Raw genomic sequence first — 45,369 nt, 5'->3', positions numbered from 1 at the left:
CCTTCTTGATGAAGGCGCTGCACACCCGGTCGAGTTCCTCGAGCGAGAGCAGATCCTTCTTCGGCAGGAAGGTCATGTCCTCCGCCATGCAATAGACACAGCGGAAGTCGCAGCGGTCCGTCACCGACACGCGGAGGTAGGTCACCTGGCGGCCAAACGGGTCGATCATGGGAGCTTGCTGGGTCATGCGCTATATCTGGCCATATACATCGCCAAGGTCAACCGATCGATTGGGCGGCTTCCAGTTGTTTCCTGTTCGGCAGGAACATGGTGAGCAGCCCGATTGCCGGCAGGAACGAGCAGATGTGATAGACGAAACTGATCGAGGTATAATCGGCAAGCGAGCCCAGCAGGGCAGCACCGATGCCGCCGATGCCGAAGGCAAGCCCGAAGAACAGTCCCGACACCAGACCCACGCGGCCGGGCATCAGCTCCTGCGCATAGACCAGCATGGCGGAGAACGCCGAGGCGAGAATGAATCCGATGGGGATCGACAGTGCCACGGTCCAGAAGTGATTGGCGTAGGGCAGCGCCAGCGTGAACGGCAACGCTCCCAGAACCGAGAACCAGATGACCGCCTTGCGCCCGATCTTGTCGCCGATGGGGCCGCCGAGCAGCGTTCCTGCCGCAAAGGCCGCGAGATAGATGAACAGGTCGATCTGGGCTTCTTCCGGCGAAAGCTGGAACGTTTCGATGAGATAGAACGTGAGGAAGCTGCTCATGCTGGACGTGTAGACGAACTTCGAGAACATCAGGCAGAGCAGGATGGCAAGCGAGGTGACCACGAGCCTGCGGGGCAAGGGCGCGACCGCCACCACCTTGCGGCCACCGCCTGCTGGCGACAGGTGATGTGAATACCAGCTCCCCGCGTAGCTGAGGATGCCGACGGATATCAGCGCGAAACCCGCAAGCCACGCCACGCTGATTTGCCCATGCGGCACCACGATGAAGGCCGCGAGCAACGGTCCGAGCGAAGTGCCCAGGTTGCCGCCCACCTGAAACAGCGACTGCGCGAAGCCGAAGCGCCCGCCGGATGACAGTCGCGCCAGCCGCGATGCCTCCGGGTGGAAGATCGACGAACCGATGCCGATGAGGGCGGCCGCCACCAGCAGCACCGCATAGCTTGTGGCAAGCCCCACCAGGACGAGGCCCGCGAGCGTCAACGCGGGCGCAAAGGGAAGGGAATAGGGCAACGGCTTGCGGTCGGTATAAAGCCCGATCATTGGCTGGAGGACGGACGCGGTGGCCTGGAACGTGAGCGTGATGAGGCCCACCTGGGTGAATGTCAGGCCGTGCAGGTCGCGCAAAATCGGATAGATCGACAGCAGCACGGCCTGCAGCGTGTCGTTGATGAGGTGGCCGCCGGTGACGGCAAATAGCACTGCGTAGGTGGCAGCCTGTGCCCGTGCGGGCGTGGCAAGGGTGGTGGACATGGCGTTCCCGGCTTTCGCGATCCGTTCCAGATAGTCGGGCTTGCCGCGCAAGGCCAGTGTTGTCATTGCAGGAAGGCCATGCGCCAAAGGGCAAGCCTGACCGAAGCCTGACCGGAATTGTGTTTCAGGTCACTGCCATAAGTCGATGGCGGTGTTAACCGGCACCCGCTCCCACGAACCGGAGTGAAGAGACGCACGAAGGACAGGACGGCATGAAGTATTTTCACACACTGATGATCGCCGCAGCGAGCCTGGTGGCATTCTCGACAACCGCTAAGGCTTCGGGCGGACTGTGGTGCACGATTGATGACGCCAACCTGAAGATGACGGTCGAAAGCGGCGTCACGCGTGGCATGGGCGGCCCACTGTTCAATTTCAGGGCCTCGGCTGAAGTTCTCGCCGGCAACGTTGCGCCGGACTTTCGCAAGAACGTGCTCGATGACAAGCTGGTGCACAGCTGGCTCGAAGGAGGAGACACGCGGCTGCTGTTCTATGCCGAGCGCGAGGGCGACAAGCCCCATGGCTATGTCAGCATCACCATCAAGACGCTGGCCGATCCGGAAGACGACGAGGTCGAGGCGAAAGGGACTTACGAACTCACATACTTCGAGGCTGAGCGCCAAAAAGGCGACGATACGGGCTACGTGACGCTCAAGGGCGAGGCGAGTTGCGGCGGCGAGTGACGGCTCAGGACTTCGCGGTATCGAGCAGCCACGACTTGAAGATGTCGATGGCATCGCTGCGCTGGCCGCTGCCGTGGGCGGCTTCGATGATGCAATATGCATAATCGAGCTTGATGGCCGTATCGAACAACTGGACGAGCCGTCCGCTGTCGAGATCGTCCGCAATGAGCGAGCGCGGGCAGAGCGCGATTCCTTGTCCGGCAAGCGCCGAGGCGCGGAGCAGGTTGAAGTCCTGGAAGATCGGGCCGGGTGCAGCACCCGCATGCTTCAGGCCCGCGTGCCGCATCCAGTTCTGCCAGTCGAGCCGGTCGGTGTCATGCAGCAGCGGCTTCCCGAGTATGGACTGCGGAACGTCGAACGGGCCTTCCCTTTCGAGGTAGCCGGGATTGCACACGGGCACCGTGTTGCCGGGCAGCAGCCTGGTGCTGCGGCATCCTTCCCATTCGCCAGGCCCCCACAGGATGGCGATGTCGCATTCCTCGAAGTCGATCTTCTTGTCGGCGAAGGCATAGATCACCTTGACCGAGACTTCCGGATGATCGGCAAAGAATACGGAAAGACGAGGTATGAGCCAAATTGTTGCAATGGACGGCAGCGCCGCGATGGTTAGCGCCGGCCCGGTCTCGCTCTGCGACAGCCTGCGGCAGGCGGCCGCCATGATGTCGAAGGCCTCAGCCAGAGAGCGCGCCAGTTCCTGCCCCTTGGGCGTCGGTATCGTCTGGCGGCCGAGCCTGTCAAACAGCGACAATCCGAACCATTGTTCGAGCTGGCGCACCTGGTGGCTCACCGCCGACTGCGTGACGTTCAGTTCCTCGGCAGCGCGGGAAAAACTGCCCGACCGGGCGGCGGCTTCAAAGCAGCGCAATGCGTTGAGAGAGGGCAGGCGGGACACGGCTTCTCGCTTCATGAGAAATATTCATACAGTATGTGAGGGATCGTCTTTTGACACAAGCCCTCTTCCCGCAGAAGAAAACGCACGTTCCCTTTCATCCCGGAGATCTGCCCAGCCATGTCCGCTCTCGACCGCCCCGCCATCGTCGACTACCGCAACAACGGCAAGAAGCCGAAGCCCACCTTCTCTGCCGCCGAAATGCAGCGCCGCCAGGATGCCATCCGCGGATGGATGGCAAGCTCTAAAGTCGATGCCTGCCTGTTCACCAGCTATCACAACATCAACTACCTCTCGGATTTCCTGTACTGCTACTTCGGCCGCAAGTACGGCCTCGTCATCACCCAGAAGAAGACGACCTCGGTGACGGCGGCGATCGACGGCGGCCAGCCGGCGCGCCGCACCTTCGGCGACAACGTGACCTACACCGACTGGTCGAAGGAGAATTACTTCCTCGCTGTGAAGGATCTCGTGAAGGGTGCAAAGCGCATCGGCATCGAATTCGATCACGTGAACCTCGATTTCCGCCAGCAGCTCGCTGACGCGTTTCCGGGCGTCGAGTTCGTCGATGCCGCCGCGCCCTCGATGCGCTTCCGCATGATCAAGAGCGCGGAAGAAATCAAGCACATCACCAAGATGACGCGCATCGCCGACTTGGGCGGTGCCGCTGTGGTCGAAGCCATCGCCGTGGGCGTGCCCGAGCACGAGGTGGCGCTGCATTCGACACAAGCCATGGTGCGCGAGATCGCAAAGGTGTGGCCCAACGGCGAGTTGCTCGATACGTGGACCTGGTTCCAGTCGGGCGTCAACACCGATGGCGCGCATAACCCGGTCACCTCGCGCAAGATCAGGCGCGGCGACATCCTCAGCCTCAACTGCTTCCCCATGGTCGCGGGCTATTACGTGGCGCTCGAGCGCACGCTGTTCGCGGAGACCGCGTCCAAGGAACACATCAAGCTGTGGGAGATCAATTGCCACGTCCATGACGAGGGCAAGAAACTGCTGGTGCCGGGTGCCAAGTGCTCCGACGTCGCCAAAGCCCTGAATGAAATCTACGCCAGCCACGACCTGCTGAAGTACCGCACCTTCGGCTATGGCCACTCCTTCGGCGTGCTCTGTCATTACTATGGCCGCGAAGGCGGCCTGGAACTTCGCGAGGATTGCGACACCGTGCTGGAGCCCGGCATGGTTGTCTCGATGGAACCGATGATCATGATTCCCGAAGGCCAGAAGGGTGCGGGCGGCTATCGCGAGCACGATATTCTGGTCATTACCGAAAAGGGCAATCGCAACATCACCGGCTTCCCCTACGGGCCTGAGCACCTGATCGTGCAGGCCGGAAAGGGCCGAGCATCGAAGAAATCTGCAAAAAAGGCGCCTGCGAAGAAAGCCGCCAAGTCGGCGGCCGGAAAGAAGGCCGCCAAGAAGCGCTGAGCCAGGACAAGCTGTTGTGATGGGCCGCGCGCATGTGGGACTTGCATCCCGATGCGCGCGGCCTATGATCTTCTGCCAGCAGCCAAAAACAAGATTTCAGGGTGAGGAAACAGGGGAATGGCCAAGGACATCCCGGCAAGCGACGCGATGGTTCGCTTTGTCAACGTGCAGAAGAGCTATGATGGCGAGACTCTCGTCGTCAAGAATCTGAATCTCGACATTGCCAAGGGCGAATTCCTCACCATGCTCGGGCCGTCGGGCTCCGGCAAGACCACCACCCTGATGATGCTCGCGGGCTTCGAGCCTGCCACACATGGCGAGATTTTCCTCAAGAACAGCCCGATCAACAATGTGCCGCCGCACAAGCGCGGCATTGGCATGGTGTTCCAGAACTACGCGCTGTTTCCGCACATGACGATCAACGAGAATCTCGCATTCCCGCTTCAGGTGCGGAACGTCGGCAAGGCCGAGGTCGAGGACCGCGTGGCGAAGATCCTGAAGATGGTGGAACTGCCGCAGATGGGCAATCGCCGTCCCGGCCAGCTCTCCGGCGGCCAGCAGCAGCGCATCGCCGTGGCCCGCGCACTGGTGTTCGAGCCCGACCTTGTGTTGATGGACGAACCATTGGGCGCTCTCGACAAGCAGTTGCGCGAGCAGATGCAGTACGAGATCAAGCACATCCACGACCGTCTCGGCGTCACCATCGTCTACGTGACGCATGACCAGTCGGAAGCCCTCACCATGTCGAACCGCATCGCCGTGTTCAACGATGGCGTAGTGCAGCAACTCTCCACACCAGCCGAACTTTATGAGCGCCCGGTCAATTCCTTCGTGGCGCAGTTCATCGGCGAGAACAACAAGCTGAAGGGCACTGTCGCCGAGATCGGCACCGACAATGTCGCGACTGTCAAGCTCGAGACGGGCGAACTGGTCAAGGCGCTGGCCGTCAACGCCAAGGAGAAGGGCGGCCGCACGCTGCTTTCGATCCGCCCCGAGCGCGTCGAGATCAACCCGACTGCCAATTCGGCCGACGTCATCCTCAGTGGCCGCATCGCCGAACTCATCTATCTGGGCGATCACATCCGGGCGCGGCTCGAAGTGGCGGGCCATACCGATTTCATCGTGAAGGTACCGAACAAGGGCGCCAGCACCGATGTGGCCGAGGGCCGTGAGGTGACTGTAGGCTGGAAGGCTGCCGATTGCCGCGCGCTCGACTTCGCCGAGTTCCGGCACTGAGGCCCGGGCCATGCACGCCGGCCGCGCCTTCAAGGTTGTCGCGAGCTGGCTGGCGGGCCTGATCCTTTCGTTTTGTCTGCTGCTGCCGCTGCCGGCGGGCCGCGCCCAGGATTTTGACGTCGACCTGGCCTTGATTCTCGCGGTCGATTGCTCCTTCAGCGTCGATAGCCAGGAATTCCGGCTGCAGATGGAAGGCCTGGGGAAAGCCTTCATGCGGCCCGAGGTGAAACAGGCCATCGCACAGGGCCAGCGCCAGCGGATAGCGGTGGCAGTGGTGCAATGGTCCGATGAGCCGAACCAGAAGGCCGTTCTGCCCTGGACCATCGTGTCGGGTGCGGCCGATGCGGATGAACTCGGCCAGATCCTGATGTCGATGACGCGCGACCTTGCCGAGGGCGGCACCTCGATCTCGACGGCACTCACTTATTCGGCCGCACTCTTTGCCGCAGCGCCCTCCGCCGAACGCCGCGTGATCGATGTCTCGTCTGATGGCCGCAACAACAGCGGTCTTCCGGTGAAACCCGTGCGAGACCGATTGGTGGCAAACGGCATCACCATCAACGGCCTCACAATCCTCAACGAATGGCCCACGCTCGATACCTATTTCGAGAACAATGTTGTGGGCGGCACGGGCCACTTCGTCATTCCGGCCAATGACTACGAGGCCTTTGGCGAGGCCATCTACCGCAAGCTGCTGCGCGAGATCACCGGCCCCGGAATCTCCTGATCCTGCCGCGAAGGGTGAGAAAGCCTCACGGCTTGACCGTGCCCGGTCGGCCACTTATCCGAAGCGTGAATCGATCTTGCGGAACATCACCATGAACAGCTTTACCCTGAGCCACATTCCGGAAATCCTGTTTGGCGCAGGCCGCCTCGCCGATGTCGCGGCAAAGGCCAAGGCGCTGGGCGGCAGCGGGGCGACGGTGCTGATGGTTGCGGACCCGGCGTTGAAGGCGCTGGGCATCACCGGGCTGGCGCTCGACATTCTCGGCAAGGCGGGTTTCGAGACCGTCGTCTATGATGGCCTGAATGGCGAGCCGAGGCAGGCCGATATCGACACGGCGGCGGATATGGCGCGGGCGAGCGGCGCCAAGGTCATCGTGGGGCTCGGCGGCGGTTCCGCGCTCGATACGGCGAAGCTCGTCGCGGCCTGTGCGGTCTCGGGCTTCAAGGCCGCCGCCTATGCACTTTGCGCCACGCCGCTTCCGAAGAAGCGGCTTCCCATCATCGCCATCCCGACGACAGCCGGCACCGGCTCGGAAGTCACGCGCGTCTCGGTCTATGCCGATGACAACAAGGTGAAGGTCTGGGCCTGGGGCGAGGAACTGAAACCCGACGTGGCGATCCTTGATCCGGAATTGACTGTCGGCGTGCCGCCGCACATCACCGCCGCCACCGGGCTCGACGCGCTGGTTCATGCGATCGAAGCCAGCACCAACAAGCACCGCCATGACGGCAACGATCTCTACTGCCATCAGGCGATCCGCCTCATCTCCGCCAATCTGGAGAAGGCGGTGAAACGTCCAGACGACATCGAGGCGCGCGGCGCCATGCTGCTCGGTTCCTGCTACGGCGGCATTGGCATCGACAATTGCGGTACGGCCTTGGCGCACAATATTTCCCATGCCGTGGCGGACCTTGCCCCCATTCCGCATGGCCGCGCCACGGGCCTCGCCATGCTGGCGACGATGGACTGGGTGGCGGAAGGAAACCGGGCGGCCTTCGCCCGGGTGGCAGAGGCGATGGGCGCCGGCGATGCCGTGAAGGCCTATGAGCGGCTGGTGCGCGCGACCGGCATCAAGGTATCGCTCGAAGGCGATGGCCTCGACCTCGGCAACCCGGCACTTCTCGCGGCGCACATGGCGTCTCCGGCCAACAACCCCATGCGGAAGTCCACAACGCGTTACCCCAACGACAAGGAACTCGTGATGCTGGCCGAACGCTTCCTGACCCTGGCCTGACGATGAGCGATCCTGTCCGTCAGCTGATCGACGCCTGCGAGGACTATCTGCGGGCGTTCGACATGGATGGCGCCCGCGAGGTCGTCGATGGTATCGCGCGCAGTAAGGGTAATATTGCGGGACCGCTGCCGCCGCAACCCATGCCGCTCTGCGGCTGGCTGGATGAAGCGCTTCAATCCATCACGGAGGCGGAAGGCCTGAAGCGCGCCATCGGTCTGGCCCGCCCCGATCTGCGCTGGATCACCTATGACGCCTATGACGACACGATTGGCTCACGATTTCCCGTGGCCCATGCGTTTGCTTCCCTCATCGGCAGGGAAGGGCATGTGCTGGCCGACGATTTCGAGCTGGGCCTGTTCCTCATCACGCCCGGGACGCTCTACCGTGACCACCACCATGCAGCGCCCGAGCTCTACGCTCCGGTCACAGGTCCGCACCGCTGGCGCTTCGGAACGGATGGCCCCTGGATCGAGACGCCCGCGCATGTGCTGGTCTGGAACCCGTCCTGGGCCGTTCACGCCACACTTGTGACGGATGTGCCATTCCTCTGTCTTTTCGGCTGGACAAAGGATGTTCACTATCCCGCAAAAGTAGTGTCCGCTTCCGATTGGGCCGTGATAGAAGCGGGCCTGTGAATCAGGACCTTTTCGACTCCGTGCGCTGGATGATCGGCGCCATTGCCCGCGGTCTCAATGCCCGTCACGGCGAAGGTGTTTCCACTGTTCTGGAACGCCTGGCGGAGCAGCCGTTGGGCGAGGCTTTCTTCCGCGAACCTGACCCCGCGACGCTGCCTGTGCTGCGCCACCTGCCGCAATGCATCGGCGAGACCATGCTGCTTGACAGCGATCTGGCCGCCGCCATCGCCGCCACGGAGGACGGCTTGCGCTGGCGGCAGTCGTCCACCTACAGCGATGCCGTTCTGGGAGAGGGGTTTGCCGACAATTACGGCTGGGCCGAGATCATTGGCCCCAACGGTTTCTTCGCGGGCGATGACGTCCTGCTGGGACTGCTGATGCTCGGGCCGGACCGGCACTATCGCGACCACTACCATCCCGCACCCGAACTCTATTGGCCGCTCACCTCGGGTTCATTGTGGAGCAGGGACAGCGGACCGTTTGAAGAAAAGCCGCAAGGCTCAACGATCTGGCATCCTCCCATGACCATGCACGCGACGAAGACCGGCGGCGCGCCGCTTCTGGCCGTGTGGTGCTGGACAAGGGATGTGGGAACGCCCGCGAAACTCGCCTCATGATGATGGTCTTGCGGATGGCGGTGGTGTTCGCCGCCGTGGTCTATGCCGGCATTACGCTCTACATGTACCTGCAGCAGCGCAGCCTCCAGTATCATCCCTCCAACAGGGGATTGATGCCGGAGAGCGAAGGCCTCTCGGGCGTCACGATCGAGAAGATCGCAACGCCCGATGGCGAGACCATCGTCGCGTGGTTTGCAGAGGCCAGCGAGGGGATGCCCACGATCCTGTTCTTCCACGGCAACGGCGGCGAGGTGGGTGGCCGCGCGGACCGTCTGGCCTACTATCAGTCGCAAGGGTTCGGTGCGCTGTTCGTCTCCTACCGTGGCTATGGCGCAAGCACCGGCTCAATCTCGGAAGCGGGACTGATCACGGATGCGCTGAGCGCGTATGACTTCCTCATCAAGTGGAACATTCCTGCAGAGCGGATCGCGGTCGTGGGCGAGTCGCTCGGCACCGGCGTCGCCGTTCAGCTTGCAGCACAGCGCGCCGTGGGCGCGCTGGCGCTCGAAGCGCCCTACACGGCGACCGTGGACATTGGAGCCGAGATCTACTGGTGGCTGCCGGTGCGCCTGCTGATGAAGGACACGTTCAAGTCACGGGACTTCATCGGCAAGGTGAAGGTGCCGCTGCTGGTGCAGCATGGCGATGCCGATACGCTGATCCCGGTCGACAATGGCCGCCGTCTCTTTGCCATGGCGAATGAGCCGAAGGAACTCGTGGTCATTCCGGGCGGCAGGCACGAGGTGATCCAGGAAGAGCGCATCTGGCGGCGCGAGGCAGACTTCTTCCGCCAGCACATTCCCGCTCAATAGCCAGGTGGCGGGATGAAGCCGCCGTATTCCTTTTCGAGAAGTTCGGCGAAACGGATCGACGTGTAGTCGCAATACTGCCGCGTTATGATCTGGACGCCTGCGGGAAGGCCCTGTGCCGTCAAGCCCATGGGCGCTATGGTGGAGGGGAGCAGGAACGCCCCCGAATAGCCCGCCCAGAACAATTGATCCGTGGTCGGAACACATTTGCCATTGACCTCGATGGTTCGCTCGTGGCGCTCGCCCTTCTGGTCATGCGGGAATGCGGCCGATGCCGCCGCGGGGCACAGCATCACGTCCCAGTCCTCGAAGAACCGGTCCCACAACAGGCGCATCTGGTGGCGGCGCTCGTTGTAGCGGAGCCAGTCACGGTGCGGCAGCACATAGGCCCGCAGCATCTTGGTCAGATAGCTGTCGTCGAGAGGGTCGGAGGCTGCGACCTTGGCGAAGTTGGCGGCATAGTCCGCATCCGTCTGCCTGCGGCTGGTGGCCGAGCGCAGAAGTGCTATGTAAACGTCCATCGCTTCCTTCGATGAGAATTCCGGCCGCGCGGTAGTCGAGAGCTTTTTCACGCGCTTGCCGAGGAACGTGGTGAGCTTGCCGAGCAGGTCCTGCACCGGCAGGTCGACTTCCGACTGCTCGTCGGTCACCATCACCGCCACGCGGAAGTCCTTCAGCGATTTCTGCTTCGCCTGCGGAAGGGAAAGCGTATAGCCGCGCGCCTCCGTGCCATCCGCCCCCGCCAGCACCTTCATCATGCCCGCAAGGTCCCGCGCCGAGCGCGCGAGAGGGCCGGCGACGGTGATGTCCCCTGTCTGGACCACGCCGGGCAGCAGATGGCCGCGGTAGGGCACCACGCCATAGGTGGGCTTGTGACCGTACACACCGCAGTAATGCGCCGGATTGCGGATCGAGGCACCGATGTCGGAACCGATTTCGAGCGCCGACATGCCGGTGGCGAGCGCCACGGCGGAGCCTCCCGACGATCCTCCGGGAGCGCGCGTCACATCCCAGGGGTTGCTTGTGGTGCCGTAGATGGCATTGAAACTCTGCCAGTCAGCCAGCATCAGCGGCACATTGGTCTTGCCATACATGACAGCGCCCGCCTCCGCGAGGCGCGTGATGGCGACCGCATCGGTCGATGCAATGTTGTCCTTGAAGCGCGGATCGCCCCAGGTGGAGGGCGTGCCCGTCCAGTCGAAGCTCTCCTTCGACGTCATCGGCACACCATCGAAGGGGCCGATGGGCTTTCCCTTTTTCAGGCGGCGGTCAGAGGCCTGCGCCTGCTTCTTCGCCCGCTCGATGTCGGTGACGACAACCGCGTTCAGAACGCCATTGTGCCTTGCATGCTGGTCGAGGCACTCCTCCAGCAGGGCAGAAGCCGTCACCTTGCCGATGCGAAGCAGGCGGGCGAGTTCGGTCGCGGAACGGAAATGCAGGGGAAGGCTGGCCATAGGAAACTCCTGATCTGCTGCAAGCCTAGCCCAGCGGGCACCATCGCAAAAGCGCTCCCGCATGCCAGAACTGCAATAGACCATGCAGACGGCGGAGGGTCCTTTGTGTAGGAAGGCGGTTCCATGGACCGCCGCAGCCTCATCATCGGATACCTGCTCGTCGCCGCAGGCTCGGCACTGTTCTCGTCCAAGGCCATTTTCATCAAGCTCGCCTATGAAGAGCGCTTCGATGCGCTGCTGATCCTGGCGTGGCGCATGGTTTTTGCGCTACCCGTCTTTGTGGTGGTCGGCCTTTTCGAACTGGCCCGGCGCAAGCGTGAAGGACGACCCATGCCGGATGGCAAGTCGGTTCTGGGCGCCATCGGCATCGGGCTGATCGGTTATTATCTTGCGATGGTGCTGGATTTCGCCGGACTGCTCTACGTCACGGCGCAGCTCGAACGGCTGGCGCTTTTCACCTATCCGATTTTCCTGATCTTCATTGGCGCCGCCTTTTTCGGCATGCGCCTGACCTCGGCTGGCGTCATTGCCGCCGTGGTTTCCTACTTAGGTCTAGCCTTCGTCTTCGTGTCGGATCTCCGGATGGAAGGATCGAACGTCACGCGTGGCACCTTGCTGGTGCTGGGCTCGGCCGTAGCCTTTGCCGTCTATCAGCTGGTGGCCAAGCGCTATATCGGACGAATGGGATCGACGCTCTTCACCTCCGTGGCGCTGTCGGCCGCGGCGATCACCACGCTGGCCCATGTTTTCATTGCGCGGGGCGGGCTCGATACCTCGATGTCCACGAACTACTTCATGCTGGCGGCGGCGACGGGCCTTCTGGCCACCGTCGTTCCGTCTTTCTTCGTCAACGCCGGAATGGGGCGGATCGGTGCGGCCTCGACCGCCATGATCTCCAACGTGTCGCCGCTGCTGACGATCTATTTCGCGGTGACGATCCTGGGCGAGGAATTCACCCTCCCTCACGCGTTGGGGACCGTGCTCGTCGTGGGCGGCGTCGGCTATCACACCTGGAGCGAGTTCAAGAAGCGCGCGCCGGAAGAGGTGTGAATCCCAAACGAAAATGGCCGGGACAATGCCTGGCCATCTGATGTGTCATTGGCTGAAAACTCAGCTCACGTTGTCGGGCAGCACTTCCTTGCGCCTGGCCATGAAGGCCTGAAGCTGCTCGTCGATGCCCTCGTCCAGCGGCGGGGCTTCATACTCGTTGAGCATCTTCTTCCACTGCGTGTTGGCGCGGACCACGATGTCCTTCTCGCCGTCATCGCGCCACTGCTCGAACGAATTATTGTCGGCGAGGCCTGAGCGCCAGAACGCGGTTTCAAAATTGTTTTGCGTGTGCGTGCAGCCCAGATAGTGCGAGCCGGGACCCACTTCGCGGATGGCGTCCATCGCCTGTCCATTTTCCGAGAAGTCGACACCCTCGGCGAGCTTCTGGAACATGGTCAGCTGGTCAGCATCCATGATGAGCTTTTCATAGGACGAAGCCAGGCCGCCTTCGAGCCAGCCCGCTGCGTGGAGACAAAAGTTGACGCCCGAGAGCAAAGTTGGCCACAACGTGTTGGCGCTTTCATAAGCCGCCTGCGCATCGGGAACCTTGGAACCGCAAAGCCCGCCGCCTGAGCGGAATGGAACGCCCATGCGCCGCGCCAGCTGGGCCGCGCCGAAGGTGACCAGTGCGGGCTCGGGCGAGCCAAACGTCGGCGCGCCAGACTGCATCGACATCGAGGCGGCGAACGTGCCGAACACCACGGGTGCGCCCGGACGGCACAGCTGGGTGAAGGCGATACCGACGGAAGCTTCCGCCAGAATCTGCGTGAGCGTGCCGACGGTCGTCGTGGGCGACATGGCGCCGGCCACGATGAAGGGCGAAATCACGCAAGCCTGATTGGCGCGCGCCAGCACCTTCAGCGCGCCCAGCATCACGCCATCCCACACCATGGGCGAATTGGCATTGATGAGCGAGGTCATCACGCAGTTCTGGTCGACGAAGTCCTTTCCGAACACCATTTCGGCCATGGCGACCGAATCCGCCGAGCGCTCACCCGCCGTGACTGAGGCCATGAAGGGTTTGTCGCTGTACTTGATGTGCGTGTAGATCATGTCGAGGTGGCGCTTGGCCACTGGAACGTCCACTGGCTCGCAGAGCGTGCCGCCCGCGTGGTGCAGGCTCGGGAGCATGTAGACGAGCTTGGCGATATTGCGGAAGTCCTCGATCGTGGCGTAGCGGCGGCCCTCGTCGAGATTGCGGATGAAGGGCGGGCCATAGACCGGCGCGAACACCGTGTTGTTGCCGCCGATGGTGACGTTGTTGGCTGGGTTGCGCGCGTACTGAACGTATTCGCGCGGCGCCGTCCTGATCAGCGAACGGACAAGGCCCTTGGGAAAGCGCACGCGGAAGCGCTTGGTGTCGGTGGCATTCGCCTTCACGTCGGCGCCCGCGTCCTTCCACATGTGGACCGCTTCTTCGTCCTCATAGAAATCGATGCCAGTTTCCTGCAGGACCGTCTCGGCATTGTTCTCGATGAGTTCGAGCTGGTCGTCGCTGAACGGTTCGTAGGGCTTGATCGCGCGGCGGACGAAGCCCGCCTGTTTCACGGTGGAGGAGGTGCGGGCGGCGCGGCGGGCATCGGCACCGCCTCGGGCGCGGCGGCCGGTCGGAGGCGTTGCGGGCTGAACATCGGTCATGGATCAAGCCTGTTGAGAAGTTTTCACGTGACCCTTGGTTTACGCTCAACAGAGGAAGCGGGCAGGGGAGGAAACGTCAGCCGATGGTCCGGAAACGACGCCCGCTGAAAGGGCTCAGAAGGCCACCTTCAGGCTCTCAAGCCCGTGGAAGTGGTAGGCGTTGCGATAGTGGGGCTGTTCTGCCAGCCTGAGTTTCGGCAGTCGCTGGAACAGCAGCGGCATGGCGATCTGCATCTCAAGCCGCGCCAGAGGCGCACCGATGCAGAAGTGGATGCCAGCGCCGAAGCTGACCTGCGGGTTCGGCTCGCGCTCCGGAATGAACCGGTCCGGCGCGGGAAAGCGCCCAGGGTCGCGGTTGGCGGCACCCAGCATCAGCCCCACCGTCTCGCCTTTCCTGAACTTGATCCCCGCGTAGTCGAGATCTTCCAGCGCATAGCGGGTGAAAAGGTGGAGCGGTGCATCGTATCGAAGCGTCTCCTCGATGTGGCCCTCTCCGATTCCGTCGCGCACATTGTGTTCGAGCAGGCACTTGATGCCGTTCCCGATGGCATGGACGGTCGCCTCGTGGCCGGCGTTGAGGAGCAGGACGGCCGTGGTGACGAGTTCGTCCTCGGTCAGTTTCGCACCTTGCTCCTCCGCACGAATGAGTTCCGAGAGAAGATCGTCGCGAGGCTGCTTCCGACGTTGCGCGATATAGCCGCGCATGAAGTCGCTGAACGCGATGGTGGCCTTGACCGCCGCTTCCTCGATCGCAGCATCGCGCCGCGCCTGGTACATCGCCACCATGTCGTGCGACCAGGCGAGCAACTGCTGTGACATGTCCGGCGGAACGCCAAGCAACTCGCAGATCACGATCACCGGAATGGGGGTGGCGAACGCGGGCAGCAAATCAACTTCATGTGCTGTTTCAAAACGGTCTATTAACCTATTGGAAAGGTTTGTGATCATCGGCCTCAGCCGCTCCACCTGCCGCGACAGGAAGGAACGGTTCACGAGGCTCCGCAGGCGTGTGTGGACGGGAGGCTCCAGTTCCAGAAGCGAACGGGATTCGAAATCGTAGAAGGGTTTGAGGTGCGGCGGCGTCTCCAGCCAGCCCAGTTCCTCACGGCTCGCCACGTGGAGGATCTGCCGCCCGAAGCGGCGGTCGCGCAGCAACGCGTTCACATCCTCATGCCGGGCGAAGCACCAGTAGCCATACTGTTCCCATTTGAACACGGGAACCTCGGCGCGGATGGCGTGGTAGGCTGGATAAGGATTGTTGAAGAAATCCGGATCGACAGGATCGAGCGAGACGGAGCGGCGGGCGGTATCGATGCGCATGGCTGCCATCTTCTAGCGAACTCGCGTCGGCGGGCAAGTGCGGCTATGAAGCGCCACTGCGAAGGAGCACCGCACATGAAAGTCTTTATCAGCGTCGACATCGAAGGTTGCGCCGGCATCACCCATTGGGACGAGGCCGAAAAGAAGCATGCGGACTATCCCGAATTCCGCGAGCAGATGACGCGGGAGGCCGTGGCCGCCATCGAGGGCGCCATGATCGCGGGCGCGACCGAGATTCTCGTCAAGGACGCCCACTCATCGGGCCGCAACCTCATCGCCTCCATGCTGCCGGCTGACGTGCGCCTCGTGAGGGCCTGGGCTGGCCATCCGCTCTGCATGGTGCAGGAACTGGACGAGAGCTTCGATGCCGTGATGATGATCGGCTATCACAGCGCCGCGGGCTCGGAGGCCAGCAGCCTCGCTCATACCCTGTCACACGATGCCGCCGAAATTCGCATCAACGGGCGGCGCGCCTCGGAATTCTTCATCCATGCGCTGGCCTCCTCCATGCTCGGCGTGCCTACCGTATTCGTCAGCGGCGACCAGGGGCTGATGCAGGAGATCGAAGAGATCAACCCGCATGTGGGCCGTTGCGCCGTGAAGGAAGGCAGGGGCCAGTCCACCGTCTCCATGACGCCCGCCGCCGCGACCAAGGCCATCCGCGAGGGCGCAGCGCAGGCGCTGAAGGGCGACCTCCGGCAATCCCTTCTCCATGTGCCGGACCATGTGATCGTCGAGATCGTCTACAGCAATCCGGTTCTGGCGGCCCGCCACCAGTGGTATCCCGGCATGGTACACGTCGGCGACCGCGCCGTGCGCTTCGAAACGGGGCAATATTTCGATGTATTGCGCATGTTGAACTACGTGACATGAAGCAGGGCACCGGCCGCATATCCGTCGAATTCATCATCCTCGTGGCATTGCTCAATGCCATGGTGGCGATGTCGATCGATACCATGCTGCCGGCCATCGGGCAGATCGCGCAGCAGCTCGGCGCCGCCGATCCCAACAGCCGGCAGTTCATCATCACCAGCTTCTTCGCAGGGATGACGCTTGGAACCCTGATCTACGGGCCGTGGTCCGACTCGATCGGACGGAAGCCCGCCATCTTCATAGGCCTCGGCTTCTATGGATTGGGCTCGCTCATGTGCCTTTTCTCGACGAGCTTCGAGATGATGCTGGTCGGACGCTTTATCCAGGGCTTCGGGGCCGCCTCGCCCCGCATCGTGTCCATTGCCATGGTGCGCGACGGAAGCGCGGGCGCCGCTATGGCGCGGGTCATGTCCTTCGTCATGACCGTCTTCATGCTGGTGCCGATCCTGGCGCCCACCATCGGGCAACTCGTGTTGCTCGTGGCGAACTGGCGCGCCATCTTTGCGGGCTTCCTGATGATGGGCCTCATCGCGGGCTTGTGGCTGTGGTTGCGTCAAGAGGAAACGCTGCCCCGCGACCGGCGGAGTCCTCTCTCGGGCGAGGCGTTGCTATCCGCCGCCACGCAGGTTCTCCGTCATCCCGTCGCCATGGGCTACACGCTGGCCACGGGCTGCATCTTCGGCAGCTTCATCTGCTATCTTGGAACCTCGCAGCAGCTCTTCGCCGAGCAATATGGGCAAGGCGAGTTCTTCGCCGTCTGGTTCGGCGTCTTCGCCATAGCGATTGCATTGGCCATGATACTCAACGCGCGCCTCGTCATGAAATATGGCATGCGCAACCTTTCAAAGTGGGCGCTGCGGGGAAACATCATTCTCTCCGCGCTCTTCCTCGTGGCGAGCCTGTTCACGGCGGGGCATCCGCCACTATGGTTGCTCGGAACCTATCTCTTCGCCAATTTCTTCTGCTGCGGCCTGTTGTTCGGCAATTACAACGCCATCGCTCTCGAACCCATGGGACGGATCGCCGGCATGGCGGCGGCAATCGCGGGCGCTGGCTCGTCGCTTATCGCCATCGTGGCAGGCGGCCTCATCGGTCAGCAGTATGACGGCACTGTGCTTCCACTTGCGGCAGGATTCACCGGCCTTGGCCTGCTGGCACTGGCCGCGACGGAATGGGCAGAACGCCGCAGGGCGTGAATTTTCCACACCTTGCCGGAGCCGGGTGAGTTCTGATAGCACCTCGTCCCGTGACCAAACATTACTCAGCCTTCAATCTCGCCCGCCACGCCCTGCAGCCGGATCTGCCCTGGCCGCGCGCCTGGGCGTCACCTTCACCCAAGCCCTCCTACGACGTGGTGATCGTCGGCGGCGGCGGGCATGGGCTCGCCACGGCCTATTACCTCGCGAAGAACCACGGCATCCGAAATGTCGCGGTGATCGAGCGGAGCTACATCGGGTCCGGCAACGTGGGCCGCAACACCACGCTGATCCGGTCCAACTACATGCTGGGCGGCAACACCGCGTTCTTCGAGCATTCGCTGAAACTGTGGGAAGGCCTCTCCCACGACCTCAATTTCAACTGCATGGTCTCGCAACGGGGCCAGATCGTGCTCGCCGTAAGCCATGGGCAGATGGACGTCTTCGCGCGGCGCGGCAACGTCATGCGGTTGAACGGCATCGACGCCGAACTCCTTGACCCCGGCGAGGTGAGGAAGCTTCTTCCCTATCTCGACCATTCGAGCGATGCGCGCTGGCCCATCTATGGCGCCATCATGCAGCCGCGCGCCGGCACCGTTCGCCACGATGCGGTGGCCTGGGGCTATGCACGGGCCGCGAGCGAACTCGGCGTCGACATCATCGAGAATTGCGAGGTGACGGGCTTCGTCATCGCGGACGGCAAGGTGTCGGGCGTCGAAACTTCGCGCGGCCGCATCAATGCCGGCAAGGTCGGCATCGCGGTCGCGGGCCACACTTCGCAAGTTGCGAAGATGGCGGGGCTCAGGCTGCCCGTCGAAAGCCACATCCTGCAGGCTTTCGTGACCGAGCCGATCAAGCCCATCGTCGATCATGTGGTGAGCTGGGGCGCGGAGCTTTTCTATCTCTCGCAATCCGACAAGGGCGGCCTTGTGTTCGGCGGCCATATCGACGGCTTCAACACCTACACCCAGCGCGGACAGTTCCCGCGCATCCAGACGGTGGCCGAATGCGCCGTCTCGCTCATGCCCTTCATCTCTCGCCTCAGGCTGCTGCGGCACTGGGGCGGCATTCAGGACATGACGCCGGATGGCAGCCCCTTCATCTGCAAGACGGAGGTGAAGAACCTCTATCTCAACGGCGGCTGGTGCTATCAGGGCTTCAAGGCGACACCGGCCTCGGGCTGGACCTTCTCGCACACCATCGCCAACGACAACGAGCACGAGCTGAACCGCGACTTCGCCCTCGACCGTTTCGAGAAGGGCAGGGAACTCGACGAGTTTGGCCTCGGCAACTGGACCTACAAGCAATGATCGTTCCCTGTCCCTATTGCGGCGACCGCGACGTCTCCGAATTCCGCTATGGCGGCGATGCCACCAAGCAGCGCCCGGCCCACGGCACCGGCGATCTCAAGACCTGGCATGACTATTACTTCGTGTTCGACAACCCAAAAGGTCCGCATACGGAATATTGGCAGCATGTGCTGGGCTGCAGGCAGTGGTTCAGGTTGAACCGCAACACGGCCACCAACGAGATCGGAGGCCTTGCATGAAGACCTTCCGCCGTTTGAGCAAGGGTGGCCGCATCGATCGCGCGCGGCATGTCTCGGTGCGGTTCAATGATGCCGCACTCGATGGCTATGCCGGAGATACGCTGGCCTCGGCACTGCTCGCCAACAACAAGGTCCTGACCGCCCGCAGTTTCAAGTATCACCGTCCGCGCGGAATCCTGTCGGCGGGTATCGAGGAGCCGAACGCACTTTTCACGCTGGGTGAAGGCCCCACGGCTGAACCGAACGTGGCCGCCACGGTGACGGAACTGGTGGACGGACTAGTCGCTCGCTCGCAGAACGCCTGGCCCTCGCCAGACTTCGACGTGATGGCGGTCAATTCCATCCTGTCGCCGCTGTTCCAGTCTGGCTTTTACTACAAGACCTTCATGGGTCCGACCAAGGGCTCGTGGATGTTCTACGAGCCATTCATCCGCAATGCGGCGGGCTTGGGCAAATCCTCAGGCCTTGCCGATCCGGACCGCTATGAAACCCGCTACGCGTTTTGCGATGTTCTTGTCGTGGGGTCTGGTCCTGCCGGCCTTGCGGCAGCCCTGACAGCGGCCCGCAGCGGCGCGCGTGTGGTGCTGGCGGAACAGGATACCGAGCTTGGCGGCAGCCTTCTCTCGGGCAACGATCCCGAACACGAGGCTTGGCGGCTGGCCTGCGTTGATGAACTCCAGCGGATGCCGGAAATGACAATCCGTACACGGACGACTGTGCAGGGCCTCTACGACGCCAATTTGGCCGTGTTGGTCGAACGCCGCGATCATCTGCGGCCTGACCCGCGCAAGGGCCAGGCCCGCCAGATCCTCACCTCGCTCCGCGCCAAGTCGATCGTGATGACGACAGGCGCCATCGAGCGCCCGCTGGTCTTCGCTAACAACGACCGTCCCGGCGTGATGCTGGCCTCGGCACTCCGCACCTATGTGAACCGGTTTGCCGTGGCACCCGAAAAGCGCGCGATGATCGTCACTAACAACGACACGGCCTATGACGCTGCCATCGATCTTGCAACGGCGGGTGTTGCCGTCACCGTGGCGGATCATCGATCCACTGTCGCGGCAGGTGTCCTGTCCAGGGCAGGTACCATGGGCATTGCGATCTTCCCCGGCACCGGCGTGGCTGAAGTCGAAGGTTCCAAGGCCATCTCGCGCGTGAAGCTGGGCGGCGCGCATGCGGTGAGCATCGAATGCGACGTGCTCGGCATGGCGGGCGGCTGGTCGCCGGTCGTTCACCTCTCGTCGCACGGCGGCATCAAGCCGGTTTATGACGAGACGGTCGCGGGCTTCGTGCCCGGCGGCTTCGCGGCAACGCAGTTTGGCGCCGGCGGGATGATGGGAACGTTCGGTCTCGCTGCCGCCGTGGCCGAGGGCTCGAACGCCGGCGCGAGGGCCGCAGCCGTCACGGGCTTCGGCAAGACGCGCCCCGTCTATCCGCCCGAACATGTGACCGACCGGAGCTATGCCATCATGCCTGTCTGGTCGCTGCCGCAATCGGCAAGGGGCAAGGCCTTTGTCGACTTCCAGAGTGATGTAACGCTGAAGGATGTGAAGAACGCACATCAGGAAGGCTATCAGTCCGTCGAGCACCTGAAGCGCTACACGACGCTGGGCATGGGCACCGACCAGGGCAAGACATCCAACATCAATGCGCTGGCCTTGATGGCGGAGCATCGCGGCATCACCATTCCGGAAGCCGGCACCACGACGTTCCGCCCGCCCTATGCGCCGCTGACCATGGGTGCCATCGCCGGCCGCACGGTGGGCTCGCATTTCCGCCCTGTGCGCCGCTCGCCGCTGCATGACTGGCACGTGAAGAACGGCGCCACCTTCATCGATGCGGGCCTGTGGAAGCGTGCCTGGTATTATGCCTGGGCGGGTGCAACACCGGAGACGGCCTATGTGAAGGAAATGGAACTCGTCAGGAAGGCCGTAGGCCTTGCCGATGTCTCGACGCTGGGCAAGATCGATATCCAGGGCTCGGACGCTGCCGAATTCCTCAACCGCGTCTATGTCAACGGCTTCGCAAAACTCCCCGTCGGCAAGGTGCGTTACGGCGTCATGCTAAACGATGACGGTGTTGTGGTGGACGATGGCACCACGGCGCGCATCTCGGATACGCAGTTCTACATGACGACCACCACCGCGCAGGCGGGTGAGGTGATGTCGTGGCTCGAATACCTGCTGCAATGCCACTGGACGGAGCTGAACGTGCAGGTGGCGTCTCTCACCGACGAGTGGGCAGGCATGGCCGTGTCGGGTCCGAAGGCGCGGGAAGCGCTGCAACTGGCTTTCCCGCAAGCGGATATCTCGACCGAAGGCCTGCCCCACATGGGGTGCAAGGACATCGTCTTCGAAGGCGTGCCTGTTCGGCTGCTGCGCATGTCGTTCTCCGGCGAACTTGCTTACGAAGTCCATGTTGCGGCGGGCTTTGCGATCAGCCTGTGGGAGCACATCCTCAAGGCCGCCGCCCCACTCGGCATCAAGCCATACGGGCTCGAGGCGCTGGCCTCGCTCCGCATCGAGAAGGGCCATGTGGCGGGTCTCGAACTCGATCACCGCAACACGCTGGATGATCTGGGCCTCGGCAAGATGGCGGGCAAGGAGAAGGACTATGTCGGCAAGGCGATGCGCTTCCGCGAGGATTGCCAGTCGCCCTCCCGCTGGAGCCTCGTCGGGCTTGAGCTGATGGAACCGGACAAGAAACTGCGCGGCGGGTCGATCCTGTTCGCGGCTACAGATGAAATCAAGGGACACGGCCGCGGTTACATCACCTCCGTCACATGGTCGACGGAACTTAACAAGTTCATCGCGCTGGGCCTCTACCAGGGCGGACTGAAGCATGAAGGCGAGGAGATCATCGCGGCCTTCCCGCTGAAGAACGAGCAGGCAAGGCTCAAGATCGTCTCGCCGCATTTCATCGATCACGAAGGAGCGCGCCTCCATGCTTGAGCGGACGTCTGCCCTTGCCGAGGCAAAGACTTATACTAGCCCGGTGCTCTCCATCACTGAACGTCCTGGCTTCACGCTCACGCAAGTCTCGGGGCTTGATGATGGTTTCGAAGACAAGCTCTCGGCAATTGCCGGGGACGTGGCGTTGAAGGTGGGCGTCTCGCATGAGCACGAGGGCAGCACCGTCATGCGGATCGGCCCATCGCAATTCTGGATCGTCGGGCCGGAGACGGATGACGCAGGCGTGCGCCTTGCTGGGCAATGCGCCGTAACGCCGCTGTCTCATGGCCGCGTGCGGATCGCCATCGAGGGCGCGCCCGCCCGCGACGTGCTGTCAAAGCTCATGCCGCTGGATTTTCATCCCGCAACCTTCGTGCCCGGACACTTCGCCATGACCGGCATTCATCACACGCCGGTCACCGTCCACTGCACGGGAGAGAATGCTTTCGACATCTACGCGATGCGGAGCTTCGCACTGAATGTGTGGGAGGTTCTCACGGACGCGGCGCTCGAGTTTGCAGGAACGCGTTAAGCTCGGCGAGACCTGCCCGCCGCGCCCTGGTCATCGGGTGCACCGCGCAGTAGTCATGGCCGAGCGGCAATGAATCGTCCTGAAGCACCACAAGTGTGCCCGTGCTGATGGATTCTTGGGCCAATGCGCGCTGGCCGAGCGCAATGCCAAGTCCACGGCGGGCGAAATCCAGCGCCAGTTGCGATGAGCCAGCGCGGTGCCCCTTCGTGGAATCGAAGCGGCGCGCGGGTTGAAAGCGCCCGAACCAATCGCCCCACGACGGGTGCGAGGCAAAGCTCTTTCCCCAGTTCGTATGGATGAACTGGCTGTCGTCCGCCGATGCAATCGAAACCTGAGCGGCAAGAACAGGAGCGCACAACGGCACCACATGATCGCGGAATAGCGGCACCGTGTGGTGCTCAGGATACTGGGTGGATCCGTAGCATACCCGAAGGTCAATCTCGCCGCTTGCGAAGTCGACAGGATCGTCCTCGACGCGAAGGTCGATCCGGATGGCGGCGCCAAGTGCAATGTAGTCCGCCAGGGCCGGCATGAACCAGCATTCGGCAAGTGAGGGGATGACGCTCACCACCAGCTTCGACCGGCTGCTGCCTGACATGACGCGCGTGGTGAGCGCCGCGATATCCTCGAGCGCGGGGGTTATTCCGGCAAAGATCGCCTTGCCTGCATCGGTGAGAAGGATTCTGTTGTTGAGCCGGGTGAACAGCTTCCGCCCCAGGAATTCCTCAAGATGCCGCACCTGTTGGCTCACCGCTGCTGGGGTCACGCCAAGTTCGGTCGCAGCCGTTACATAGCCGCCGGTTCGTGCCGCAGACTCGAATGATTTCAAGGCATTGAGGGGAGGAAGCTGCAACAGTGCTTTCCGTTTGAAATAGTTTTTCTGAGCCAGACTAACATTTTTCTGGATTGCCGGAAGCCCCTGCCTTTGACATGTCTGGTCCAGGCTTCCGGGGGAACGTCAATGCGCAACCTTCTCGATCTCGACCGCTATCCGCTCGACCGTCCAGGTACTGCCGCATGGCATGCGCTTGTCGACAAGTGCCGGGCCGATCTGGCGCGAGACGGCATGTACAATCTCGAAGGTTTGGTGAGACCCGAGGCGCTGGACAAGGCAATCGCGGAACTCCGCCCCGTGTTCGATACGCTCTCCTTCACGCATCGCCGCTCGCACAACATCTACTTCCGGAAAGACATTCCGGGGCTTGAGCCCGATCACCCGGCCCTTCAACTCTGCGAAACGGTGAACCACACCGTCTGTGCCGACCAGATCATGCAGTCCGTTCCCTTGTGGATTTACGAGTGGTCGCCCTTCATCACCTTCCTCGCCGCTACCATGGACAATGTTGCGCTCTACCCGATGCGAGATGCGCTGGCCCGCGCGAACGTGATGGCCTACCGCGAGGGCGAAGCGCTGAACTGGCATTTCGACCGCAGCGAGTTCACGACGACCCTGCTTCTGCAAGCGCCGGAGCAAGGCGGCGATTTCGTCTATCGCAGCGATCTCCGGACCGACGACGATCCCAACTACGACGGCGTGGCGAAGTTGCTGCGGGGCGAAGACACGCAAGTGAAGACATTGAAGCTTGCGGCGGGAACCCTCAATGTGTTCCGTGGCAAGAACACCGCGCACAAGGTGAGCACGGTGCGCGGACAGAAGGAACGGATCATCGCCGTCTTCTCGTATTTCGACCGGCCGGGCGTCACCTTCTCGAAGGAAGACCAGATCGGCTTCTACGGCAGGACGGCTTGAGCCTTCGCGATGTCGGCAACTGTCCCGCGCGACAGTCTCACCAGCGCATCGAAAGCAATTTCGAACACCGCATTGCCGGTGCCGCCTGCGGCCCACACAGCCGGATAGTTCTTGAGATCCTGATCGATGAAGACCGTGACATCGCGTGCATGAGCGAGCGGAGGCACGCCGCCGATCTCGAAGCCTGTCATCTCCTTCACGAATTCGGGTGAAGCCCGTTCGATTTTCTCGCCCAGCAGCGCCCTGATCTTCTTCTCATCCACGCGGTTCCGGCCAGATGCCACGACCATCACGGCGCGGCCCGATTGGCTGCTGCGGAACAGAATCGATTTCGCGATCTGCGCCACATCGCAGCAGATGGCATCCGCCGCCTGCTGCGATGTGTGCGTGCTCTCGTCGAATTCGACGACCGTGTAGCCCGCACCCAGCGCGGACTGCACGCGAAGCGCCTGTGGGTGCGTCGATGGGCGCATCAGCCCCGCATCCGCTTGCCTTCGGGATCGAACGGCGGCTCGGTGATGATGGTGGCCTTGCGGTTCTCGCCGATGATCTCGATCTCGAAGGCACCTTGCTCCGTGTCGCCCGCCAGTTCCTTCGGCACATAGCCCTGCGCCATCGACTTGTTCACGTAATGCGCGAAGCCTCCGGACGTGACCCAGCCCACGACCTTGCCCTTGTGCCAGATCGGCTCGTCGCCCAGCACATCGGCATCGCCTGCCTCGACCACCATGGAGACACGGCGCAGCGTGCCGCCCGAAGCCTTTTCTTCCATCGCCTTGTCGCGGCCGATGAAGTCATTCTTGGTGAGGTCGATGAAGCGGTCCATGCCCGCCTCAAACCCGCCGTAGATCGGGCGAAGCTCGCGGTACCAGGTGGGGAAGTTCTTTTCGAGGCGCATGGCGAGAAGGGCGCGCATGCCGAAGTTGACGATGTCATGCGCCGCCCCCGCCTGCATGATCTTCTCGTAGAGGCGGCGCTGGTAGTCAGGGGCCACCCAGATTTCATAGCCGAGGTCGCCCGTGTAGGTGACGCGGTTGATCAGGGCCGGGCAGTTGGCGATGTCCATGGCGCGATGGTCCATGAACCTGAATGCCGCGTTCGACACATCCTCGTCGGTCAGTTGAGCCAGCACGTCGCGCGACTTCGGGCCCGCGATCGAAAGGCCGACCAGTCCCATGTCGAAGCGATGAATCTTCACCGAGCTGTCGGCGGGAAGGTGAGCCTCGAACCAGCGCATGTGGTATTTCTGCGCCTGGGAAGAGCCCCACATGTAGAAGCATTCGTCCGATGCCTTGGCGATGGTGAAGTCGCCGATGAGCTTGCCCTGCGGGTTCAGCATGGGCGTGAGCACGAGGCGCCCGGTCTTTGGCATCTTGTTGGTCATCAGCCGCGACAGGAAGGCTTCAGCGCCCGAGCCCGTGAAGCGGTACTTGGCAAAGTTGGCGATCTCGGTGACGCCCACGCCATTGCGGGTGCCCATCACCTCCGCCTTCACATGCGCGAAGTCGTTGGAGCGGCGGAACGACACGATGTCCCTGGGTTCAACACCCTTGGGCGCGAACCATAGCGGTGTTTCAAGGCCCCATGAATCGCCCATCACAGCGCCTTGACCGAGCATGATGTCGTAAAGTGCTGTGGTCTGCTGCGGGCGGGCGGCAGGAAGTTCTTCATTGGGGAAGCGGATCGAGAAGCGGCGCGAATAGTTCTCGCGCACTTTCTCGTTGGTGTAGCTGCGCGTGGCCCATTCGCCGAAGCGCGCGCAGTCCATCGCCCATACGTCGAAGCCCGGATCGCCATTGACCATCCATTGCGACAACGCGAGGCCGACGCCGCCGCCCTGGCTGAAGCCCGCCATGACGCCGCAGGCGAGCCAGAAATTGCGAACGCCCTGAACAGGACCGACGATCGGATTTCCATCGGGCGTGAAGGTGAAAGGCCCGTTGATGACGCGCTTGATGCCGGCATTGGCAAGTGCCGGGAAATGCTTGTAGCCAAGCTCAAGGTTCGGCGCGATCCGGTCGAGATCGGGTTGCAGCAATTCGCGGCCAAACTGCCATGGCGTATTCTTCGGGCTCCACGGCACGCAGGCCTGCTCATACGTGCCGAGCACCATGCCGGTGCGCTCCTGGCGCATGTAGATTTCCGACTTGAAGTCGATGATGTGCGGCAGCTCGTGGCCGCGCTCCTTGTTGAATGACACGACCTCTGGCATCTCGTCGGTGACGAGATACATGTGCTCCATGGCGAGCACCGGGAGTTCGAGGCCCACCATGCGGCCCACTTCACGTGCCCACAGGCCCCCGCAGTTGACGATGTGCTCGGCGTGGATGTTGCCCTTGGCCGTGATCACATCCCATGTGCCATCGGCGCGCTGCTTCAGGTCCTCGACCTTTGTGTCCTGATAGACTTCAGCCCCGCCGATGCGGGCCGACTTCGCATAGGCATGAGTCGTGCCTTCGGGATCGAGGTTGCCGTCGGCCTTGTCGATCATCGCGCCGACGAAGAACTTCTCTTCCAGCAGGGGATGCATCTTCTTGGCTTCCGCCATCGAGATGATTTCTGTCTCGAGGCCAAGGTAGCGGGCGCGGGCATGCGCCATCTTTAGCCATTCCATGCGCTGCGGCGTATCCGCTAGGATGAGGCCGCCCGAGCGGTGGAGCCCGCAAGCCTGCCCGGAAATCTTCTCAAGCTCGTTGTAGAGCGCGATCGTATAGCCCTGCAGCTTGGCCACATTCGGGTCGCCGTTGAGCGTGTGAAAGCCACCTGCCGCATGCCACGTCGAGCCGGACGTGAGAATGTCACGCTCCACCAGCACCACGTCCTTCCAGCCCGCCTTGGTGAGATGATAGAGCACCGAACAGCCGACGACACCGCCGCCGATCACCACGACACGAGCCTGGGTCTTCATGGAAATATCCTTATGGATTGGGTGTTTCCGGCGGGTTTTAGCGTGATGGCCCTCGAGCCGCAATCAGCATGGCCGGTGAAAAGAATTCATCAAATGAAAATGGCCCCGCCTCAAGCGAGGCAGGGCCACGAATTCAATGCAGGAAGCTGACGCTTAGATCGCGTCCTTGACTTCCTTGGCGGCGCGGAAAGCCAGCTTCTTCGAAGCCTTGATCTTGATCGCTTCGCCGGTGGCCGGGTTACGGCCCATGCGGGCGGGGCGCTTCTTCACCTGGAAGATGCCGAGGCCCGTGATGCGGACCTTGTGGCCCTTCTTCAGGTTCTTCACCGCCAGGTCCACGAACGCATTCAGCAGTTCGGTGGTGGCCTTCTTCGACATCTCGTGCTTCTCAGCCAGTTCGGCTGCGATCTTCGAGAGGGCAACTGTCACAATCTTTTCGTCAGCCATTGTTCTCTCCTTTTTGGGGGTTGGCTGGGCGTGAGCGTTATCCCAGCTTTCGATTCGTGAAAACCCTTATTTTATCGGGGTTTTTCCACAGGCTGCCAATAAAACCCTTGTAAATGGGGGTTAACTCCTTGTTAACGATTGCGAACATCAGAAATACTATAAAATTTCAATGCCTTGCAGAGTATTTCATCAGGCCGGTGGCTTGCCCTGCGAACCGGTGGCGATGTCCAGATGGTTCTTCAGGGGAATGGGGGCAAGCCCATGCTTCGCTGAAAACCGGTCGAGATTTTCGCGACGCTGCACTTCGAGCGATTCGCCCGACATGTTCTGCGCATGAACGCGGATCGCCACCACGGGACGCTCGACATGAACGAGCGCATGCCCCGCGCGCGCCACGCGAAGATACCAGTCCCAGTCCCAATAGAAGGGCAGGCTGACGTCGAAAGCGCCCAGTGCGTCATGCAGGCTGCGGCGGTAGACGACGCCTGAGATGAGGATCGTGTTGTCGCGTGTGAGCGTTTCGCCATCGGCATGGAAGGCAAAGGGCAATTGCGGCCGGCCGTCCTCGAAAGCCATGACGCCATCCGCGTAGCAGAAGGCAGCGCCGCCCTCGAAGATGCGGGCCACCGTGTCGAAATAGCCGGCATCGGTGAACCAGTCGTCATCGTCAAGAAAGGCAATCACGTCGCCCGCCGCCTGCGACACGCCCAGAATGCGCGCCGGCACTGGCCCGCGCTTGCGATTGTCGAGAACGCGGATCGTGGGGTGCATATGGCCCACCGCTTCGAGCGCGCCCTCGCCATCATCCACCACGATGATTTCCTTCGCGGCGTGTGTCTGCTTAAGCACGCTTTCAAGGGCCTGCTTCAGGAAGTGGTGGCGGCCACGCGTGGGGATGACGACTGAAATGCTGGTCATGCGGCTGCTACGCTGGAACGGTGAAGGGGGATCGCTTGATGGCGAAGGCCGATGCTATACGATGCCGCCATGATCGCAACACTTCCGATGTATGACTGGCCCGAGGTGCGCGAGGCCACTGATGATTTCTGGGCCGCCATGGCGCGCTGCCTCGGTTCTGACGTGCGGTTGTCGAGGCCAGAGGATTTCGCTGCGGCGTGGACACGCGAAGATCTGCTGTTCAGCCAGACCTGCGGATATCCCTTCACCCATGCCCTGAAAGACAAGGTAAGCCTCGTTGCCACGCCGCATTATGGCTGCGACGGATGTGACGGAACCTTCTACAGCAGCATCGTCTTCGCCCGGGAGCAGCGTCCGCTTGATGCCTTCAGTGGCGCTGTCGCTGCCGTCAATACACCCGATTCCATGTCGGGCATGCTCGCGCTGAAGCTCGTCTTCGGACCCTATGCGGAACAGGGGCGTTTCTTCGGCCGCGCCGTCGAAACAGGCGGTCACCTGAAGTCTCTCGCGGCGTTGCGCGAGGGACGGGCGGATGTCTGCGCCATCGATGCCGTCTGCGTTGCCATGGCGCGGCGCTATCGACCCGCCGATCTGGAAGGCCTGCACGAGATTGCAAGGTCGCCGTCGGTTCCAGCCCTGCCATGGATCACGCGCGCTGGAGATGTCGGGGAACTTCGGGAAGCCTTGTCCGGCGTCTTTGCAGACCCTGCCTTGCGCGAGACGCGCGATCACCTTTTCTTGTCTGGGTTTTCCGTGCTGACCTCACAAGATTACGCGCGCATCACCGAACTTGAATCAGCAATGGAACGCCGACGGGGATTGGACCTGCTATGATTGATCTTTACACATGGAGCACGCCCAACGGGCGGAAGATCTCGATCGCTCTCGAAGAGATGGGGCTCCCTTATGAGGTCCATGCCGTCAACATCGGCAAGGACGAGCAGTTCGAGCCTGGGTTTCTGGCGATCTCTCCCAACAACAAGATCCCGGCCATCGTCGACCGCGATAACGGACAAAGCGTCTTCGAGTCCGGCGCCATCCTCATGTATCTTGGCGACAAGACGGGCTTGTTCTATCCAGCCGAGGCAAAGGCGCGGGTGCGTGTCAACGAATGGCTGATGTGGCAGATGTCGGCCGTGGGGCCGATGCTGGGGCGTGCGCATTACTTTCTCAAGTACAACCCCGGCAAGGCCCCGTTCGCGGAAGACTGGTTCTCCGCCGAAGCCCGCCGCATCTATGGCGTGCTCGACAAGCTTCTGGCAGATCAAGCCCATATGTGCGGCGGCTATTCGATTGCCGACATCGCCACATTTCCGTGGATCGCCCGGCACGAATGGCAGCGCATCGACCTCAACGAATTTCCGAACGTGAAGCGCTGGTATCTTGGCATTGCTGCAAGGCCCGCTGTTCAAAAGGGCTATGCGGTGCCGAAGCCGGAGACGATCCCCTTGCCGGCTTGAGCTGGATCTGACTTCACGCCTTGCGGCTGGGCACCGTCTCGTCCGCCGCAGGGCGCGCCTTCACGAAGTCCTCCTTCGTCTCGCAATGGAGTGCGAGGGAATGGAGCTTCGGATATTTGTTCACCGGGAAGACCTCGGGCACACGCATCTTCATGTGGCCGATCATGCAGCCGATGGTGATGTCGGCCTGCGTCATCTTCGAATCGAAGAACCACGGCGTGCCGCAATCATGCTCAAGCTTCTCCAGCGCCGCCGCGATTTGCGACATCATCCGCTTCTCAAATGCGTGATTGATGTGCTTGTCGGAGTGGAACAGCCGCTCGAAGAACAGCGCCACCACCTTTTCCGCCGTTCCCGCGGCGAGCACCACCGCCTGCATCACCTTGCGGCGCTCGGGCCCATGCGCGGGCGTCAGCGCGCGAGCAGGTCCCGCCATCTCGTCCAGCGCGTCGATGATGGCGCTTGAGTCGATCAGCGTCTCGCCGGTTTCCAGAATGAGCGCAGGCACGCGGATCAGCGGATTGACCTTCTGCATGTCCTCCGCATTGCGGAACACCGAGAGCGGATTGCGCGTGTAGGGCATGTGATAGTGATGAAGCGTCACCGCCACGCGCCGCACGAAGGGAGAGTCGAACTGGCCCACGAGGATCATGCGCCGATCATTGCGCAATCAGGAGAGCCGCTCAAGCACTCTTTGGCGGCCGATTAACGGAAGCAACTGTGCAAGTTCCGGCCCGTGGTCGAGGCCCGTCAAAGCAAGGCGCAGCGGCATGAACAGCGCCTTGCCCTTCCGGCCGCTGTCCGCCTTCACGGCGTCGGTCCAGGTTTTCCAGGTGGACGTATCCCATGGCTCGGGCGGCAGCAGCGCCTTGCTCCCGGCGATGAAGGAGCGATCATCTTCCGCGACAACCGGCGTGACGGGTCCTGAAACGACATTGGCCCAGAGCGAGGCATCCGAAAGCTTTTCGATGTTGCCGCGAATGGCGAGCCAGAATGCTTCCGTCCCGCCATCGAGCCGGTCTTTCACGGCATCCCAAGGCAGATGATGCAACAGCTTCGCATTGAGGTGGGCAAGCTCCACCTCGTCGAACCGGGCAGGCGCGCGCGACAGCTTGGCGAGATCGAAGCCCGAGACGAGTTCGGAATAATCGGCACACGGATGAATGTTGTCGGACGTGCCGAGCAAGGCAGCATGGCTGACGACGGCCATCGCCTCCAGCCCTTGCTCGCGCATCGATGCGATCGACAGCGAGCCCAGCCGTTTCGACAGGCCCTTGCCGTCAGCACCCGTCAGCAGGCTGTGATGGGCATAGGCTGGAATGCTTCCTCCAAGCGCCTGCGTGATCTCGATCTGGACGGCCGTGTTCACCACATGGTCCTCGCCGCGGATGACATGGGTGATGCCGAAGTCGATGTCGTCGATCGCCGAGGGGAGCGTATAGAGATAGGTTCCGTCCTCGCGCACAAGAACCGGGTCGGACAGGCCTGTTGTGTCGATGTGCTGGGGCCCGCGAATGAGGTCGTTCCATTCAATCATGCGGCCGTCGAGACGGAAGCGCCAATGTGGCTTCCGGCCCTCCGCTTCAAGCTTTGCCCGCTCATCGTCGCTGAGCTTCAGCGAGGCGCGGTCGTAGACGGGCGGCAGCCCCCGCGCCATCTGGCGCTTGCGCCGGCGGTCGAGCTCATCGGCGGTCTCGTAGCAGGGATAAAGCCGCCCGGCCTTCCGCAGGCCGTCCGCGATCTCATCGTAATGCGCAAAGCGCTTCGACTGCCACTCCACCCGATGCGGCTTGATGCCGAGCCAGTCGAGATCGGCGGCGATTCCTCGGGCATACTCTTCCGTCGAGCGCGCGGTGTCGGTATCGTCATAGCGCAGCACGAATTGACCGCCGGTCTTCAGGGCCAGAAGCCAGTTGATGATGGCGGTGCGGGCATTGCCGATGTGAATGCGGCCCGTGGGCGAGGGGGCAAAGCGGACGATGGTTGTCATGAGTGCGGCTTTTGGCATGGCGAACCCGCCCCCGCAAGCCGCAGGGTTGTGCTGCCCCGGAACTCTGGTATTCGGAACGTCCATGCGGGAGGACCAGAGATGAAGCAGCGGCGGATAGGGCAGGACGGGCCGTTGGTCGGCGAAGTGGGCTTCGGCGCCATGAGCTTTGCCGGATTCTTCGGCCCCACCGACAAGGAGACCAGCCACCGCACACTGGCCCGCGCCCTTGATCTGGGCGTCACCCACATCGACACCGCGCTGATCTACGGACCCTATGTCTCGGAAGACTTCATCGGGGAATTCCTGCGTCACAATCCGGCAGCGAGGACGCAGTTCTCCATCGCCACGAAGGGCGGCATCGTTCCCAACCCGCGCAAGTTCGACAATTCCCCCGGCTTCCTGCGCGAATGCCTCGACGGTTCCCTGAAGCGGCTCGGCGTCGAGCGTGTCGATCTCTACTATGTTCACCGCCGCGACCAGACCATTCCCATCGAGGACGTGACCGGAACGCTCGTTGCCTTCAAGAACGAAGGAAAGATCGGCGGCTTCGGATTCTCCGAGATTTCGCCATCATCGCTGGAGAGGGCCGCCAGCATTCACCCCGTGGCCGCCGTCCAGAATGAATATTCGCTGTGGTCGCGCCAGCCGGAACTCGGGATGCTGCAGGCCTGCAAGCGGCTCGGCACCACGTTCGTTGCCTTCTCGCCCGTCGCGCGCGGCGCCTTGACGGATGTGGCGCTCGATCCGGCCACATTCGCGGACTCGGATTTCCGCAAGCGCAATCCGCGTTTCGAGGAACAGAATTTCACCCGCAACATGGAGCGGATTGCGAAGTTCAAGGCCTTCGCCAGGGCGCGCGGCTGGTCGACAGCGGCACTGGCCATTGCATGGGTGTTGCGGCAAGGTGACCACATCATCCCCATTCCCGGCACGCGCACGCCGGAACATCTGGCGGAGAATGCATCCGCCGCTGCGATTTCACTGAGCGAAGACGAATGGCGCGAGATCGATGCAATTCTGCCGCCGGGCTTTGCCCACGGCCATCGCTATTCCGATCAGCAGATCAATGGCACCGAGCAATATTGCTGAGACTCAGCGCCCGTCCCTGAAGCCGTTGGTGATCGGGTAGCGCCGGTCGCGGCCGAAGTTTCGGCGCGTGATCTTGACGCCTGGTGCTGCCTGCCGCCGCTTGTATTCGGCCACATAGAGCATGTGCTGGATGCGCTTCACCAGCGCCTCGTCAAAACCCTTGGCGACGATCTCGGCCACGGGCTGTTCGTTCTCCACGAGGCCTTCGAGGATTGCGTCCAGCACGTCATAGGGCGGCAGCGAATCCTGGTCCTTCTGGTTCTCGCGCAGTTCAGCCGTCGGCGCCTTGGTGATGATGCGCTCGGGGATCACGAAGCCTTGCGTGTTGCGCCACGAGGCCAGCTGGTAGACTTCCGTCTTGTAGACATCCTTGATCGGGTTGTATCCGCCGTTCATGTCGCCATAGAGCGTGGCGTAGCCGACCGACATTTCCGACTTGTTGCCGGTGGTCAGCACCATCGCGCCGAACTTGTTGGAAATCGCCATGAGGATGACGCCGCGCGTGCGCGACTGGAGGTTTTCTTCCGTGATGCCCGGTGCTGTGCCCTCGAACATGGGACCAAGTGCGGACAAGAAACCCTCCACCGGCTCCTTGATCGGCACCACGTCGTAACGCACGCCCAGCGCCTCGGCGCAGGCCTCGGCATCAACCAGGCTGTCGCGGCTGGTATAGGCATAGGGCAGCATCACGCAATGCACCTTGTCCTTGCCCAGGGCATCCACCGCCATGGCGGCAACGACGGCGGAATCGATACCGCCCGAAAGCCCCAGCACCACGCCGGGAAAGCGGTTCTTCAGCACGTAGTCGCGGAGGCCCAGAACGCAGGCCTTCCAGGTTTCTTCTTCCTTTTCGGGAAGCTTTGCCATCTCGCCCGGCAACATGCGCCAGCCGCCGTCTTCGCGCCGCCATTCGGTGAGCGCGATCGCTTCCTCGAACATCGGCATCTGAAGCGCCAGCGAACGGTCGGCATTGAGCACGAATGAGGCGCCGTCGAACACGAGTTCGTCCTGTCCGCAAACCTGATTGAGGTAAGCCATGGGCAGGCCCGTCTCGGTCACGCGTGCCACGACGAGGTTTAGGCGGACATCGTCCTTGTTGCGTTCGAAGGGCGAGCCGTTGGGCACGAGCAGGATCTCGGCTCCGGTCTCGACCAGGGTTTCGGAAGTCTCGTCCGTCCAGATGTCCTCGCAGATCGGCACGCCAAGGCGCACGCCCTTGAAGGAAATGGGGCCGGGAGCAGGCCCCGGCTGGAATACGCGCTTCTCGTCGAAGACGCCATAATTCGGCAGGTCGAACTTGTAGCGCAGGGTCTCGATTCGGCCGTTGGCCAGCAGCGCCACGGCATTGTGAAGCTTTTCGCCGTCGCGCCACGGCAGGCCCATCAGCACGGCCGGGCCGGACACTGTATCTTTCGCGAGATCTTCCACCGCCGCCTTGCAGGCCGCCACGAAGGACGGGCGCAACACGAGGTCTTCGGGCGGGTAGCCGCAGATGAAGAGTTCCGGGAACAGGATCAGGTCCGCGCCCGGCACTTGGGCACGTGCCTCGCGCGCCTTGGCGAGGTTGGCGTTGATGGCGCCGAGCGTCGGGTTCAACTGGGCGAGCGCAATGATGAGTCTGTCGGTCATGATGGAGCGGTCTTAGCGGATGCGGCGCGGCCCTTCAATTGCGTGGCGTTGACGGGCTTGCCCGAATTGCGCATGACTTGCGGCATGATACTCACATCCCTCATCGATGCCCGCCCGCCGGGCGCTGTCGCGATCCCGGCTCCGGGCTGCACCGGCCTCACATGACGAAGATCTGCATCTTCGGCGCGGGGGCCATCGGCGGTTATGTGGGCGCGCGGCTGGCGTTGAAGGGCGAGGCGGATGTCTCGCTTGTCGCGCGTGGGCCCCATCTCGCCGCCATGAAGGCGAACGGCTTGACGCTGAAGCAGGCGGGTGAAATCCAGGTGGTTCGTCCAAAGGTGACCGATGACCCGAGGCAGCTCGGAGTCCAGGACTTCATCATCCTCACATTGAAGGCGCATGGTGTTGCCGGCGTGTTGGACCAGATGCAGCCCCTGATCGGCAAGGACACGGCCATCCTCTTCGCGCAGAACGGAATCCCCTGGTGGTACTTCCATGGCGCAGGCGGTGCGTATGAGGGCCGAACGCTGGAGAGCGTCGATCCCGGAGGCACCATCTGGAAACGTCTGAGGCCGGAACGCGCGCTGGGCTCCGTCGTCTGGCAGGCAGCCGAAATCGAGGCGCCGGGCGTCGTTGCGCACCACTTCGGCGACCGGATGCCGATTGGGGAACCGACCGGCGAGACGTCTGAGCGCGCCGGCAGCCTGAGCAGGATTCTCACGTCCGCCGGCGTGAAGAGCCCCGTGCGCCCCAACCTGAGAAACGAGATCTGGCTGAAGCTGTGGGGCAACCTCAGCTTCAATCCCGTCAGCGTCCTGACCGAAGGCACCTTGATCGATCTTGCCACCGATCCGGGCACGCGCCGGGTCATCCGGGGCATGATGGAAGAAGCGCAGCGCGTGGGCGAGGCGCTGGGCGTCAGCTTTGCAGTGGGCGTGGACGAGCGCATGGACATGGCCGCCAAGGTGGGCGCGCACCGCACGTCCATGCTTCAGGATGTGGAGGCCGGGCGCCCGACGGAACTCGATGCGCTGCTGGGCGTCGTGATCGAACTTGCCGGGATTGTGGGAATGGATGCGCCGAGCTTGAAATTGGTCTACGATCTCGTCAAATTCCGTGCGCGCGTGAAGAGCGCGTAAGTTCAGCCAGGAGGTGGGCCGATGCGGCTCGATAACGAAAAGCCCGACTATGACAGCATCGAGGACCGGCGCGGACAAGGCGGCGGTGGTGGTTTTGGTTTCCCCGGCGGAGGACGCGGCGGGCGGATCAATATCCCCATGGGCGGCAGCCGCGCAGGCGGCTTCAGCTTCAAGACCATCATTTTCCTGGTGATTGTCTATTTCGTGCTGAAGGCCGTCTTCGGCATCGACCTCCTGCAGATGATCAATGGCGGCGGCGTGCCGGTTCCGGGCGGCGGCACCGATACCCAGATCACCGTTCCCGATACCCGCACCGACGTGACGGACAGCGGCGATACCAATGTCGGTATCGACCCCGGCACCTCGACGGCCGATGCGGGTGCTGACGCCGGCAAGGAATTCGTGGCCCGCGTGCTGGGTTCCAACAATCGCGTGTGGGATGAAATCTTCACCTCGATGAACGCCACCTACCAGAAGCCCAAGCTGGTGCTGTTCGAGGGCTTCGTGCAGTCGGCCTGTGGCGCCGCGCAGTCCGCCATGGGCCCATTCTACTGCCCGGGCGACCAGAAGGTCTACATCGACCTCAGCTTCTATCAGGACCTCAAGAGCAAGCTGGGCGCCCCGGGTGATTTCGCACAGGCCTACGTGATCGCGCACGAGGTCGGCCACCATGTGCAGAACCTTCTCGGCATTGCCGACAAGGTGACCCAGGCGCGCATGCGGGCGTCCAAGGAAGAAGCCAATGCCCTGTCGGTCCGCATGGAACTCCAGGCAGACTGCTTCTCGGGAATCTGGGCGCAGGAGGCCAATGCCTCGAAGAGGATCCTCGAGGAGGGTGACATCGAGGAGGGCCTGAATGCCGCTGCTGCCATCGGTGACGACCGCCTGCAGAAGCGCTCGCAGGGCTATGTCGTGCCGGAATCCTTCACGCATGGAACGTCAGCCCAGCGCGTGAGCTGGTTCAAGAAGGGCTTCACCGCGAAGAGCCTTCGCGATTGCGACACCTTCTCCGCGAGCAGCCTGTAAAACCGGCCATCGTCGGGGTCTGCACAAGTGTTGACCAGAATCAAAGTCGCGCCGCCGGGCGATGGCTATTAAATTTCAGATTGGCCGCGTTTTGGCGTGCCAAAGGAGGAATGAATGACCAGCAAGATTCTCTGCGCCACCGATGGAACCGAACATTCGGCACATGCCATCGAGCTTGCCGCGCAAATGGCTGCCAAGCTCGGCGCCAAGCTGTCGATCTGCGCGGTGAACGTCGCCCGCGGCGGCGCTCGCGGCCCGCTCATCTATACTTGGGAAGATGATCAGGTGAAGAAGATGCTCGACGATGCCGCGGCCGTGGCCCGCAAGGCTGGAGCAACCGCCGTCGAGGAACTTGCGTTGCGCAGCCGCGAGGCCGCCGCGGCCATCGTTCAGTATGCTGAGGAACACGGTTACGACCATATCGTGGTCGGTACCGGCGACAAGCGCGGCGTGTCGCGCCTCGTGCTCGGGTCGGTTGCCGCCGACGTGGCGGGCCGCGCCCACTGCAGCGTCACGGTTGCCCGCTGATCAATAGGCGTTCTCGCCTCTGAGCAGCACGATGGGCGTCTTGAGGATGATGTAGAGATCAAAGCCCATCGACCAGCGGTCGATGTATTCGAGATCGTGCTTCACGCGCTGCTCCAGCTTGTCGCGCGTGTCGGTTTCACCACGCCAGCCGTTGATCTGCGCCCAGCCGGTGATGCCGGGCTTCACCCTGTGCCGTGCGAAATAGCCGTCGACGACCGTCTCGTAGAGCGCGTCGGCGGCCTTTGCCTGGGTCGCATGCGGCCTGGGGCCGACAAGGGACAATTGCCCGAGCAGCACGTTGAAGAGTTGCGGCAGCTCGTCGAGCGAGGTCCTGCGGATGAATCGCCCGACCTTCGTGACGCGCGGGTCGTCCTTGGTCACCAGCTTTGCTGCACTTGCGTCGCAGCGGTCGGTATACATCGAGCGGAACTTGAAGACCTCGATCAGCTCGTTGTTGAAGCCGTAGCGCTTCTGCCTGAAAATGACCGGCCCCTTGCTTTCCAGTTTCACGGCCAGCGCCACGCCCAGCATCACAGGCGCCAGTGCGATGATCATCAGCACCGAGAGCACACGGTCGAGCGCTTCCTTCTGGATCAGTTGCCAGCCCTTCAGCGGGCGGTCGAAGACCGAAAGGAGTGGCAGCTTTCCGAGATAGGTATAGGCCCGCGCATTGAGCTTCAGGCTTGACGATTGACCGCTGATGCGGATGTCGACGGGAAGTTCCCACAGGCGCTTGAGGATGGTGAGGAGCCGGGTTTCAGCCGAGAGCGGAATGGCGACGACGATGAGATCGACGCGCTGGCTCCGCGCATATTGTGCCAGTTCCTCGATCCGCCCGATCTTGTGATAGGCGCGGATCGACTGCGGGCTTCTGGCATCGTCCCGGTCGTCGAACAGCCCGATGATCTCGATGTCGAGGCCTGTCGAGCTCTCGAGCAGGTTGAGAGCGTCTTCGGCGGACCGGCCTCCGCCGACGATGGCGACGCGCTGGCGGAACCGCCCTTCGGCGGCCCTCGGCGCGGCCCACAGCGAGACAGCGACGCGCGTGATGCCGAAATAGGCCGGCAGCACCATCATCCAGAGGTACATCCAGCCGAAATCCATTTCGAGCAGAAACCGATGCGTCAGAAGATAGAGCAGGCCTCCCAGCATGAAGCTGATGGCTGTCGCACGGAGCGCTGTCCAAGGCCCCTGCGTCATGGCGCCCACGTCATAGAGTCCGAAGCTCCGCATGGCGAACACGCAGACGAGCGATAGCTCGATGGCGAGGAAGCCGATCACCTGCGGCGTCGTCGTCGAGAGATCCGTGGCCGAGAGCAGCGAGATGAAGATCGATGCGGCGAACAGCACCCCGGCATCAAGAAACTTAAGGATGCGCTGCACGATCTCCCGGTCGACATAGCGGTCCATCCGCGCACCCGCTTGAATTCCCATCGTCCATACCCCTAACGCCGGCCAAACCGCCGCCCACCACGGCGCACCATGGCGGCAAGTTCTGAACGCGTGGTCAAACGGGGGTGTGTCTGGATGGCTTCTTCGAGTTAGGGTTGCGAAAGGGTTTCTGCGATCGGCTCAACTGCAATGGGCGTTGAAGGCGTCCGACGCCAGCTTGCGGGCGGCGGCGGACTCCGTCGCATTGGAACTGGCCAGCAGGTCGGAACAGATATCGGCAACACGGTTCCGGCTCGAATGGGCAACCGCGCCCGTCACGAACATCAGGATCATCAGCAGGATGCTGATTCGGGTCTGCATTTTCGCGGCCTGTTCGCTTTCGTCCGCCCTGCGTTTCCAGACCAACGCCGAGTTTGTCGTCAACTGCATATGCATTCTGCCCCTCAGATCGTCATCGTTAACTGATGCTGACGATGATGATCCGTTTCTACTCCTCCTGTTCCGATGCTTTGAGGTTAATCATTCGTTGCGCTGAATGGCGGCTTAACCTTTCGTGTCGGATTTTCGGAAAATTCGACCGCAATGCCAGGAGTCTTGTGCGGGCTCCGGGCTTGGAGCAAAACACAGGGGGTCAAATGGAAAAGGATGATTGCAGGTGACGGACGGCACGCGAGAGGCGAGGGAACTTCTGCGAAGCCTGTTCGATGCGGCTGTGGATGCCGCCAACCCGATGATGGCGGTGGCCCGCAACTTGCCGGAAAAGCCGAAGGGCCGCACTGTTGTGATTGGCGCGGGCAAGGCGGCCATTCCGATGGCCCGCGCGCTCGAAGACAATTGGGACGGACCGCTCGAAGGTTTCGTGGTGGCGCCCCATGGCTATGCCCACGACCTGAAGCGCATCGGCGTCGTCCATGGCAGCCACCCCGTGCCGGACGAGTCGAGCCTTGCTGCCGCCGGCAATGCCCTGGCGCTGGCGTCCACGCTGGGTCCGGACGACCTCCTGATCGCCCTCATATCGGGCGGCGCGTCCGCCCTCATGTCGAAGCCCGTTCCTGGGATTTCGATGGAGGAGAAATTCGGCCTGGTGCGCGCCGTCCTCAAGTGCGGCGCCAACATTTCCGAACTCAACTGTGTGCGAAAGCAGATTTCCGCCGTGAAAGGTGGCCGGCTGGCGCGTGCGGCAGGCAAGGCGAGGATCATGACGCTCGCCTTGTCGGACGTGCCCGGCGACGATCCCGCCATCATCGGCTCGGGGCCAACCGTTGCCGACGGCACCCGCAAGGCGGATGCCCTTGCCATTCTGGAGCGCTACCGCGTGGCGGTTCCGCCATCCATTGCCCGCTGGCTCTCGGAGCCGGACGAAGACCGCAGCATCATCAGCCCCGATGTCGAGACCCGCGTGATCGTCTCGCCGCACGAGTCCTTCAGGCTGGTGAGGGAACAGGCGAAGGCCCATGGCCTGAACGTTCTTTATCTGGGTGACCGCATCGAGGGCGAGGCGCGTGAGGTCGCCAAGGTGCATGCCGCCATTGCCCTTGAGATCGCGGCTTACGACGAGCCAACTCGAAAGCCGTGCCTTCTGCTGTCCGGCGGTGAGACGGGCGTCACCGTTCGCGGCAAAGGCCGTGGCGGCCGCAATGTGGAATTCCTGCTGGCGCTCGCGATCGCACTGGGCGGCGACCGCCGCATGCATGCGATTGCGGCCGATACGGACGGCATCGACGGCATGGAGCAGATCGCAGGAGCGCTGATCGACCCGAAGAGTCTCGACCGGGCCCGCGCGCTAGGGATCGACCCCATGGCTTTCCTCGAGAACAACGATGCGCATTCGCTCTTCGAGAAGCTGGGAGATCAGGTGATCACCGGGCCTACCCATACCAACGTCAATGACTTTCGCGCCATCCTGATCCGGTGAGACGTGGCCAAGGCTGAAACCGCGCTGATCGCCATCGGCTATCGCTATTTTCTCGCGGTGGCGGAAACGGGTTCGGTGCGGGCTGCGTCACGCAGCCTCAATGTCGCGGCCTCGGCCATCAGCCGGCAATTGATCCTGCTGGAGGAGTCGCTCGGCGTCTCACTCTTCGACAGGTCCGGACGCGGTCTCACCCTCTCACCTGCAGGCCTCATTCTCCTCCAGGGGCTGCGCGTGGCGGCGCAGGGCCATGAGAAGACCATGGACGAACTGAGCGCCCTCAAGGGCCTGAAGCGCGGTCTCTTGCGCATCGCCACGGTGGAAAGCATATCGGTGTCGATCCTGCCCGACATGCTGCTCGATTTTGCCAGCCGCTATCAGGGGATCGAAGTCGCCGTCACGGTGGCGGGCTCCGATGCTGTGACGGCGATCGTGCGGGACCATCAGGCGGACTTGGGCTTCACCTTCAATCCCACGTCTCTAGAGGGTCTCGAAGCGGTGGCGTCGAGCGATCTTCATCTGGGTGCCATCATGGCGCCCGCTCATCCACTCGCCAAGGCGCAGCGCCTGTCCCTTGCCGATTGCGCGGATTTCCCGCTGGCGTGGCCGTCTCCCGGCCTTAGTCTCCGCGCCATTCTCGACAGCGCGCCCGCCGCCCGCCGCATCCGTCCCGCTTTCGAATGCAATTCGCTCCGCCTCATGGCATCGCTGGCACGGCGTGGCAGTTGCATCGCCTTTCAGACGCCGATCGGCATCGAGCAGGAACTCGCTTTGGGCGAGCTTGCCTGGATTCCGCTGTCCGACAAGCGGCTTCCGCTTGACCGGCTGAAGGTGGTGGCCCGCCAGGGCGCTGGCGGAAGACCCGCGCTCGATGCCTTCCTGGCCATCGCGCGGCATCACTTGCCACAGAACTGAGCGTTCTGATTAAAAGAACAGTGTGTTCCGTTTATACTGCTTTTGAGAACGGTTCTGCTGTGTTAGCGTTTGCAGCATAAGCAGCCTTCAGATCTGCACGAGGGGACGAAACACAGGGGGCACGAAAGGCGTATGGGCCGTCTGACGACGCATGTTCTGGATACAGCAACGGGCAGGCCGGCAGCCGGCTTGAAGATCGAGCTGTTCATGCTCGATGGTGGAACCGTCCATCTGAAAACCATCACCACCAATGCCGACGGCCGTGCCGATGGACCCATTCTGGAAGGCGCCGCCTTCATGCGGGGGCACTACGAACTCCGCTTCCACGCTGGCGACTACCTGAAGGCGCAGGGCCTGAACCTTCCCGATCCCGCTTTCCTCGATGTCATCCCCATCCGCTTCGGCATTGCCGATCCGGGGACGCATTATCATGTCCCGTTGCTGCTCTCTCCCTATGGCTATTCCACCTACAGGGGCAGTTGAAGCATGACCGCGCGCAGCACCATCCGCTTTGTCCGCCGTGGCCGCGTTGTGGAACTCTCCAGCGTGCCTCCCACGCGCACAGTGCTGGACTGGCTGCGGCTTGAGGAGCGCTCGCGCGGCACAAAGGAAGGCTGCAACGAGGGTGACTGCGGTGCCTGCACCGTGGCGCTGGGCTCACTCCGCAACGGCCGCGTGGTCTATGAGCCGGTCAACGCCTGCATTCTTCTGGTGGGCCAACTCGATGGCAAGGAACTTGTCACGGTCGACGACCTGTCGGCAGATGGCGAACTTCATCCCGTGCAGCAGGCGATGGTCGACACACATGGCTCGCAATGCGGCTTCTGCACGCCGGGTTTCATCATGTCGCTGTTCACGCTGCACCAGTCCGGCAATGTGCCGACGCGGGCTGAAATAGTTGACCACATCGCAGGCAATCTCTGCCGTTGCACCGGCTACCGGCCCATCGTCGACGCCGCGCTTGCCGCTTGCAATGGTTCACCCGCAGAGCGCTGGGCCTCGGGCGCGGACTTCGCCGCCCGCATGCTCGCAAGCCTCGATGATGGCGCGGACGTCTTCATCGGAACGCCTGACAGCTTTATCGCCCGGCCCGCCAGGGCCGGAACGCTCGCTCAGCTCGCGTCCGACAATCCCGACGCCACCATCGTCTCAGGCGCAACCGATGTCGGTCTCTGGATCACCAAGCAGATGCGCAATCTGCCAAAGATCATCCTGACCGGCGGCGTGAAATCGCTGCACGCGATTTCGGACGAGAGCACCTATGTCTCGATCGGTGCTGCCGCCACCTACGCCGAGGCCTTCGAGGCATTGGGCGCCATCGACCACGATGTGCGCGAAGTGTTGAGGCGACTGGGTTCGACCCAGGTCCGTGCCTCGGGCACCATCGGCGGCAATATCGCCAACGGTTCTCCTATCGGCGATACTCCGCCGATGCTGATCGCGCTCGATGCGACGCTCCATCTCCGCCATGGTCCCTCCGAGCGCAGCCTTCCGCTCGAAGAATTCTTCATCGCCTATGGCAAGCAGGACCGGAGGCCCGGCGAACTCGTATGGCGGATCGACGTGCCGAAGCTGAAGGCGAATGAGGTCTTCCGCGCCTACAAGATTTCCAAACGCTTCGACCAGGATATCTCGGCCGTCATGGCCGCATTCAGGTTCACGCTCGATGGCCGCCGCATCGGCTCGGCCCGCGTTGCATTTGGTGGCATGGCGGCAACACCGAAGCGAGGCACAAGAACGGAAACCGCCCTCGCTGGCATTCAGCTAGACGATCCGGCATCATGGACAGATGCGCTCGCCGCACTCGCGCAGGACTTCCAGCCGATCTCCGACATGCGCGCGAGAGCCGCCTACCGGATCGAGGTGGCGCAGGGGCTTCTTCGCAAGGCGCTGATGGAAGTGGCAGGCGCCACCGCTACGCGCGTTGTTGGCGAAAGGGTGGTGGCCTGATGGTTGCAGCCCGCCGCGTGATCTCAACAAGGACTGTCGGCAAGACGCTGGCGCATGACAGCGCCGCCTTGCATGTGCAGGGACAGGCCACCTACGTGGATGACATCCGCGAACCCCAAGGACTCGTCCATGTTTATCCGGGCTTCGCGAAGGAAGGGGCTCTCGGGACGATCACCGCGATTGATCTCGCTGCCGTGAAGTCGGCACCGGGCGTATTGGCCGTGCTGACCGCGAAGGACATTCCGGGCGTCAACGACTGCAGCCCAACCAACGGCGGCGACCCGATTTTAGCCGATGGCAAGATCATGTTCCACGGACAGGTGGTTTTCGCCGTCGTCGCTGACACACGTGATGCGGCGCGGTTTGCTGCCCGGCTGGGGAAGATCGAGATTGCGGCGGAGAAGCCTGCCGTTACCGTGGATGACGCCATTGCCATGGGCACACACGATGTGGGCGAGCCCTATGCGTTTGTCCGAAGGGACGCGACGAAGGCGCTGGCTGCCTCTCCGCTCACGCTCTCGGAGTGTTTCCATGTGGGCGGTCAGGAGCACTTTTACCTCGAAGGCCAGGTGAGCCTCGCAATTCCGGAAGAGCATGGCGCCGTCACCGTCCACTGTTCCACGCAGCACCCGAGCGAGGTGCAGCATCTCGTCGCCCACATGCTCCACATCCCGGCGGCACTCGTCACCACGGAATGCCGCCGCATGGGTGGCGCTTTCGGTGGCAAGGAAAGCCAGGCCGCGCAATGGGCCTGCCTCGCAGCCCTCGCCGCGCATGTGACGGGCCACCCCGCCAAGTGCCGCCTCGACCGCGACGAGGACATGATCATGACCGGCAAACGTCATGACTTTCGCATCGACTACAAGGCAGGCTTCGATGCAAAAGGCCGCATCAAGGCGGTGGATGTCGATTTCCTCTCGCGCTGCGGCTATTCGGCGGACCTCAGCAACGCCATCTGCGACCGCACCATGTTTCATGCGGACAACACCTATTTCTATCCCGCGGCCCGCATCGCCACGCGGAGGCTCCGCACCAACACCGTGTCGAACACCGCGTTCCGAGGCTTCGGCGGCCCGCAAGGCATGGTCTTCGCCGAACGCATGATCGAAGCTATCGCCATCCGCACGGGGCATGACCCGCTCGATGTGCGGAAGATCAATCTGTATACGGACGGAAACGACACGACGCCCTACGGCATGAAGGTCGAGGACAATATCGCGCTCGCCGTCATCGAGCAGCTTGAGGCGTCGTCGGACTATCGCGCCCGCCGGAACGAGATCGCGGGTTTCAATGCCCGGAACCAGATTCTCAGGAAGGGCATTTCCCTTACCCCGGTGAAGTTCGGCATATCCTTCACCATGACGCACCTCAACCAGGCCGGCGCGCTGGTGCATGTTTATACCGATGGCTCCGTGCACCTGAACCACGGCGGCACCGAGATGGGGCAGGGGCTTTATACCAAGGTCGCGCAGGTTCTGGCCGACGAGTTCCAGATCGACATCGACCGGGTCAAGATCACCGCGACCACGACGGCCAAGGTGCCCAACACCTCGGCCACCGCAGCATCGTCCGGCTCTGACCTCAACGGCATGGCGGCTTACGATGCGGCCCGGCAGATCAAGGACAGGCTCTATTCCTTCGCCGCCGAGCGCTGGCAGGTGCCGGTCGCCGATGTGCATTTTCTGCCCAACCGGGTGAGGATCGGCAGCGAGGAAGTGCCGTTTGCGCATTTCATCAAGCAGGCCTACATGGCCCGCGTTCATCTCTCGGCCGCCGGCTTCTACAAGACGCCGAAGATCCATTGGGACCGTGCGCGGGGGCAGGGCCGGCCGTTCTTCTACTATGCCTATGGCGCCTCGGTCTCCGAAGTGTCGATCGACACGCTGACCGGCGAATACATGGTCGACCGCGCCGATATCCTCCACGATGTCGGCAAGTCGCTCAATCCGGCGATCGACAAGGGCCAGGTCGAGGGTGCCTATGTGCAGGGCATGGGCTGGCTGACGACGGAAGAGCTCTGGTGGGACGCCAAGGGCAGGCTCCGCACGCACGCGCC

At 62.6% G+C, this 45,369-nt stretch carries 42 protein-coding genes and 1 pseudogene; 27 read left to right on the top strand and 16 right to left on the bottom strand.

The genetic code is table 11. From position 1 onward, the window contains the following. A pseudogene (locus ACEW8Q_RS13615) lies at nucleotides 1–187 on the bottom strand (GTP 3',8-cyclase MoaA); the annotation flags it as partial. Between the two features lie 31 nt (nucleotides 188–218). Continuing rightward, nucleotides 219–1,433 (bottom strand): MFS transporter, encoded by a 1,215-nt coding sequence (locus ACEW8Q_RS13610; RefSeq protein ID WP_373504602.1) that lies wholly within the window; start codon nucleotides 1,431–1,433, stop codon nucleotides 219–221. 212 nt (nucleotides 1,434–1,645) lie between these two features. Here ACEW8Q_RS13610 and ACEW8Q_RS13605 point away from each other — a divergent pair, with 212 nt between their 5' ends. Continuing rightward, complete coding sequence (locus ACEW8Q_RS13605) at nucleotides 1,646–2,116, top strand: hypothetical protein (RefSeq protein WP_373504601.1); 471 nt, start codon at nucleotides 1,646–1,648, stop codon at nucleotides 2,114–2,116. 4 nt (nucleotides 2,117–2,120) lie between these two features. Here the strand turns inward: ACEW8Q_RS13605 and ACEW8Q_RS13600 are convergent, their stop codons facing one another. Next, a complete protein-coding gene (locus ACEW8Q_RS13600; RefSeq protein WP_373504600.1) occupies nucleotides 2,121–3,023 on the bottom strand; it encodes a LysR substrate-binding domain-containing protein in 903 nt (300 codons plus the stop codon). A 102-nt stretch (nucleotides 3,024–3,125) separates the two neighbouring features. Between ACEW8Q_RS13600 and ACEW8Q_RS13595 the strand changes: the two genes are divergently transcribed. From ACEW8Q_RS13595 to ACEW8Q_RS13565, 7 genes are all read left to right on the top strand, one after another. Beyond that, nucleotides 3,126–4,439, top strand: a complete 1,314-nt coding sequence (locus ACEW8Q_RS13595) for an aminopeptidase P family protein (protein WP_373504599.1) — start codon at nucleotides 3,126–3,128, stop codon at nucleotides 4,437–4,439. Nucleotides 4,440–4,556: 117 nt separating this feature from the next. Beyond that, entirely contained in the window at nucleotides 4,557–5,675 is a 1,119-nt protein-coding gene (locus ACEW8Q_RS13590; protein ID WP_373504598.1) for an ABC transporter ATP-binding protein, read from the top strand. Nucleotides 5,676–5,685: 10 nt separating this feature from the next. Then, the gene (locus ACEW8Q_RS13585; RefSeq protein ID WP_373504597.1) at nucleotides 5,686–6,402 is read left to right on the top strand and encodes a DUF1194 domain-containing protein; all 717 of its coding nucleotides are present in this window, start codon (nucleotides 5,686–5,688) and stop codon (nucleotides 6,400–6,402) included. Between the two features lie 91 nt (nucleotides 6,403–6,493). Continuing rightward, a complete protein-coding gene (locus ACEW8Q_RS13580; protein WP_373504596.1) occupies nucleotides 6,494–7,636 on the top strand; it encodes an iron-containing alcohol dehydrogenase in 1,143 nt (380 codons plus the stop codon). A 2-nt stretch (nucleotides 7,637–7,638) separates the two neighbouring features. Then, a complete protein-coding gene (locus ACEW8Q_RS13575; RefSeq protein WP_373504595.1) occupies nucleotides 7,639–8,271 on the top strand; it encodes a dimethylsulfonioproprionate lyase family protein in 633 nt (210 codons plus the stop codon). Then, nucleotides 8,268–8,888 carry a dimethylsulfonioproprionate lyase family protein gene (locus ACEW8Q_RS13570; protein WP_373504594.1) on the top strand — a complete coding sequence of 207 codons (621 nt, stop codon included), beginning with the start codon at nucleotides 8,268–8,270 and terminating at the stop codon, nucleotides 8,886–8,888. Before ACEW8Q_RS13575 ends, ACEW8Q_RS13570 begins: the two co-directional genes overlap by 4 nt. Then, nucleotides 8,885–9,700 (top strand): alpha/beta hydrolase, encoded by an 816-nt coding sequence (locus tag ACEW8Q_RS13565; RefSeq protein WP_373504593.1) that lies wholly within the window; start codon nucleotides 8,885–8,887, stop codon nucleotides 9,698–9,700. Before ACEW8Q_RS13570 ends, ACEW8Q_RS13565 begins: the two co-directional genes overlap by 4 nt. Here the strand turns inward: ACEW8Q_RS13565 and ACEW8Q_RS13560 are convergent. Next, nucleotides 9,694–11,151 carry an amidase gene (locus ACEW8Q_RS13560; protein ID WP_373504592.1) on the bottom strand — a complete coding sequence of 486 codons (1,458 nt, stop codon included), beginning with the start codon at nucleotides 11,149–11,151 and terminating at the stop codon, nucleotides 9,694–9,696. The genes ACEW8Q_RS13565 and ACEW8Q_RS13560 overlap by 7 nt on opposite strands. 123 nt (nucleotides 11,152–11,274) lie before the next feature. Between ACEW8Q_RS13560 and ACEW8Q_RS13555 the strand changes: the two genes are divergently transcribed. After that, the gene (locus tag ACEW8Q_RS13555; protein WP_373504591.1) at nucleotides 11,275–12,201 is read left to right on the top strand and encodes a DMT family transporter; all 927 of its coding nucleotides are present in this window, start codon (nucleotides 11,275–11,277) and stop codon (nucleotides 12,199–12,201) included. A 60-nt stretch (nucleotides 12,202–12,261) separates the two neighbouring features. On the opposite strand, the gene ACEW8Q_RS13550 is transcribed toward ACEW8Q_RS13555, so the two are convergent. Continuing rightward, complete coding sequence (locus ACEW8Q_RS13550; protein WP_373504590.1) at nucleotides 12,262–13,839, bottom strand: trimethylamine methyltransferase family protein; 1,578 nt, start codon at nucleotides 13,837–13,839, stop codon at nucleotides 12,262–12,264. A gap of 114 nt (nucleotides 13,840–13,953) precedes the next feature. After that, nucleotides 13,954–15,159: a cytochrome P450 gene (locus ACEW8Q_RS13545; RefSeq protein WP_373504589.1), complete on the bottom strand. Its 1,206-nt coding sequence runs from the start codon at nucleotides 15,157–15,159 to the stop codon at nucleotides 13,954–13,956. A gap of 75 nt (nucleotides 15,160–15,234) precedes the next feature. Between ACEW8Q_RS13545 and ACEW8Q_RS13540 the strand changes: the two genes are divergently transcribed. The 6 genes from ACEW8Q_RS13540 to ACEW8Q_RS13515 are packed head-to-tail and all read left to right on the top strand — an operon-like array spanning nucleotide 15,235 to nucleotide 22,260. After that, nucleotides 15,235–16,032, top strand: a complete 798-nt coding sequence (locus ACEW8Q_RS13540; RefSeq protein WP_373504588.1) for a M55 family metallopeptidase — start codon at nucleotides 15,235–15,237, stop codon at nucleotides 16,030–16,032. Then, a complete protein-coding gene (locus tag ACEW8Q_RS13535) occupies nucleotides 16,029–17,228 on the top strand; it encodes a multidrug effflux MFS transporter (protein WP_373504587.1) in 1,200 nt (399 codons plus the stop codon). The genes ACEW8Q_RS13540 and ACEW8Q_RS13535 overlap by 4 nt, the downstream gene beginning before the upstream one ends. A 50-nt stretch (nucleotides 17,229–17,278) precedes the next feature. Next, the gene (locus tag ACEW8Q_RS13530; protein WP_373504586.1) at nucleotides 17,279–18,538 is read left to right on the top strand and encodes a sarcosine oxidase subunit beta family protein; all 1,260 of its coding nucleotides are present in this window, start codon (nucleotides 17,279–17,281) and stop codon (nucleotides 18,536–18,538) included. Continuing rightward, nucleotides 18,535–18,777, top strand: coding sequence for a sarcosine oxidase subunit delta (locus ACEW8Q_RS13525; protein WP_373504585.1), 243 nt, complete (start codon nucleotides 18,535–18,537; stop codon nucleotides 18,775–18,777). The genes ACEW8Q_RS13530 and ACEW8Q_RS13525 overlap by 4 nt, the downstream gene beginning before the upstream one ends. Beyond that, nucleotides 18,774–21,728 carry a sarcosine oxidase subunit alpha family protein gene (locus tag ACEW8Q_RS13520; protein WP_373504584.1) on the top strand — a complete coding sequence of 985 codons (2,955 nt, stop codon included), beginning with the start codon at nucleotides 18,774–18,776 and terminating at the stop codon, nucleotides 21,726–21,728. Before ACEW8Q_RS13525 ends, ACEW8Q_RS13520 begins: the two co-directional genes overlap by 4 nt. Continuing rightward, entirely contained in the window at nucleotides 21,721–22,260 is a 540-nt protein-coding gene (locus ACEW8Q_RS13515) for a sarcosine oxidase subunit gamma (RefSeq protein ID WP_373504583.1), read from the top strand. Before ACEW8Q_RS13520 ends, ACEW8Q_RS13515 begins: the two co-directional genes overlap by 8 nt. Here ACEW8Q_RS13515 and ACEW8Q_RS13510 read toward each other — a convergent pair. Then, complete coding sequence (locus ACEW8Q_RS13510) at nucleotides 22,223–23,113, bottom strand: LysR substrate-binding domain-containing protein (RefSeq protein ID WP_373504582.1); 891 nt, start codon at nucleotides 23,111–23,113, stop codon at nucleotides 22,223–22,225. The genes ACEW8Q_RS13515 and ACEW8Q_RS13510 overlap by 38 nt on opposite strands. Nucleotides 23,114–23,221: 108 nt before the next feature. Here ACEW8Q_RS13510 and ACEW8Q_RS13505 point away from each other — a divergent pair, with 108 nt between their 5' ends. Then, the gene (locus ACEW8Q_RS13505) at nucleotides 23,222–24,010 is read left to right on the top strand and encodes a 2OG-Fe(II) oxygenase (protein ID WP_373504581.1); all 789 of its coding nucleotides are present in this window, start codon (nucleotides 23,222–23,224) and stop codon (nucleotides 24,008–24,010) included. Here ACEW8Q_RS13505 and ACEW8Q_RS13500 read toward each other — a convergent pair. From ACEW8Q_RS13500 to ACEW8Q_RS13485, 4 genes are all read right to left on the bottom strand, one after another. After that, nucleotides 23,992–24,483: a YbaK/EbsC family protein gene (locus tag ACEW8Q_RS13500; protein ID WP_373504580.1), complete on the bottom strand. Its 492-nt coding sequence runs from the start codon at nucleotides 24,481–24,483 to the stop codon at nucleotides 23,992–23,994. The two genes, ACEW8Q_RS13505 and ACEW8Q_RS13500, sit on opposite strands and share 19 nt — an antisense overlap. After that, nucleotides 24,483–26,918, bottom strand: a complete 2,436-nt coding sequence (locus ACEW8Q_RS13495) for an FAD-dependent oxidoreductase (RefSeq protein ID WP_373504579.1) — start codon at nucleotides 26,916–26,918, stop codon at nucleotides 24,483–24,485. Before ACEW8Q_RS13495 ends, ACEW8Q_RS13500 begins: the two co-directional genes overlap by 1 nt. 153 nt (nucleotides 26,919–27,071) lie before the next feature. Then, a complete protein-coding gene (locus ACEW8Q_RS13490; RefSeq protein ID WP_373504578.1) occupies nucleotides 27,072–27,365 on the bottom strand; it encodes an HU family DNA-binding protein in 294 nt (97 codons plus the stop codon). A 189-nt stretch (nucleotides 27,366–27,554) separates the two neighbouring features. Continuing rightward, a complete protein-coding gene (locus ACEW8Q_RS13485) occupies nucleotides 27,555–28,283 on the bottom strand; it encodes a glycosyltransferase family 2 protein (protein ID WP_373504577.1) in 729 nt (242 codons plus the stop codon). A gap of 51 nt (nucleotides 28,284–28,334) precedes the next feature. Between ACEW8Q_RS13485 and ACEW8Q_RS13480 the strand changes: the two genes are divergently transcribed. Both ACEW8Q_RS13480 and ACEW8Q_RS13475 read left to right on the top strand, forming a co-directional pair. Continuing rightward, nucleotides 28,335–29,117 (top strand): phosphate/phosphite/phosphonate ABC transporter substrate-binding protein, encoded by a 783-nt coding sequence (locus tag ACEW8Q_RS13480; protein ID WP_373504576.1) that lies wholly within the window; start codon nucleotides 28,335–28,337, stop codon nucleotides 29,115–29,117. Next, entirely contained in the window at nucleotides 29,114–29,743 is a 630-nt protein-coding gene (locus ACEW8Q_RS13475; RefSeq protein ID WP_373504575.1) for a glutathione S-transferase family protein, read from the top strand. Before ACEW8Q_RS13480 ends, ACEW8Q_RS13475 begins: the two co-directional genes overlap by 4 nt. Nucleotides 29,744–29,756: 13 nt before the next feature. On the opposite strand, the gene ACEW8Q_RS13470 is transcribed toward ACEW8Q_RS13475, so the two are convergent. Together ACEW8Q_RS13470 and gltX are read right to left on the bottom strand one after the other, a co-directional pair. Further along, the gene (locus ACEW8Q_RS13470; protein ID WP_373504574.1) at nucleotides 29,757–30,395 is read right to left on the bottom strand and encodes a glutathione S-transferase family protein; all 639 of its coding nucleotides are present in this window, start codon (nucleotides 30,393–30,395) and stop codon (nucleotides 29,757–29,759) included. A gap of 18 nt (nucleotides 30,396–30,413) precedes the next feature. After that, the gene (gene gltX / locus ACEW8Q_RS13465; RefSeq protein WP_373504573.1) at nucleotides 30,414–31,733 is read right to left on the bottom strand and encodes a glutamate--tRNA ligase; all 1,320 of its coding nucleotides are present in this window, start codon (nucleotides 31,731–31,733) and stop codon (nucleotides 30,414–30,416) included. Nucleotides 31,734–31,832: 99 nt separating this feature from the next. Here gltX and ACEW8Q_RS13460 point away from each other — a divergent pair, with 99 nt between their 5' ends. Then, nucleotides 31,833–32,822, top strand: a complete 990-nt coding sequence (locus ACEW8Q_RS13460; RefSeq protein WP_373504572.1) for an aldo/keto reductase — start codon at nucleotides 31,833–31,835, stop codon at nucleotides 32,820–32,822. 3 nt (nucleotides 32,823–32,825) lie between these two features. Here the strand turns inward: ACEW8Q_RS13460 and ACEW8Q_RS13455 are convergent, their stop codons facing one another. Next, complete coding sequence (locus ACEW8Q_RS13455) at nucleotides 32,826–34,451, bottom strand: NAD+ synthase (protein ID WP_373504571.1); 1,626 nt, start codon at nucleotides 34,449–34,451, stop codon at nucleotides 32,826–32,828. Between the two features lie 161 nt (nucleotides 34,452–34,612). On the opposite strand from ACEW8Q_RS13455, the gene ACEW8Q_RS13450 reads away from it, so the two are divergent. From ACEW8Q_RS13450 to ACEW8Q_RS13440, 3 genes are all read left to right on the top strand, one after another. Beyond that, the gene (locus ACEW8Q_RS13450; protein ID WP_373504570.1) at nucleotides 34,613–35,590 is read left to right on the top strand and encodes a 2-dehydropantoate 2-reductase; all 978 of its coding nucleotides are present in this window, start codon (nucleotides 34,613–34,615) and stop codon (nucleotides 35,588–35,590) included. A gap of 21 nt (nucleotides 35,591–35,611) precedes the next feature. Then, on the top strand, nucleotides 35,612–36,616 hold the full coding sequence (locus ACEW8Q_RS13445) for a neutral zinc metallopeptidase (RefSeq protein ID WP_373504569.1): 1,005 nt from the start codon (nucleotides 35,612–35,614) through the stop codon (nucleotides 36,614–36,616). Nucleotides 36,617–36,730: 114 nt separating this feature from the next. Further along, complete coding sequence (locus ACEW8Q_RS13440) at nucleotides 36,731–37,144, top strand: universal stress protein (RefSeq protein ID WP_373504568.1); 414 nt, start codon at nucleotides 36,731–36,733, stop codon at nucleotides 37,142–37,144. Here the strand turns inward: ACEW8Q_RS13440 and ACEW8Q_RS13435 are convergent, their stop codons facing one another. Both ACEW8Q_RS13435 and ACEW8Q_RS13430 read right to left on the bottom strand, forming a co-directional pair. Beyond that, nucleotides 37,145–38,578 carry an undecaprenyl-phosphate glucose phosphotransferase gene (locus tag ACEW8Q_RS13435; protein WP_373504567.1) on the bottom strand — a complete coding sequence of 478 codons (1,434 nt, stop codon included), beginning with the start codon at nucleotides 38,576–38,578 and terminating at the stop codon, nucleotides 37,145–37,147. 138 nt (nucleotides 38,579–38,716) lie between these two features. Continuing rightward, nucleotides 38,717–38,965 carry a hypothetical protein gene (locus ACEW8Q_RS13430; RefSeq protein ID WP_373504566.1) on the bottom strand — a complete coding sequence of 83 codons (249 nt, stop codon included), beginning with the start codon at nucleotides 38,963–38,965 and terminating at the stop codon, nucleotides 38,717–38,719. Between the two features lie 226 nt (nucleotides 38,966–39,191). On the opposite strand from ACEW8Q_RS13430, the gene ACEW8Q_RS13425 reads away from it, so the two are divergent. The 5 genes from ACEW8Q_RS13425 to xdhB all read left to right on the top strand — a co-directional run. Next, a complete protein-coding gene (locus ACEW8Q_RS13425; RefSeq protein ID WP_373504565.1) occupies nucleotides 39,192–40,451 on the top strand; it encodes a glycerate kinase in 1,260 nt (419 codons plus the stop codon). A gap of 3 nt (nucleotides 40,452–40,454) precedes the next feature. Then, complete coding sequence (locus ACEW8Q_RS13420; protein ID WP_373504564.1) at nucleotides 40,455–41,363, top strand: LysR family transcriptional regulator; 909 nt, start codon at nucleotides 40,455–40,457, stop codon at nucleotides 41,361–41,363. A gap of 132 nt (nucleotides 41,364–41,495) precedes the next feature. Continuing rightward, nucleotides 41,496–41,846: a hydroxyisourate hydrolase gene (gene uraH / locus ACEW8Q_RS13415; RefSeq protein ID WP_373504563.1), complete on the top strand. Its 351-nt coding sequence runs from the start codon at nucleotides 41,496–41,498 to the stop codon at nucleotides 41,844–41,846. Between the two features lie 3 nt (nucleotides 41,847–41,849). Then, nucleotides 41,850–43,313 carry a xanthine dehydrogenase small subunit gene (gene xdhA, locus ACEW8Q_RS13410; protein WP_373504562.1) on the top strand — a complete coding sequence of 488 codons (1,464 nt, stop codon included), beginning with the start codon at nucleotides 41,850–41,852 and terminating at the stop codon, nucleotides 43,311–43,313. Further along, nucleotides 43,313–45,369 (top strand): xanthine dehydrogenase molybdopterin binding subunit (gene xdhB, locus ACEW8Q_RS13405; RefSeq protein WP_373504561.1); only part of this gene is annotated, 2,057 nt, incomplete at its 3' end. The genes xdhA and xdhB, both read left to right, overlap by 1 nt.

The organism is Aestuariivirga sp. (assembly GCF_041738905.1).
Classification (GTDB): domain Bacteria; phylum Pseudomonadota; class Alphaproteobacteria; order Rhizobiales; family Aestuariivirgaceae; genus Aestuariivirga.
The sequence above is the reverse complement of the archived record's forward strand: the minus strand, read 5'-3'. Positions and strand labels throughout refer to the sequence as shown.

What these genes read in the sequence shown, in the direction of transcription:
- ACEW8Q_RS13525 (WP_373504585.1), top strand. Translation starts at nt 18,535, where the DNA reads ATGATCGTTCCCTGTCCCTATTGCGGCGACCGCGACGTCTCCGAATTC.
- ACEW8Q_RS13545 (WP_373504589.1), bottom strand. Translation starts at nt 15,159, where the DNA reads ATGCGCATCGATACCGCCCGCCGCTCCGTCTCGCTCGATCCTGTCGAT.
- ACEW8Q_RS13440 (WP_373504568.1), top strand. Translation starts at nt 36,731, where the DNA reads ATGACCAGCAAGATTCTCTGCGCCACCGATGGAACCGAACATTCGGCA.
- ACEW8Q_RS13505 (WP_373504581.1), top strand. Translation starts at nt 23,222, where the DNA reads ATGCGCAACCTTCTCGATCTCGACCGCTATCCGCTCGACCGTCCAGGT.
- ACEW8Q_RS13575 (WP_373504595.1), top strand. Translation starts at nt 7,639, where the DNA reads ATGAGCGATCCTGTCCGTCAGCTGATCGACGCCTGCGAGGACTATCTG.
- ACEW8Q_RS13535 (WP_373504587.1), top strand. Translation starts at nt 16,029, where the DNA reads ATGAAGCAGGGCACCGGCCGCATATCCGTCGAATTCATCATCCTCGTG.
- ACEW8Q_RS13495 (WP_373504579.1), bottom strand. Translation starts at nt 26,918, where the DNA reads ATGAAGACCCAGGCTCGTGTCGTGGTGATCGGCGGCGGTGTCGTCGGC.
- xdhA (WP_373504562.1), top strand. Translation starts at nt 41,850, where the DNA reads ATGACCGCGCGCAGCACCATCCGCTTTGTCCGCCGTGGCCGCGTTGTG.
- ACEW8Q_RS13565 (WP_373504593.1), top strand. Translation starts at nt 8,885, where the DNA reads ATGATGATGGTCTTGCGGATGGCGGTGGTGTTCGCCGCCGTGGTCTAT.
- ACEW8Q_RS13600 (WP_373504600.1), bottom strand. Translation starts at nt 3,023, where the DNA reads ATGAAGCGAGAAGCCGTGTCCCGCCTGCCCTCTCTCAACGCATTGCGC.
- ACEW8Q_RS13580 (WP_373504596.1), top strand. Translation starts at nt 6,494, where the DNA reads ATGAACAGCTTTACCCTGAGCCACATTCCGGAAATCCTGTTTGGCGCA.
- ACEW8Q_RS13520 (WP_373504584.1), top strand. Translation starts at nt 18,774, where the DNA reads ATGAAGACCTTCCGCCGTTTGAGCAAGGGTGGCCGCATCGATCGCGCG.
- ACEW8Q_RS13480 (WP_373504576.1), top strand. Translation starts at nt 28,335, where the DNA reads ATGCTATACGATGCCGCCATGATCGCAACACTTCCGATGTATGACTGG.
- ACEW8Q_RS13595 (WP_373504599.1), top strand. Translation starts at nt 3,126, where the DNA reads ATGTCCGCTCTCGACCGCCCCGCCATCGTCGACTACCGCAACAACGGC.
- ACEW8Q_RS13560 (WP_373504592.1), bottom strand. Translation starts at nt 11,151, where the DNA reads ATGGCCAGCCTTCCCCTGCATTTCCGTTCCGCGACCGAACTCGCCCGC.
- ACEW8Q_RS13430 (WP_373504566.1), bottom strand. Translation starts at nt 38,965, where the DNA reads ATGCAGTTGACGACAAACTCGGCGTTGGTCTGGAAACGCAGGGCGGAC.
- ACEW8Q_RS13605 (WP_373504601.1), top strand. Translation starts at nt 1,646, where the DNA reads ATGAAGTATTTTCACACACTGATGATCGCCGCAGCGAGCCTGGTGGCA.
- ACEW8Q_RS13450 (WP_373504570.1), top strand. Translation starts at nt 34,613, where the DNA reads ATGACGAAGATCTGCATCTTCGGCGCGGGGGCCATCGGCGGTTATGTG.
- ACEW8Q_RS13485 (WP_373504577.1), bottom strand. Translation starts at nt 28,283, where the DNA reads ATGACCAGCATTTCAGTCGTCATCCCCACGCGTGGCCGCCACCACTTC.
- ACEW8Q_RS13455 (WP_373504571.1), bottom strand. Translation starts at nt 34,451, where the DNA reads ATGACCGACAGACTCATCATTGCGCTCGCCCAGTTGAACCCGACGCTC.
- ACEW8Q_RS13470 (WP_373504574.1), bottom strand. Translation starts at nt 30,395, where the DNA reads ATGATCCTCGTGGGCCAGTTCGACTCTCCCTTCGTGCGGCGCGTGGCG.
- ACEW8Q_RS13490 (WP_373504578.1), bottom strand. Translation starts at nt 27,365, where the DNA reads ATGGCTGACGAAAAGATTGTGACAGTTGCCCTCTCGAAGATCGCAGCC.
- ACEW8Q_RS13610 (WP_373504602.1), bottom strand. Translation starts at nt 1,433, where the DNA reads ATGTCCACCACCCTTGCCACGCCCGCACGGGCACAGGCTGCCACCTAC.
- ACEW8Q_RS13435 (WP_373504567.1), bottom strand. Translation starts at nt 38,578, where the DNA reads ATGGGAATTCAAGCGGGTGCGCGGATGGACCGCTATGTCGACCGGGAG.
- ACEW8Q_RS13475 (WP_373504575.1), top strand. Translation starts at nt 29,114, where the DNA reads ATGATTGATCTTTACACATGGAGCACGCCCAACGGGCGGAAGATCTCG.
- ACEW8Q_RS13445 (WP_373504569.1), top strand. Translation starts at nt 35,612, where the DNA reads ATGCGGCTCGATAACGAAAAGCCCGACTATGACAGCATCGAGGACCGG.
- uraH (WP_373504563.1), top strand. Translation starts at nt 41,496, where the DNA reads ATGGGCCGTCTGACGACGCATGTTCTGGATACAGCAACGGGCAGGCCG.
- ACEW8Q_RS13500 (WP_373504580.1), bottom strand. Translation starts at nt 24,483, where the DNA reads ATGCGCCCATCGACGCACCCACAGGCGCTTCGCGTGCAGTCCGCGCTG.
- ACEW8Q_RS13585 (WP_373504597.1), top strand. Translation starts at nt 5,686, where the DNA reads ATGCACGCCGGCCGCGCCTTCAAGGTTGTCGCGAGCTGGCTGGCGGGC.
- ACEW8Q_RS13550 (WP_373504590.1), bottom strand. Translation starts at nt 13,839, where the DNA reads ATGACCGATGTTCAGCCCGCAACGCCTCCGACCGGCCGCCGCGCCCGA.
- ACEW8Q_RS13590 (WP_373504598.1), top strand. Translation starts at nt 4,557, where the DNA reads ATGGCCAAGGACATCCCGGCAAGCGACGCGATGGTTCGCTTTGTCAAC.
- ACEW8Q_RS13515 (WP_373504583.1), top strand. Translation starts at nt 21,721, where the DNA reads ATGCTTGAGCGGACGTCTGCCCTTGCCGAGGCAAAGACTTATACTAGC.
- ACEW8Q_RS13555 (WP_373504591.1), top strand. Translation starts at nt 11,275, where the DNA reads ATGGACCGCCGCAGCCTCATCATCGGATACCTGCTCGTCGCCGCAGGC.
- ACEW8Q_RS13460 (WP_373504572.1), top strand. Translation starts at nt 31,833, where the DNA reads ATGAAGCAGCGGCGGATAGGGCAGGACGGGCCGTTGGTCGGCGAAGTG.
- ACEW8Q_RS13540 (WP_373504588.1), top strand. Translation starts at nt 15,235, where the DNA reads ATGAAAGTCTTTATCAGCGTCGACATCGAAGGTTGCGCCGGCATCACC.
- gltX (WP_373504573.1), bottom strand. Translation starts at nt 31,733, where the DNA reads ATGACAACCATCGTCCGCTTTGCCCCCTCGCCCACGGGCCGCATTCAC.